Origin of the sequence: Aquirufa antheringensis, assembly GCF_023921165.1 — a bacterium.
Taxonomy (GTDB): Bacteria; Bacteroidota; Bacteroidia; order Cytophagales; family Spirosomataceae; genus Aquirufa; species Aquirufa antheringensis.
In genome coordinates this window covers 2058796-2116466 of the sequence record NZ_CP049835.1, presented here as the reverse complement: position 1 = coordinate 2116466, position 57671 = coordinate 2058796, and the positions used below count along the sequence as shown (strand labels likewise).

The 57671-nt window shown below is 41.2% G+C and carries 57 protein-coding genes and 1 tRNA gene (1 of these 58 running past the window's edge); 33 read left to right on the top strand and 25 right to left on the bottom strand.

Translation table 11 applies throughout. From position 1 onward, the window contains the following. The 3 genes from pnp to menD all read left to right on the top strand — a co-directional run. A protein-coding gene (pnp, locus tag G9X63_RS09535; protein ID WP_130923801.1) for a polyribonucleotide nucleotidyltransferase crosses the window boundary here: on the top strand, positions 1 to 1779 show its 3' portion. It extends 375 nt beyond the left edge of the window; only the last 1779 of its 2154 coding nucleotides appear in the window; its start codon lies beyond the left edge, outside the window; it ends in the stop codon at positions 1777 to 1779. A gap of 63 nt (positions 1780 to 1842) precedes the next feature. Further along, positions 1843 to 2706, top strand: coding sequence for a sigma-70 family RNA polymerase sigma factor (locus G9X63_RS09530; protein WP_109323139.1), 864 nt, complete (start codon positions 1843 to 1845; stop codon positions 2704 to 2706). 33 nt (positions 2707 to 2739) lie between these two features. Continuing rightward, complete coding sequence (gene menD / locus G9X63_RS09525) at positions 2740 to 4344, top strand: 2-succinyl-5-enolpyruvyl-6-hydroxy-3-cyclohexene-1-carboxylic-acid synthase (protein ID WP_252622745.1); 1605 nt, start codon at positions 2740 to 2742, stop codon at positions 4342 to 4344. Here the strand turns inward: menD and G9X63_RS09520 are convergent. Next, positions 4330 to 5073, bottom strand: a complete 744-nt coding sequence (locus G9X63_RS09520) for a tetratricopeptide repeat protein (RefSeq protein WP_252622743.1) — start codon at positions 5071 to 5073, stop codon at positions 4330 to 4332. The two genes, menD and G9X63_RS09520, sit on opposite strands and share 15 nt — an antisense overlap. Positions 5074 to 5147: 74 nt before the next feature. On the opposite strand from G9X63_RS09520, the gene G9X63_RS09515 reads away from it, so the two are divergent. Further along, positions 5148 to 5585 (top strand): peptidylprolyl isomerase, encoded by a 438-nt coding sequence (locus tag G9X63_RS09515; protein ID WP_130896456.1) that lies wholly within the window; start codon positions 5148 to 5150, stop codon positions 5583 to 5585. Beyond that, positions 5585 to 5821, top strand: coding sequence for a hypothetical protein (locus tag G9X63_RS09510; RefSeq protein ID WP_130896454.1), 237 nt, complete (start codon positions 5585 to 5587; stop codon positions 5819 to 5821). The genes G9X63_RS09515 and G9X63_RS09510 overlap by 1 nt, the downstream gene beginning before the upstream one ends. Here G9X63_RS09510 and G9X63_RS09505 read toward each other — a convergent pair. Continuing rightward, entirely contained in the window at positions 5818 to 7581 is a 1764-nt protein-coding gene (locus G9X63_RS09505; RefSeq protein WP_252622741.1) for a M61 family metallopeptidase, read from the bottom strand. The genes G9X63_RS09510 and G9X63_RS09505 overlap by 4 nt on opposite strands. Positions 7582 to 7738: 157 nt before the next feature. On the opposite strand from G9X63_RS09505, the gene G9X63_RS09500 reads away from it, so the two are divergent. From G9X63_RS09500 to trmB, 6 genes are read left to right on the top strand one after another with little or no spacing between them, the layout of a single operon-like run. Further along, positions 7739 to 10603 (top strand): tetratricopeptide repeat protein, encoded by a 2865-nt coding sequence (locus G9X63_RS09500; RefSeq protein WP_252622739.1) that lies wholly within the window; start codon positions 7739 to 7741, stop codon positions 10601 to 10603. A gap of 5 nt (positions 10604 to 10608) precedes the next feature. Beyond that, positions 10609 to 12273 carry a hypothetical protein gene (locus G9X63_RS09495; RefSeq protein WP_252622737.1) on the top strand — a complete coding sequence of 555 codons (1665 nt, stop codon included), beginning with the start codon at positions 10609 to 10611 and terminating at the stop codon, positions 12271 to 12273. Positions 12274 to 12275: 2 nt separating this feature from the next. After that, on the top strand, positions 12276 to 13256 hold the full coding sequence (locus G9X63_RS09490) for an HU domain-containing protein (protein WP_252622734.1): 981 nt from the start codon (positions 12276 to 12278) through the stop codon (positions 13254 to 13256). A gap of 3 nt (positions 13257 to 13259) precedes the next feature. After that, a complete protein-coding gene (locus G9X63_RS09485) occupies positions 13260 to 14132 on the top strand; it encodes a hypothetical protein (protein WP_130896445.1) in 873 nt (290 codons plus the stop codon). Between the two features lie 7 nt (positions 14133 to 14139). Beyond that, positions 14140 to 15396: a bifunctional folylpolyglutamate synthase/dihydrofolate synthase gene (locus G9X63_RS09480; RefSeq protein WP_252622733.1), complete on the top strand. Its 1257-nt coding sequence runs from the start codon at positions 14140 to 14142 to the stop codon at positions 15394 to 15396. A gap of 11 nt (positions 15397 to 15407) precedes the next feature. Beyond that, a complete protein-coding gene (gene trmB / locus G9X63_RS09475) occupies positions 15408 to 16067 on the top strand; it encodes a tRNA (guanosine(46)-N7)-methyltransferase TrmB (RefSeq protein ID WP_252622731.1) in 660 nt (219 codons plus the stop codon). A 50-nt stretch (positions 16068 to 16117) separates the two neighbouring features. Here the strand turns inward: trmB and gap are convergent, their stop codons facing one another. Beyond that, positions 16118 to 17110, bottom strand: a complete 993-nt coding sequence (gene gap / locus G9X63_RS09470) for a type I glyceraldehyde-3-phosphate dehydrogenase (RefSeq protein WP_130923809.1) — start codon at positions 17108 to 17110, stop codon at positions 16118 to 16120. A 505-nt stretch (positions 17111 to 17615) separates the two neighbouring features. Between gap and G9X63_RS09465 the strand changes: the two genes are divergently transcribed. The 6 genes from G9X63_RS09465 to G9X63_RS09440 all read left to right on the top strand — a co-directional run bounded on the left by G9X63_RS09465 (position 17616) and on the right by G9X63_RS09440 (position 22580). Further along, a complete protein-coding gene (locus G9X63_RS09465) occupies positions 17616 to 18434 on the top strand; it encodes a 2,3,4,5-tetrahydropyridine-2,6-dicarboxylate N-succinyltransferase (protein ID WP_130896437.1) in 819 nt (272 codons plus the stop codon). A gap of 44 nt (positions 18435 to 18478) precedes the next feature. Continuing rightward, entirely contained in the window at positions 18479 to 19327 is an 849-nt protein-coding gene (locus G9X63_RS09460; protein ID WP_252622729.1) for a CvfB family protein, read from the top strand. Positions 19328 to 19409: 82 nt separating this feature from the next. Then, entirely contained in the window at positions 19410 to 19895 is a 486-nt protein-coding gene (locus G9X63_RS09455) for a helix-turn-helix domain-containing protein (protein ID WP_130923811.1), read from the top strand. A 164-nt stretch (positions 19896 to 20059) separates the two neighbouring features. Then, a complete protein-coding gene (locus tag G9X63_RS09450; protein ID WP_130923812.1) occupies positions 20060 to 20527 on the top strand; it encodes a pyrophosphohydrolase domain-containing protein in 468 nt (155 codons plus the stop codon). After that, a complete protein-coding gene (locus tag G9X63_RS09445; protein ID WP_130896525.1) occupies positions 20527 to 21204 on the top strand; it encodes a response regulator transcription factor in 678 nt (225 codons plus the stop codon). The genes G9X63_RS09450 and G9X63_RS09445 overlap by 1 nt, the downstream gene beginning before the upstream one ends. A gap of 2 nt (positions 21205 to 21206) precedes the next feature. Beyond that, on the top strand, positions 21207 to 22580 hold the full coding sequence (locus G9X63_RS09440; protein WP_252622727.1) for a sensor histidine kinase: 1374 nt from the start codon (positions 21207 to 21209) through the stop codon (positions 22578 to 22580). 176 nt (positions 22581 to 22756) lie between these two features. Here the strand turns inward: G9X63_RS09440 and G9X63_RS09435 are convergent, their stop codons facing one another. The 6 genes from G9X63_RS09435 to G9X63_RS09410 all read right to left on the bottom strand — a co-directional run bounded on the left by G9X63_RS09435 (position 22757) and on the right by G9X63_RS09410 (position 30214). Then, the gene (locus G9X63_RS09435; RefSeq protein WP_252622725.1) at positions 22757 to 24202 is read right to left on the bottom strand and encodes a tetratricopeptide repeat protein; all 1446 of its coding nucleotides are present in this window, start codon (positions 24200 to 24202) and stop codon (positions 22757 to 22759) included. A gap of 49 nt (positions 24203 to 24251) precedes the next feature. After that, entirely contained in the window at positions 24252 to 26846 is a 2595-nt protein-coding gene (gene gyrA, locus G9X63_RS09430) for a DNA gyrase subunit A (RefSeq protein ID WP_252622723.1), read from the bottom strand. Between the two features lie 114 nt (positions 26847 to 26960). Beyond that, on the bottom strand, positions 26961 to 27983 hold the full coding sequence (locus G9X63_RS09425) for a LacI family DNA-binding transcriptional regulator (protein ID WP_130896423.1): 1023 nt from the start codon (positions 27981 to 27983) through the stop codon (positions 26961 to 26963). Positions 27984 to 28031: 48 nt separating this feature from the next. Next, entirely contained in the window at positions 28032 to 28388 is a 357-nt protein-coding gene (folB, locus tag G9X63_RS09420; protein WP_130923815.1) for a dihydroneopterin aldolase, read from the bottom strand. A 1-nt stretch (position 28389) separates the two neighbouring features. Beyond that, positions 28390 to 29289 carry a DivIVA domain-containing protein gene (locus G9X63_RS09415; protein WP_252622721.1) on the bottom strand — a complete coding sequence of 300 codons (900 nt, stop codon included), beginning with the start codon at positions 29287 to 29289 and terminating at the stop codon, positions 28390 to 28392. Between the two features lie 40 nt (positions 29290 to 29329). After that, complete coding sequence (locus G9X63_RS09410; protein WP_252622719.1) at positions 29330 to 30214, bottom strand: WD40 repeat domain-containing protein; 885 nt, start codon at positions 30212 to 30214, stop codon at positions 29330 to 29332. Between the two features lie 58 nt (positions 30215 to 30272). On the opposite strand from G9X63_RS09410, the gene G9X63_RS09405 reads away from it, so the two are divergent. Beyond that, positions 30273 to 30872: a 4'-phosphopantetheinyl transferase family protein gene (locus tag G9X63_RS09405; protein WP_252622717.1), complete on the top strand. Its 600-nt coding sequence runs from the start codon at positions 30273 to 30275 to the stop codon at positions 30870 to 30872. On the opposite strand, the gene G9X63_RS09400 is transcribed toward G9X63_RS09405, so the two are convergent. Next, entirely contained in the window at positions 30864 to 31697 is an 834-nt protein-coding gene (locus G9X63_RS09400) for a transglutaminase-like domain-containing protein (RefSeq protein WP_130896415.1), read from the bottom strand. The two genes, G9X63_RS09405 and G9X63_RS09400, sit on opposite strands and share 9 nt — an antisense overlap. A gap of 81 nt (positions 31698 to 31778) precedes the next feature. Here G9X63_RS09400 and galE point away from each other — a divergent pair, with 81 nt between their 5' ends. Genes galE through rfbA form a run of 3 tightly spaced genes read left to right on the top strand, consistent with a single transcriptional unit; the run spans position 31779 to position 34711 of the window. Continuing rightward, positions 31779 to 32792 (top strand): UDP-glucose 4-epimerase GalE, encoded by a 1014-nt coding sequence (galE, locus tag G9X63_RS09395; RefSeq protein ID WP_252622715.1) that lies wholly within the window; start codon positions 31779 to 31781, stop codon positions 32790 to 32792. Between the two features lies 1 nt (position 32793). After that, on the top strand, positions 32794 to 33849 hold the full coding sequence (gene rfbB, locus G9X63_RS09390) for a dTDP-glucose 4,6-dehydratase (protein WP_130923821.1): 1056 nt from the start codon (positions 32794 to 32796) through the stop codon (positions 33847 to 33849). Between the two features lies 1 nt (position 33850). Next, on the top strand, positions 33851 to 34711 hold the full coding sequence (gene rfbA, locus G9X63_RS09385; protein WP_130896523.1) for a glucose-1-phosphate thymidylyltransferase RfbA: 861 nt from the start codon (positions 33851 to 33853) through the stop codon (positions 34709 to 34711). A 5-nt stretch (positions 34712 to 34716) separates the two neighbouring features. Here rfbA and G9X63_RS09380 read toward each other — a convergent pair whose 3' ends face one another. The 5 genes from G9X63_RS09380 to G9X63_RS09360 are packed head-to-tail and all read right to left on the bottom strand — an operon-like array spanning position 34717 to position 38485. Then, positions 34717 to 35886 carry a chromate transporter gene (locus tag G9X63_RS09380; protein WP_252622713.1) on the bottom strand — a complete coding sequence of 390 codons (1170 nt, stop codon included), beginning with the start codon at positions 35884 to 35886 and terminating at the stop codon, positions 34717 to 34719. Then, positions 35887 to 36855: an isopenicillin N synthase family dioxygenase gene (locus G9X63_RS09375; RefSeq protein ID WP_130923823.1), complete on the bottom strand. Its 969-nt coding sequence runs from the start codon at positions 36853 to 36855 to the stop codon at positions 35887 to 35889. 1 nt (position 36856) lies between these two features. Further along, positions 36857 to 37531 (bottom strand): superoxide dismutase, encoded by a 675-nt coding sequence (locus G9X63_RS09370; RefSeq protein ID WP_252622711.1) that lies wholly within the window; start codon positions 37529 to 37531, stop codon positions 36857 to 36859. 16 nt (positions 37532 to 37547) lie between these two features. Further along, a complete protein-coding gene (recR, locus tag G9X63_RS09365) occupies positions 37548 to 38153 on the bottom strand; it encodes a recombination mediator RecR (RefSeq protein WP_130923825.1) in 606 nt (201 codons plus the stop codon). Further along, a complete protein-coding gene (locus tag G9X63_RS09360) occupies positions 38153 to 38485 on the bottom strand; it encodes an ATP-dependent Clp protease adaptor ClpS (protein WP_130896409.1) in 333 nt (110 codons plus the stop codon). The genes recR and G9X63_RS09360 overlap by 1 nt, the downstream gene beginning before the upstream one ends. Before the next feature lie 51 nt (positions 38486 to 38536). On the opposite strand from G9X63_RS09360, the gene G9X63_RS09355 reads away from it, so the two are divergent. After that, positions 38537 to 39994 (top strand): sodium:solute symporter, encoded by a 1458-nt coding sequence (locus tag G9X63_RS09355; RefSeq protein WP_252622709.1) that lies wholly within the window; start codon positions 38537 to 38539, stop codon positions 39992 to 39994. Here the strand turns inward: G9X63_RS09355 and G9X63_RS09350 are convergent. Further along, positions 39971 to 41233, bottom strand: a complete 1263-nt coding sequence (locus tag G9X63_RS09350) for an alginate export family protein (RefSeq protein ID WP_252622707.1) — start codon at positions 41231 to 41233, stop codon at positions 39971 to 39973. The genes G9X63_RS09355 and G9X63_RS09350 overlap by 24 nt on opposite strands. Positions 41234 to 41405: 172 nt before the next feature. Then, positions 41406 to 41477: transfer RNA gene (locus G9X63_RS09345), tRNA-Glu, on the bottom strand. 128 nt (positions 41478 to 41605) lie between these two features. Between G9X63_RS09345 and glgB the strand changes: the two genes are divergently transcribed. After that, positions 41606 to 43504 carry a 1,4-alpha-glucan branching protein GlgB gene (gene glgB / locus G9X63_RS09340; protein ID WP_252622705.1) on the top strand — a complete coding sequence of 633 codons (1899 nt, stop codon included), beginning with the start codon at positions 41606 to 41608 and terminating at the stop codon, positions 43502 to 43504. A gap of 202 nt (positions 43505 to 43706) precedes the next feature. Here glgB and G9X63_RS09335 read toward each other — a convergent pair whose 3' ends face one another. Both G9X63_RS09335 and pyrF read right to left on the bottom strand, forming a co-directional pair. Further along, positions 43707 to 44114 (bottom strand): DUF2721 domain-containing protein, encoded by a 408-nt coding sequence (locus G9X63_RS09335; protein WP_130896405.1) that lies wholly within the window; start codon positions 44112 to 44114, stop codon positions 43707 to 43709. A gap of 1 nt (position 44115) precedes the next feature. After that, complete coding sequence (gene pyrF, locus G9X63_RS09330; protein WP_252624875.1) at positions 44116 to 44940, bottom strand: orotidine-5'-phosphate decarboxylase; 825 nt, start codon at positions 44938 to 44940, stop codon at positions 44116 to 44118. 66 nt (positions 44941 to 45006) lie between these two features. Between pyrF and rfbC the strand changes: the two genes are divergently transcribed. Genes rfbC through G9X63_RS09315 form a run of 3 tightly spaced genes read left to right on the top strand, consistent with a single transcriptional unit; the run spans position 45007 to position 47037 of the window. Then, on the top strand, positions 45007 to 45546 hold the full coding sequence (rfbC, locus tag G9X63_RS09325; RefSeq protein ID WP_252622703.1) for a dTDP-4-dehydrorhamnose 3,5-epimerase: 540 nt from the start codon (positions 45007 to 45009) through the stop codon (positions 45544 to 45546). Positions 45547 to 45571: 25 nt separating this feature from the next. Continuing rightward, positions 45572 to 46114: a bifunctional pyr operon transcriptional regulator/uracil phosphoribosyltransferase PyrR gene (gene pyrR, locus G9X63_RS09320; RefSeq protein WP_130896402.1), complete on the top strand. Its 543-nt coding sequence runs from the start codon at positions 45572 to 45574 to the stop codon at positions 46112 to 46114. 2 nt (positions 46115 to 46116) lie between these two features. After that, entirely contained in the window at positions 46117 to 47037 is a 921-nt protein-coding gene (locus tag G9X63_RS09315; protein ID WP_130896400.1) for an aspartate carbamoyltransferase catalytic subunit, read from the top strand. Here G9X63_RS09315 and G9X63_RS09310 read toward each other — a convergent pair. Further along, positions 47010 to 48008, bottom strand: a complete 999-nt coding sequence (locus G9X63_RS09310) for a glycosyltransferase family 9 protein (RefSeq protein ID WP_252622701.1) — start codon at positions 48006 to 48008, stop codon at positions 47010 to 47012. The two genes, G9X63_RS09315 and G9X63_RS09310, sit on opposite strands and share 28 nt — an antisense overlap. A gap of 68 nt (positions 48009 to 48076) precedes the next feature. Between G9X63_RS09310 and G9X63_RS09305 the strand changes: the two genes are divergently transcribed. Genes G9X63_RS09305 through mtgA form a run of 3 tightly spaced genes read left to right on the top strand, consistent with a single transcriptional unit; the run spans position 48077 to position 51231 of the window. Then, on the top strand, positions 48077 to 49306 hold the full coding sequence (locus tag G9X63_RS09305; protein ID WP_252622699.1) for a M16 family metallopeptidase: 1230 nt from the start codon (positions 48077 to 48079) through the stop codon (positions 49304 to 49306). Positions 49307 to 49310: 4 nt separating this feature from the next. Next, positions 49311 to 50426 (top strand): radical SAM family heme chaperone HemW, encoded by a 1116-nt coding sequence (gene hemW / locus G9X63_RS09300; RefSeq protein WP_252622696.1) that lies wholly within the window; start codon positions 49311 to 49313, stop codon positions 50424 to 50426. Between the two features lie 25 nt (positions 50427 to 50451). Further along, a complete protein-coding gene (gene mtgA, locus G9X63_RS09295; protein WP_252622694.1) occupies positions 50452 to 51231 on the top strand; it encodes a monofunctional biosynthetic peptidoglycan transglycosylase in 780 nt (259 codons plus the stop codon). Here mtgA and G9X63_RS09290 read toward each other — a convergent pair. Both G9X63_RS09290 and G9X63_RS09285 read right to left on the bottom strand, forming a co-directional pair. Continuing rightward, positions 51226 to 51543 (bottom strand): MGMT family protein, encoded by a 318-nt coding sequence (locus tag G9X63_RS09290; RefSeq protein WP_252622692.1) that lies wholly within the window; start codon positions 51541 to 51543, stop codon positions 51226 to 51228. The two genes, mtgA and G9X63_RS09290, sit on opposite strands and share 6 nt — an antisense overlap. Next, positions 51543 to 52115 (bottom strand): DUF3109 family protein, encoded by a 573-nt coding sequence (locus G9X63_RS09285; protein WP_130896389.1) that lies wholly within the window; start codon positions 52113 to 52115, stop codon positions 51543 to 51545. Before G9X63_RS09285 ends, G9X63_RS09290 begins: the two co-directional genes overlap by 1 nt. A 58-nt stretch (positions 52116 to 52173) precedes the next feature. Between G9X63_RS09285 and G9X63_RS09280 the strand changes: the two genes are divergently transcribed. Next, positions 52174 to 53094 carry a lytic transglycosylase domain-containing protein gene (locus tag G9X63_RS09280; RefSeq protein WP_252622690.1) on the top strand — a complete coding sequence of 307 codons (921 nt, stop codon included), beginning with the start codon at positions 52174 to 52176 and terminating at the stop codon, positions 53092 to 53094. Here G9X63_RS09280 and G9X63_RS09275 read toward each other — a convergent pair. Continuing rightward, a complete protein-coding gene (locus G9X63_RS09275; RefSeq protein WP_130896386.1) occupies positions 53071 to 53709 on the bottom strand; it encodes an O-methyltransferase in 639 nt (212 codons plus the stop codon). The two genes, G9X63_RS09280 and G9X63_RS09275, sit on opposite strands and share 24 nt — an antisense overlap. Further along, a complete protein-coding gene (locus G9X63_RS09270) occupies positions 53709 to 54479 on the bottom strand; it encodes a class I SAM-dependent methyltransferase (RefSeq protein WP_130896384.1) in 771 nt (256 codons plus the stop codon). The genes G9X63_RS09275 and G9X63_RS09270 overlap by 1 nt, the downstream gene beginning before the upstream one ends. 90 nt (positions 54480 to 54569) lie before the next feature. On the opposite strand from G9X63_RS09270, the gene rlmB reads away from it, so the two are divergent. Next, positions 54570 to 55364: a 23S rRNA (guanosine(2251)-2'-O)-methyltransferase RlmB gene (rlmB, locus tag G9X63_RS09265; RefSeq protein WP_130923837.1), complete on the top strand. Its 795-nt coding sequence runs from the start codon at positions 54570 to 54572 to the stop codon at positions 55362 to 55364. On the opposite strand, the gene G9X63_RS09260 is transcribed toward rlmB, so the two are convergent. Next, complete coding sequence (locus G9X63_RS09260; protein WP_252622688.1) at positions 55361 to 56110, bottom strand: SDR family NAD(P)-dependent oxidoreductase; 750 nt, start codon at positions 56108 to 56110, stop codon at positions 55361 to 55363. The genes rlmB and G9X63_RS09260 overlap by 4 nt on opposite strands. A gap of 82 nt (positions 56111 to 56192) precedes the next feature. Between G9X63_RS09260 and pth the strand changes: the two genes are divergently transcribed. Together pth and G9X63_RS09250 are read left to right on the top strand one after the other, a co-directional pair. After that, a complete protein-coding gene (pth, locus tag G9X63_RS09255; RefSeq protein WP_130896379.1) occupies positions 56193 to 56753 on the top strand; it encodes an aminoacyl-tRNA hydrolase in 561 nt (186 codons plus the stop codon). 248 nt (positions 56754 to 57001) lie between these two features. Further along, the gene (locus G9X63_RS09250) at positions 57002 to 57460 is read left to right on the top strand and encodes a hypothetical protein (protein ID WP_130896377.1); all 459 of its coding nucleotides are present in this window, start codon (positions 57002 to 57004) and stop codon (positions 57458 to 57460) included. Positions 57461 to 57671 lie beyond the last annotated feature (211 nt).

Below are 57671 nucleotides of genomic sequence, written 5' to 3'. Positions count from 1 at the left end.
GTATTACCAGATGCATTTGTCGGTTTAGCGGCAGCTGCAGCTTTGGCCGTATCCGATATTCCATTCAATGGTCCTATCTCAGAAGTTCGCGTAGCGAAAATCAACGGTGAATATAAAGTAAACCCAAGCGTTAGCGAATTAGCAGGTGCTTCCTTAGAATTATTAGTAGCGGCAAACGCAAACGATATTTTGATGGTAGAAGGAGAAGGAGACGAAGTTTCTGAAACCGAAATGCTAGAGGCTTTACGTATTGCACACGACGCGATCAAAATCCAATGCGCTGCATTGAATGAATTGACCGTAGCTTGTGGCAAAACAGAAAAACGTAGCTACTCACACGAATCACACAACGAAGAGTTGCGTGCTGAATTGTGGAAAAACTACTACGATAAATACTTAGCGGTTGCAAAATTAGCGAATCCGAAGAAAGACGAGCGTAAAGCTGGTTTCAAGGCGATAGTTGATGAGTACATTGCTACGTTGCCTGAAGATCACTTAGTGAACCTTTCAATGGCAAAAACGTATTTACACGATATCGAAAAAGAAGCTGCTCGTCAATTAGTATTGCAAGAGCGCTACCGTTTAGATGGTCGTAAATTGAATGAAATCCGTCAAATCACCTGTGAAGTAGATTATTTACCTACTCCTCACGGTTCGTCTGTTTTCACTCGTGGTGAAACTCAATCCTTGACTACCGTTACATTAGGTACGAAAATGGATGAGCAAATCATCGACCAACCAATGACTCAAGGGTACAACAAATTTATGTTGCACTACAACTTCCCAGGCTTCTCAACAGGTGAGGTTAAACCAAACCGTGGAGTAGGTCGTCGTGAAGTAGGTCACGGAAACTTAGCGATGCGTGCGATTAAGAAGGTTTTACCTAAAATGGAAGACTTCCCTTATACCTTACGTATCGTTTCTGATATCCTAGAATCAAACGGTTCGTCTTCTATGGCGACAGTTTGCGCAGGTACTTTGGCCTTAATGGATGCAGGTGTAAAAATCAAAGCTCCAGTGTCAGGTATCGCGATGGGATTAATTTCTGATTCAAAAACAGGTAAATACGCTGTATTATCTGATATCTTAGGTGATGAGGATCACTTAGGCGATATGGACTTTAAGGTAACGGGTACGGAGAACGGTATCACCGCTTGCCAAATGGACATCAAAGTTCAAGGTTTATCTTACGAAGTATTAGCAGAAGCGTTAACTCAAGCGAAAGAAGGTCGTTTACACATCTTAAACGAGATGAAGAAGGCGATGCCAGCCGTGAGAGAAGATTTCAAACCTCAAACTCCTCGTGCTACGGTTATCAAGATTATGAAAGACCAAATCGGATCCGTAATCGGACCAGGTGGTAAAGTCGTTCAAGATATCCAAAAACAATCAGGTGCAACCGTTACCATCGAAGAAAAAGAAGACGGTGGATACGTAAGTATCTTCTCTTCTAACGGAGATGCCATGGCGAAAGCGGTAAGTATGGTTCGTGGAATCGTTACTTTACCGGAAGTAGGAGAGGTTTATGAAGGAAAAGTGAAGAATATTCAAGCATTCGGAGCTTTTGTGGAATTTTTACCGGGTAAAGATGGTTTATTACATATCTCTGAGATTTCATGGGATCGCATCGACACGATGGACGGTGTTTTCAAAGAAGGAGATAAAATCAAGGTTAAATTAGTCGAGGTAGATAAGAAAACGGGCAAATTCCGTTTATCTGCTAAGGTTCTTTTACCTAAGCCAGAAAAACCAGAGGCTCCAGCTGCTTCAGCTGAATAATAAAAATGTTTATTCAAGCGTCGCGCATTCGTGCGCGACGCTTTCATTCTGTTGTAAGATCTTATGAGACAGCTAAAAATTAGCAAACAAATTACCAACAGGGAAAGTCAATCTCTAGATAAATACCTTCAAGAGATCGGTAAAGTCGATTTATTGACTCCGGATGAAGAGGTAATTCTCGCGCAGAAAATCCGTGATGGAGATCAATTGTCTTTAGAGCGTTTAACAAAAGCGAACCTTCGTTTCGTGGTATCCGTTGCAAAACAATACCAAAACCAAGGTCTTAGCTTAGGTGACTTAATTAATGAAGGAAACTTAGGTTTGATCAAAGCAGCACAGCGTTTTGATGAAACTCGTGGATTTAAATTTATCTCCTACGCCGTTTGGTGGATTCGTCAATCGATCCTTCAAGCCTTAGCGGAGCAATCGCGAATCGTACGTTTGCCTTTAAATAGAGTAGGTTCTTTGAACAAGATTTCAAAAACATTCTCTGAATTAGAGCAAAAATTCGAGCGTGAGCCTTCACCAGAAGAATTAGCAGAGGTTTTAGAGATCTCAACCGGCGAAGTAGTGGATACCTTGAAAATTTCAGGTCGTCACGTTTCTATGGATGCACCTTTCGTTCAAGGAGAAGAAAACTCGCTTTTAGACGTATTAGAGAATGATTCTGAAGACAAGCCAGATTCTGGTTTGATCAACGATTCCCTTCGTCGTGAGGTACAACGCGCTTTATCTACCTTAACTCAACGCGAGGCGGATGTGGTTACTTTGTATTTCGGCTTAAATGGCGAACACGCAATGACTTTAGAAGAGATCGGCGAGAAATTTAATTTAACGCGTGAGCGTGTAAGACAAATTAAAGAGAAAGCGATTCGTCGTTTACGACACACTTCTCGAAGCAAAGCACTAAAAACATATCTTGGATAATTTTTAAAGCCTCTTATGAGGCTTTTTTTTGCTATGGCATTTCCAAAAGGCATCATCGAACTAGTGGACTCTTTATACCAACAAGGTGTAAATGAGGCGGTTATATGCCCAGGATCCAGAAATGCCCCTTTAATGATTGCCTTAACCCGCCACGGCGGTTTCAAATGCTATTCCATTGCAGATGAACGTTCGGCGGGATTTTTTGGCTTAGGAATCGCCCTGAAAACAGGACGTCCTGTCGTTATTTGCTGCACATCAGGCTCAGCCGGATTAAATTTTGCCCCAGCCGTTGTCGAAGCCTTCTTCCAAGAAGTTCCGCTGATTGTTTTAACAGCAGATCGTCCCAAGGAATGGATCGGACAATGGGATGGACAGACGATCTACCAAGAAAACCTATTTGGGAAACACGCAAAAGCCTTTTTTGACTTTGAAACGGATGATTGCACTTCTGCACCATTGACGGCTATGGCGGAACCAAAAGGCCCCGTGCAGATTAATGTGCCGATTAGTGAGCCGTTTTATCCATCTGTAGGTGAAGTTATCCCTAAAGTTGAAGTGGGGAGAGTAGAGAGTATAGAGTATAGAGTAGAGAGTAGAGAGTATAAAGTAGATTTTAGTTATTTTAATCAAGCTATCGCCTCAGCTGAAAAAATCCTAGTGACCGTAGGTCAAATGGAAGATAATTCGATCTTCGAAACACTTTCGGCTTATGGGATTCCGGTGATAGGAGATGCGACGTCTAATTGTGGCAGTACGATTGGACACGATTTACTCTTAGCTGACGAATCCGTATGGCCAGCTTTGCAACCTGATTTGCACATTCACTTCGGTAAATCCTTTGTTTCCAAGCGAATTAAGCAGTTTTTACGCACTCACAAGCCGAAGCAATCGTGGCTCATTCATCCGAATCCGATCGGAAGACCGGATCCCTTCTTGTGTTTGACTGACGTGGTAAATACGGATTCAAATAGCTTTATGGAAGGTGCCGAGTGGAGTTCGAAAACTTGGAATAGCTGGAATTCAGCCAAAATTGACTCTAAGCAAACCGAGTTTTTTGCTAATCCCAGTTGGACGGAATTACATCTGTATAACCAAGTAACCGAAGCGATTGAACAAAAGGAGGCTGAAGTTCATATTGCTAACTCATTAGCTGTCAGATACATTAACTGGACTTTGGCAAAATTCATAAAAACCGAAGTATACTCTAATCGAGGCACTTCTGGAATCGATGGTTGCTTAAGTACAGCCGTAGGTGCCGCTCAAAAAACGGACAAATTATGCATCTCCATTATTGGGGATGTGGCCTTTCAATACGATCGCAATGCCCTTTGGAATCACTACATTCCAGCAAATTTGCGCATCATCGTCTTTAATAATGGGGGTGGGGGCATTTTCCGCAATCTAGATGGAGCGAAAGACCTGCCAGAACTGGATGAGTTTATGGAAACGCGTCAAGGGTTTACCGCTGAAAATACAGCTAAAGATGCCGGAATCAACTATTTTTCTGCTTCGAACCCAAGTGAATTAGACCTTAACGCATTTCTTCACAACCAAGGCCCTGCGCTGTTAGAAATTCACACGAATTCGATCGAAAACGCGGCAGAATTGAAAAAGTATATGGCCTTATTTAAGGCTTGATTTAGCCTGAATTTTGGCCCAATTCTTTAGATACAACTCATTTTTAGGATCTTTTTCTAACGCCTTCTTGACATAAGAAGCGGCTAAATCCCATTGCATTCGCTGAATAGCGAGGTAACCCAGGTTATTATTGAGCAAATCAGTGTATTTACCTGATTTTAATGCTTTCTTGAAAACCGCTTCCGCTAAATCTATTTCATTCATCTCCTGCAATACGACGCCCTTATTGATCAAGGTTTCAATCGAAGTTGAATCAAGTGCCAATGAACGTTCGTATGAAGATAAAGAACCTGATAAATCAGCTTTTTGAAGCAAAATATCCCCTTTTAATGTCCAATTAGCGGCAGAATCAGGAAAAATTTTAACTAATAATTCTACAGCGGTTGCGGCTTGCTCTGATTGTTGCAAGGTTTGTAGCATTTCGGCCTTCTTAAAGAGGGCTGGAGCGAATTTTACATCTAATTCCGTCGCCTTCGTAAAGTCTGCTAAAGCCTCGTCATTCTTCTCTAAGATTTGGTACACTAAACCCCGATTGTAATAGGCATCTGAGAAATCTGGACGTATTTCGATCGCTTCTGAATACCATTTAATCGCTTCGTGGTATTCTTTTTCTTTCCATTTCGCATTTCCACGCAAAAAGAAGGCGCTTGATTCACGTTTCTCTTCTTCAGAAGAAGTGGAACAACTCAAAAGGAACAAAGAGGCAAAAAAGAATAGTAGGTATTTCATCGATCTAAAAGAAAGTTCAATTTAAATAATTCAAATTTCATTCGCATCTTTGTAGCTTAATTAAATGTAAAATTATGGCATACGCAGAAATGTTAACCGATAAAGGGTTAATGAAAATCGAATTCTACACAGAGGATGCACCTATCCACGTTAAAAACTTCATCGACTTAGCTGAAAAAGGCTTTTATGATGGAATTACTTTTCACCGCGTCATCAATGATTTCGTGATCCAAGGAGGTTGTCCAGACGGAACTGGAGCAGGTGGCCCAGGCTACACGATTCCTTGCGAATTAACCGGAAACAACCAGTTCCACGATCGTGGCGTTTTATCGATGGCTCACCGTGGACCTAACACAGGTGGTTCTCAATTCTTTATCTGCCACTCTCGTAACAATACGGCACACTTAGATCGTAAACACACGTGTTTTGGTAAAGTAGTAGAAGGATTAGACGTAATCGATTTAGTACGTGAAGGAGATAAAATCCAAAGCGTTAAAATCATTCAAGACTAATGCATTTTATCAAGGAAATAAGCCATCCACAGATGCGAATCTCCCTTTTTGAGTGGAATTCAAAATACATCGTGAAATTTGAGACTCCGCATCTAGAGCAGAGCTATAAGTATTCAGTGATGGACTTTTCTTCCCAAAATGAAATAGAGGAGCTGGTATCCAGCTCCTCCTTTCAAGATTTCGTCTTACAGACCTTTAAAAACATGTATGCCGAAATGGCTAAACAGGCTGATTAATTCCCGCCTAACCATTTATGGCGTAATTTCAATTGCGCTTCTGTCGGTGTAGCCTCTGATTCAATTACAAAAGACTTTAATGGTGTTTGTTGTACGGCCACTAAGAACGTACGCTCCATTCCATCTCTTTTAACAGAGAACACTAACGAGTCCCCCGGTTTCTTATCCGCTAACAATTTATCGATTCCTGGGAAGTCAGCCCCATTCACTTTCAATACTTCATCACCTACGTTCAAGCCAGCCACATAAGCTGCCCCACCTTTGTATACCGAAGTAACACGTCCAGCAACAATACCAACTCCTATGTAAGGAACCGTTTTAGTTACATTTGCATCCGAAAATTGATAGCCAAAAGCCTTGAACATTGAAGCATAAGCTGGGGTCTTCACACCATAAATATGCGTTTTAAAGAACTCCGCTGCTGATGTACCTGCCACTTTAGAGAAAGCATCCTCTAATTCTTGATCCGTAAATCCGCGACCTGCTTTTAGGTAATAGGTTTGGTATAAGAACTTAAATACATCATCCAAGCATTTCGTGCCCTTCGTTTGCTGAATGATCCACATATTCAAAACACCGCCTAATAAAGAGCCTTTGTCATAATAAGAGACAGACGCATTGCGTGAGTTTTCATTGGGGCGGTAATACTTAATCCAAGCATCCCAGCTCGATTCAGCCGCAGATTCCACTTGATTACCCGGTGTATTCTCTACACCCGCAATTTCATCGCCTAACGCCTTTATGTACTCGCCAGTCGAAACCATACCAGTACGTTGATTAATCACATCTGCATAATAGCTAGTAATGCCCTCTGAGAACCATAAATTATGGGTATAGTTCTCATTTTCATAGTCAAATGGCCCTAGTGCTTTGGGACGAATACGTTTTACATTCCAAAGATGGAAATACTCATGCGCTAACAAATTCATAATTCCTTGGTAGCCCTTTGTCGTTTCATAATTTGAACGAGTTACCTGACAAGTCGTTGAATACAAGTGCTCTAGACCGCCACCACCGCGATTTAAGTTGTGAATGATGAACAAATAATGATCGCAAGGATGTTCGCCCACTACTTTCTGCGCTTCTTCCGCCATCTTCTGCACATCTGCTAAAAATTTAACTGAATCCACTTTAGCAGGGCCGTAAAAGGCAATTTGATGCGGAATATTGTTCACTTTGAAGTCCCAAACCTTGTGATTTCCAATCTCGATAGGGGAGTCAATCAATTCATCTAGGTTCTTCGCCACGAAATTGAATCCACCCACATTTTTCATGGCAGTAGAAACTTTTTTGAAGTCTTTGTGCGGTACAATCGTCAATTCCTGAGGCTGAGCTGCAAATTTAGGGGCATACATCAATACACTCGCCGGGTTAATGTAGCCGTGCGCATCATCTAAGAAAGAAGTACGAACTGACATTTCATAGGCATAGACGCGATAATGCACAGAAACTTGCTTTAAACCTGGACTTAATGCGATGCGCCAGGTATTTTTGCTAATCTTTGAAATAGCGACTTTAGTACCATTCGATTCAGCGCTAACCGATTCTACGTTTTTTGCAAATTCCCGAATTAAATAGGAGCCAGGCGTCCAGGCTGCCATTTTAAGATCGAAAAAATTGGTTTCTTTACTGACGTCCACTGTTGTTTTCACCTCAAAATAATGAGAGAAAGGTTCGGACATACTGATTTCGTGTTTAATCGGACCGGCAAAACAGCCAAAAGACAAGAAAACACTAAGGAATAGTAGTTTTAAATTCATTTTATTTTTTGTTGAGAAATAGATTTCAGTAAAATTATAAAAATCAGCCGTATAGTCTAGCAAATGCTATTTTTTTCCAAATAATTCTAAATGACGGGACAATTAATTCACATAAAAATCGTATTATTGTTTAGTCGTGACTATTGACAATAAACCTATGGTATTTAAATCTTCCTTTTACTGCCTCGTCCTATTTTTATCCCTTCATTTCTCCTCTTTTGCGCAGCAATCTCTGGCTTTTGAGAGCAATCAGATACATTATAGTTTAGGCAAAGAGTATTTTGAGGCACAAAACTATGTCGCAGCCCGCGAAGAATTCGCGAACTTTTTAGGCAGACAAACGGATGTACATAAGAGTGAAGTGATTTTGGCAGAATACTACCAAGTATTGTGTGCGCTTTATTTAAATCAACCCGAAATCGATGTCTTAGGCTATCATTTCAGCTTAAATCACCCGAATTCACCACAGAGTAATTTATTATTTAGAAAAATAGGTTTGTATTTCTATGATGTAGCTAACTATGCAAAAGCGATACGCTACCTCGAAAATTCGTCTTTAGGAAACGTAGAAGCCCGTTATAAACTAGGCGTTGCCTATTTTGAGACTAAAGATTTCGATAATGCCCTTGCCTTATTCAATGAAGTAAAAACGGACCCAGACGAAGAATATGCCTTCTCTGCGGCCTATTACGCAGGTGTCATTCATTACCAACAAAAGAATTACCTAGAAGCGATTGCAGACTTCAAAAAATCCAATGGCCATTCGAAATACCGCAAAGATTTACCTTATTGGTTGATTTCATCGTATCAACAAACGGCACAATGGGATGAACTATTGAAATATGCGGAGCCAATCATTTCAACTCACCCCGATTTAGCCCTGTTAGTAGCAGAAGTTCAATTTAAGAAAGGCCTATTTGCAAAGGCAGCGAAGAGTTTCAGCGATTACTTAAAGGAGCATAAAAACGAAACGGCTACATACAAGAAAGGCTTCGCACTCTATTCCATCGATAAATACGAAGACGCGATTCAAACCATCAGCGGATTATTAAAATCAGATTCACTAGGTCAGAAAGCCTACTATTTACAAGGTTTAGCGCAGTTAAAGTTGGGTAAAAAAACGGAGGCGGCAGAATCCTTTAATCAATCAGGCGCTCTTGCTTTTGATCCTAATCAACAAGAAGAAGCCCAATTCAAGTCCATCAGCATTGCTATTGACCTAGGAAATTGGCTGAAAGGATTGAAGTCGATTGCGCAATTTGGCAAAACCTATCCATCCAGTTCCTTTACAGCTGCTTACCAAAGTTTCGCTGCAGATGCTATCCTTAAATTGCCTGAATTAGCTCCAGCCACCGATTTTATGAAATCTGGAGTACCTGTTTCAGAAGAATTGAAAGTGGCTTACCAGACGTTAACGTATAATCTGGGCATCAAGGCCTACAATAAAGAACAATACAAAGAGGCCATTTCCTACTTTGACAAAGCAATTTCACAAGGCGCTAATCAAAATGTAACGGATGAGGCAGCGTTTGGAAAGGCGGAATGTCTATCTCAATTGAAAGACTTTGAGGCTGCCATTTTAGTCTATAAACCCTTGCTTTCAGGCAAGCATTCGGCTGATTTTTTACAAAGAAACCGCATTGGGATTGCCTATGCCTATTTCTCCGTGAAGGATTTCACGAATGCGAATACCTATTTCAAGACCTATGTAGATCAATTAAAAGCGAATCCATCTAGTAAAGCAAATGCGAATGCCGTATTACGATTAGCGGATACCTATTTAGTGGCTAAAAATTACACAGAGGCCTTGAGCTATTACAACCAGGCCATTGAAAATGCGAAGACGGAGAAGGATTATGCGATGTACCAAAAAGGAATCACGCTAGTCTACCTTGAACGCGATGCAGAAGCGAAGGCGACGTTCCAGGCTTTGAAAAAGTCATTCCCTAATACGAAGTTTGGTGATGATGCGAGCTTCCAAGAGAACTTGATCTCTTTCCGCACAGGTAAATATGCTGAAGCGATTGCGGGCTTCACTGATTTAATTAACAATCAACCGAACAGTCCCTATTACGCGGAATCCATCTTAAAAAGAGCGCAATCGTATTCTAACTCGAAGCAACCAGAGAAGGCCATTACAGATTACAAGGTAGTGATCGAGAAATACTCGAAAGAGGCTTTCGCGAAAGATGCGGTAGCCGGTTTACAAGAGGAATTGAATGAAGTAGGTCGTCCAGAAGAGATGAGCGCTTATTTGAGCATCTATCAAAGCGGTAGCCTAAACGAAGAGGAGAAGACTGATTTAGAGTACCAAGCGGCGAAAGGAATCTATTTAGGGGAGAAATACGATAAGGCAATCGAGCCTTTGAAGAAATTCGTGGAGCATTTCCCAGCGGATGAACGCGTTTCAGAAGTGACCTATTTAATCGCAGATGCGGCTAACCGCTCGAATAACAAAGCTTTGGCTTTCCAATTCTACAAAAAGGTCATCGAACAAAATGTACACCCTTCATTGAATTCGGTCATTACGAAGGTGGCTGATATTGAATTTGATTCTGCAGCCTATAGAGAAGCTATCGGCCATTACCGATTATTGAAGGAGAAAGGAGTCGATTCGACTGTTATTCAACGTTCAAACAAGCGGATTTTAGAGTCCTTCATTCAATTAAAAGAGCTTGATTCAGCCCTGATTGCTTATGCAGATTACCACACGCTTGCCGTAAAAGAAGCTGAAGGCCTAGAAGAGGCTGCGCTTAAATACTTAGATATCATTCAATTGAATAATGCGAAAGGCAATTATGCCACTTCTAATGAGATGATTCTAGACAAATTCAGAAATGAATTTGCAGAGGTTTCTGATGCGACGCTAGGGAAGGCCTATTTGATTTTGGCCAAAAACCTATACGAATTAAAAAACCTCGCTCAGGCGAAAGCTACCTTAAAATCCATTATTGATAATTCAGAGGACAAAGAAAGCGTAGAAGCGGCTAAAGCTCTTTTGAAAACCTATTTCCCTAAATAATGCATATGAGATTCCCATCCAAAATCGTTTTAGCGTCCTCTTTCAGCCTGATTTCCATCCTAAGTTTTGGTCAACAGAAAAAGGAAGGTACTATCCAAAATGAAGAATTTGTCACGGAAAAGGTGCGTAAAATTGAGGTACAGCCCATAATGAGTCGTTCATTTGAGGCCTTGAATGAAATTCCGGACTACAGCAAAGACCATAAAGTTGATTTTAATTTTGACCTTTCCAAGCCGCAATCCCTCGTTTTACCCGGCATTCAAACGAATGTCTTAGGACCTAGAACAGGAGAGGAGCTAAAGTCCCCTTATGCCTCGAAGGCAAAAAACTCCATTAAAATCGGAGCTGGTAATTATGGCCATACCTTATTGAATGGACATTTTGGCTATAATCCTACGGCTAAAGAATTGCGTGGGTTGTACATCAATCACGACGCAAACTCGATTGGACCCACAGATAATGCCTTTTCCAGTCGCTCAGAAAATGAAGTGAAAATTTACAGCCAATCCCTTTGGTCTAAAGCCTTATTGAAAGGTTCAGTGGATTACCGCCGTATCGCGACGAATTTTTACGGCAAAGAAAGCATACCTGCGAACACGCCAGAAGATGCGTTTGGGGTACGTTACGATCAGATTAAGTTCAATGGCGATGTCTACAGCCAAACAGAAGGCAAGAAATACTCCTACCAGGCTGGCACCGAATTCTCCTCTTTAGCCGGAAATTTAGCCCCTAAAGAGTGGATGTCAACTTCTTACTTAAAGGCAAATTATGCGATTTCGGAAGGATTATCGCTTCGCATCAATGGAGATGCCATCTTATCCAATTTTACGAGCAATACGTCAACAAATCGCAATTTCTTCCGTTTGAAACCAAGTTTATCTTATGATGTTTTACCTCGTTTAAACCTGCAAGCAGGCATTAATGCGGTACAAGAGGAGGAATTGAGCATTTACCCAAGCGTTCAAGTTCGCTTTCGTGCAAATGACTTCATTCGTTTATTTGCTGGATTTGAGGGAGATACCCAGTTTAACTCTTATCACAGTAGCTTGTTAACCAACCCTTGGCTTTCTCAATCCATCATCTTACAAAATACCCAACAAAAATGGGCGGTATCGGGAGGTTTAACGGGAACAAACGAGCGCAATGTATCTTATGAATTGAAAGCTACGTATGGAGAATATGCTAAAATGGCCTTCTTCACAGCTTCAGCAGCGGACCTATCACAATTTGATATCCAATATTCTACTGCAGATGCAGCTGTTTCAGTACTTTCCTTACAGGCAAACATGAAGATGACAGTCACGGATAAAATCCAATCAGACTTACAAGTGGATTATACGAATTACGGAAACCTAGGTAATTTCTTGTACGCTTACCACCGTCCTAATATCCAGATCGCTTGGAGAAATAGCATTGCAGTGCTTCCTAAATTCAAAGTTTCTCCAGAAATCTATTATCTAGGAGGTCTTTACGGCTTCAATCCGAGAACTCAAAAGGCGACTACATTGGATAACATCGTGGATATCAATGTAAAAGGGGAGTATGCGATTACAGAGAAATTGACGGCTACTTTATCTGCAAATAATATAGTAGGAAAAAATTACCAGCGATATTTATTTTATCCAACACAAGGTTTTAACTTTACAGTAACTCTCGCATATTCATTTTAAGAATGACTGAATTTTATACCTTTCTCGAGCACTTACTCTACGATCACGAATGTGTGATTATTCCACAATTTGGTGGATTCGTAGTGAATGCACAAGATTTTCAGTTCAATGCTCAAGAAGGTAAGATTTATCCGAAGAGAAAGTGCGTTGCTTTCAACGAGAAGCTAAAAACAGATGATCGTTTCTTAACGACAGAATGGGCTAAAAAGATGTCCATCTCACAAAAAGAGGCTTCCATTGAAATAACAGCCATTTCTAAGGAATTAAAATCCCAAATATCCACTCAAGGCTATTTGACTATAGGAGAATTAGGAGCGTTTACCTTGAATTCAGAAAACCGCTTATCATTCTCCCCAAATCCTGATTTTAATGCGGATTTATCCGTTTTCGGACTATTTCCAGTGGGCTTAGGACACGCATTACCTAAAGAGAAGAAAACGGTATTGGAAGAAGCGCCGGTGGCAGAAGATCTTCCAAGCTATACTCCGGAACCTTCACCCATCAAGGTCAGCAGATCCGCTTATGTTTATGCGCTAATGGCCTTTATCATAGGGGGAATAGGAGCATTTTTCCTGACAGAACCCGCTGGAAATCAATCGCAGAGTTCGTTAAATCCGATCAAAATCGAGAAAAAAGTGGCCACTCCTGTAGCCGTTGCGGCACCTACGGTTCCAACGCCAGTGCAAGTAGATACTGTTCAGAAAGAAGTGATTGCTACACCCGCTTCAGTAGAGGCACCTGCAGATCAAGAGGTGATTTATTTAGTCGCGGCGAGTTTTCAATCCTTAACACAAGCCGAAAAAGGACTTAAGGAGTTCAAATCACGCGGTTTCGATCAAGCAGAGATTATACTTAAGAACGAGCAGACGAAATTTTACCGCATTAGTTTAGGCACAGAGCATTCGATGGATGCAGGATATGCTAAAGCCATTGAATTGAAAGCGTCCAAGAAAGTAGACATTTGGGTGTATAAGGCGCTATAAGATATGAACCAACGCATCGAACAACAAGCAATAGAACGCAAAAACCAACGGAAAGCTTTGGCTATCACGATCGTGATTCAAGGTTTGCTGTTCTTGTTGTTTTGGTATGCAAAGATTTGGTCCGCAGAAGAAATGAAGCTGGAATTGCCAGAACCTGGATTCGAAGTAAATTATGGAACTGATGACGAAGGTGGAGGAAATGTCCAATCTTACAATCAAGCGAGTGATTTACCTAATAACGACGAATCACAACCAGCGGAAAAAGAAACCGAAGTAGCCTCTGTTACGAAAGCGAAACCGACACCTAGCTCGAAAGAAACGGTGATTTCATCCGTGGTTAAAAGCCCAGTTAGTATTTCAGAGAATACAAAAAAGACTACTACCGTTTCAACGAAGCCGACACCAGAACCAGTCGAAAAAATCGATGAGGGTGCATTATTCAAAAAGAAAACAACCAGTAACGGTACTCGAGGCACCAATCCGAATCCAGGAGGAAATTCCAATGGACCAGATGCTGGAAAAATAGGGGATAAAGGTAGCCCGAACGGAAAAATCAACAATTCGACGAATTACTCCGGTAATGGCGGAAGCGGAGAGGGTTCTGGATCCTCTTCTGTGAATATTGCTGGCTGGAGAATCGCTAATCGTCCGAATGTCAAAGATGATACAGGTGAAACGGGTATGATTCGATTCACAATCAAAATCGATGAAGACGGAAATATCATCAAATTAGTGATTGCGGAGAATTCATTCTCTAACTCTTTGGCACAGAAATATAAAAGAGCCATCGAAAAATCTAAATTTATCAAAACGTCTTCAGGCCCAAGCCCGAAAGAGGCGACCGGGTCTATCACCTTCCGCGTAGGAGAAAGATAGGCATCTGATGAATTATTCCGAGTCCATTTCCTTTTTATATGCACAATTGCCGGTATTTCACCGGGAAGGGGCCAAAGCCTACAAACCTGGTTTAGGCAATATTGAAGCACTTTGTAATCTCATGGGGCAACCGCAGGATTCATTTAAGTCCTTGCATATTGCAGGTACGAATGGAAAGGGGAGTTCCTCCCATTTTATGGCCTCTATTCTTCAGGAACATGGTTACAAGGTGGGATTATATACTTCACCACACCTGCATTCCTTTACAGAGCGGATTAAAATAAATGGTATTCAGGTCGCAGAAGAATGGGTGGCTGATTTTGTCACGAACCATCAAAATCTGATTGAAACTGTGCGCCCGTCTTTTTTTGAATGGACCGTCATTATGGCCTTCACCTATTTCAAGGAACAGCAGGTCGATTATGCAATCATTGAAACGGGCTTAGGCGGTCGATTGGATTCAACGAATATCATTTCACCTTTGGCTTGCCTGATCACGAACATCAGTTTTGACCACCAAGATTTATTGGGGGATACGTTGGAAAAAATTGCATCAGAAAAGGCTGGAATCATTAAATCTCTGATTCCGGTTACGATCAGTGAAAAACAGCCAGAAACGTCTGAGGTTTTTCTAGCCAAAGCTACCTCCGTAAATGCCCCTTTACAATTTGCTTCAGATATTATTAGCGCTGTAGATTTCACTTTCACAAGCCCCACTTGGGGTGAAATGAAAGTAAATAGCCCTTATAAAGGTTATTACCAGCAAAAAAACATAAGTGGTGTTTTGGCTTGGTGCGAGCAGATTCAATCCATCATTCCCCTAGAAGCTGTAAAAATCAAATCCGGAATCGAGCGAACCCGATTAAATACGGGTTTACAAGGCAGATGGGAAATTTTAGGCGAAAGCCCTAAAATCATTGCGGACACCGGGCATAACAAAAGTGGCATAACAGAGATTATGCAGCAAATAAAACAGGAAGGTTTCGATCATTTGACCATTATTCTAGGGATGGTGGCAGATAAGGACATCAATTCGGTCTTAACCTTGTTTCCGACAGAGGCCAGCTACTATTTTTGCCAAGCAAATAACCCGAGAGCGATCTCCGCTTTAGAACTTCAAAAATTAGCAGCAACTAAAGGACTGAATGGCAAAGTCGTTCCTTCCGTGAACGAGGCCATTGCCCTGGCAAAATTAAATTCAAAACCTTCAGATGGGATTCTCATCTGTGGATCTACCTATCTCGTAGGAGAAATTACCTTTTAATTCGCGTACCCTTGAGCAGAAGAAAAACAGCCAAATACAATCTCGCCATCGCCTTGGACAATGTCATCCAAAGCCCGAAACCTATTTTCGGAACATTGGCGAATAAATGGAAATCGGATTACTTTAAAAATGACAGTAAACTTGTACTTGAACTCGGCTGTGGCCGAGGAGAATACACCAATGGCTTAGGTAAACTATTTCCTGATATGAATTTCATTGGGGTGGATGTCAAAGGAGATCGTTTAGCGCAAGGAGGGAGAGCTGCGAGAGAACTTGAATTAACAAACACTGCATTTTTGCGTATCCATATGCAAGAGATAGACGAACAGTTTGGAGAAAATGAGGTCGATGAAATTTGGATTACTTTTCCGGACCCACGTCTTCGAGATCGCGATGAGAAACGCCGCCTCACTTTTCATACCTTTCTTAACCGCTACAAGAAAATCTTGAAGCCCGGCGGAATTCTTCACCTAAAAACAGATTCCTTGCCTTTCTTCGAATTTTCTGAGGGCTCGCTAGCAGAAAATGGATGGGACGTCATCGTCAAGACGAATGATCTATACACATCCGAATGGATGGACGATCACTTTGGAATCAAAACACGCTTCGAGGAGATGTTCTACGAAAAAGGATTTAACATCAATTACCTCAGAGCTATAAATTCGAAATAAAAAAAGCCTCTCAGATCGAGAGGCTTTTTCATTTATATCAAATTGGTTGATTAACCTACGCGAGCGATCAAATCTGCTGCACGAGATGAATAACCAAATTCGTTATCATACCAACCTACTACTTTCACTAAGTTACCCATCGCTGTTGTTAACTTAGAATCTAAGATACAAGAGTGTTGGTTTCCGATGATATCGATAGAAACGATTTCATCTGTAGTGAATTCTAAGATACCTTTCATTGGGCCATCAGCAGCAGCTTTCAAAGCAGCGTTGATTTCCGCAACAGTTGCCTCTTTCTTCAATACTACCGTGAAATCTGTAACAGATCCATCTGGAGTAGGAACACGCATCGCGTTACCATCTAATTTACCTTTCAAATGAGGTAAAACTAAACCTACCGCTTTAGCAGCCCCTGTAGATGTAGGGATGATAGAATAAGCTGCAGCACGAGAACGACGTAAATCGGAGTGAGGTGCATCTTGTAAGTTTTGATCCGCTGTATAAGCGTGAACGGTAGTCATGAATCCTTTTTCAATTCCAAAAGCATCGTCTAACACTTTAGCCATTGGAGCTAAACAGTTAGTTGTACAAGATGCGTTAGAGATAATTGTCATATCATCTGTTAATGTATCATCATTAACACCTAAAACGACTGTAGGAATATCACCTTTAGCAGGAGCGGAGATGATTACTTTACGAGCACCAGCCACTAAGTGTTGACCAGCACCTTCTTGATCGATGAAACGACCAGTAGATTCTAAAACAACATCGATTCCTAAAGCACCCCAAGGTAATTGCTTAGGATCACGTTCTGCGAAAGCCTTAATCACGTTACCATTAACAGTAATGCTGTCTGCATCAGAAGTAACAGTACCATTAAAACGACCATGAACTGAATCATACTTTAGTAAGTGTACCAAAGTAGCGTTGTCAGTTAAATCGTTAATAGCAACGATTTCCACATTTTCTTTTTCCAATAAACGACGGAAAGTAAGTCGACCGATACGACCAAAACCATTAATAGCAACTTTAATTTTTTTCATTGAATAAATTAATTTGATTTCATACAAAGACCAAATATAGCATTTAAAATGTATTATTCCAAGAGCAATAGGATAAAATAAACCCAATTAAACGTTTACAGGGCCTATTTTACAAAAGTAAATCATTGATTATAAATTTAGCATTATTGCTAATTAAATACTTTTGCAGAAAAAAATTACTCGGATACGTTTTTTATTCAAAAGTTTTTTCGCATATTTACATAAGAAACAAACGATCCAGATCGGTGGGGTAGGAGAGTGACAGAATGTCACTTGTCTTTTTAGCTAATTTTCTAGCGTAATTTACCGAAATATAATTTTGTACCGAAGTGCAACTGACTGATAATCAGCTAATTGACTTATTAAAGTTCAAGTTAAATTTATTTCTATTTTTTAGGCATTTTGCCTATTCATAGCCAATAGATACCGATTTTATTTCCACCGTTCTGGAGAAGACAAGCCTTTTTTGATTAATTTGCATCTTCATTTATTGCATATCATTTTTATGAATTCATTAGAAAAAACTATTGTAGCTGCCTGGGACAACCCGGAGCTTCGTTCGAAGGCTGAAACCATCGAGGCGATTGAAAAAGTCGTAGACTTAGTGGATAAAGGAGAATTGCGTACTGCAGAACCTAAAGCTGATGGTAGCTGGCAAGTGAACGAATGGGTAAAGAAAGCGATCGTGATGTATTTCCCTATTCGCCAAATGGCCGTTTCAGAAGTGGGTATCTTCGAATTCCACGATAAAATGAAGTTGAAATCTAATTACAAAGAACTGGGCGTTCGCGTCGTACCTCCTGCAGTAGCCCGTTATGGCGCATTCTTAGCGAAAGGGACGATCTTAATGCCTTCTTATGTAAATATTGGTGCCTATGTGGATGAAGGAACCATGGTAGACACGTGGGCTACGGTTGGATCTTGCGCTCAAATTGGTAAACATGTACACTTAAGTGGTGGAGTAGGTATCGGTGGCGTATTAGAACCACCTCAAGCTTCTCCGGTCATTATTGAAGACGGCGCCTTTATTGGTTCTCGTTGTATCGTGGTGGAAGGTGCACATATTGGTAAAAAAGCCGTTTTAGGCGCTGGAGTTACGATAACAGGCTCTTCTAAGATCATCGATGTATCAGGCCCAGAGCCCGTTGAATACATTGGTTATGTACCAGAAAACTCAGTAGTCATTCCCGGTAGCATACAAAAGAGTTTTGCAGCAGGAACGTATGGCGTACCTTGCGCCTTAATCATTGGTAAAAGAAAAGAAAGTACAGACTTAAAAACATCGCTTAATCAAGCATTAAGAGAGAACAACGTAGTCGTTTAGTTAATAACAAGAATAAATGCCCGGTTCACAGCCGGGCTTTTTTTATGGAAAATGAATTGAAAATTGGTGAATACAATCACCTTCGTATTATCAAAGAAGTACCTTTTGGCCTCTATTTAGATGGTTACGAAGATGAAATCCTTTTACCCTTGCAATACGTTCCAGAAACGTATGAAATCGATTCATCGATTGATGTATTTATCTACCGTGACTCGGAAGATCGCATCATCGCCACCACCTTAAAACCCTACGCCACTATTAAGCAATTCGCTTATTTGGAGGTTAAATCAGTTACTCCATTAGGTGTATTCCTAGAATGGGGATTAGCAAAAGACTTATTTGTTCCCTTTAGTCAACAGTATCAAAAAATGGTGGTAGGGAAATTCTACCTCGTTTATATATACCTCGATGCACAAACAGATCGCATCGTCGCATCAGCTAGAATAGAAAACTTCTTACCCGCCTTCATAGAAGATGAGGAGAATCGTTTTGCAGCTGGTACAAAAATAGAAGCAGTTCCATTTGAATACACTGACTTAGGCATTAAATGCTTAGTTGACAATTGTAAAATTGGAATGCTATTCAAAAATGAAATATTTACAAATGTAATATTAGGCCAACGTACATTTGTATACATCGAAAACTTACGCGAAGACGGACGCCTGGATTTACGTTTGGAACCAGTAGGACGTATACGTTTAGATGCGCAAGTAGAGAAAGTATTACAAGCAATTAAAGACAACAAAGGTGTTCTATATCTACACGATAAAAGCCCAGCCGAAGATATCTACGATCAGTTAGGTATGTCTAAAAAGGACTTCAAAAAAGCGATTGGAGGATTATACAAAAGTAAACTGATTGCATTGCATTCTGATTGTGTGTCACTTTTGTAAATTATCACTTGTTGCTTAAATTTCAATTTGTAAACTTGATTAGATTGTTTAAATTTGTAACATATTAATCAAGTTTACAAAAATGAATCTAAGCGCAAAAATAGAATTGTTAATTCAGGCTAAGAAGTTAAGTGCCTCTCAGTTTGCAGATACCTTAGGAATTCCTCGCAGTAGTATTTCTCATATTCTATCGGGCAGAAATAAGCCTAGCTTAGATGTTGTACAAAAGATTCTCATCGCTTTCCCTGAAATCCCCGCGGAGGAGTTATTAGATGATAAACGGGATTTATCTATTTCGGCACCCGCTCCTAAAACAGCTCCTTCTCCGATCGCTTCCACTCCATCACTTTTTGATGCTGTTACACCTAGAGCTCTAGAATCGCCTAGAAATAGTTTACCTGAACAAACGATCGTACAATCGAATCTCAGACGCCCTAGAGAAAGTAGCCCTAAAGCAAGTCAACCGGTGGTGGCAGCTCCCACGACTACTACTCATCTCGCTAAAAAGATTGAACGCGTCCTTATTTTTTATACAGATGGTACTTTCTCTGAAAGTAAACCCGTGTAAACAAAATAAGAATTGTGAACAAATAGTAGACTTATCCACATATTGCTTTTGAGTTATCCACAAGTTATCCACACTTGTGCACAATTGTATTTTCGACATTCTGGTTCTGAACCTTATTGCTTCCCCCGCATTAATTGATTAATTTTATTCTATTAATCATTTATATGGAAAAATTAGACTCATTAAACCAGGTAGCACAATTTCATCACACCTTTGGAGCCCCTGTCGTTGCTCAACCGGCTATTCCAGCTATCGAACGTTGCAATCTACGTGTAAGCCTTTTAGCAGAAGAATTAGACGAATTAAAAGAAGCGATAGCGGCGAACGATTTAGTGGAGGTTGCTGATGCACTTTGTGATCTTCAATATGTTTTATCCGGAGCTGTTTTGGAGTTTGGAATGGGTGAAAAATTCGTCGAATTATTTAATGAAGTACAGCGTTCGAATATGTCCAAAGCCTGTGCATCCTTAGAAGAAGCAGAATATACCGTGAAATTCTACCAAGATAAAGATGGTACAGAAGCGGAGATAAAGGAAGAAAACGGTGTTTGGAAAGTGTATCGTAAGGCTGATAATAAAGTATTAAAGTCCATTAATTACTCTCCAGCGGATCTGAAATCCATCTTAAAATGATCAAAATACTCCTCATAGAAGACGAACCTAAAACTGTTCAATCCTTGAAACAAGGATTAGAGGAGAACAGCTATGAGGTGGAAGTGGCCTATGACGGAACCATCGCGAAGCAATTAGCCTTGCGAAATAATTACTCCTTAATTGTATCAGACATCATTATTCCTGGCATCAATGGACTTGAATTATGTAAACAATTAAGAGCAGAGGGAATTCAGACGCCCATTTTAATGCTGACAGCTTTGAGTACAACGGACGACAAGCTGCTTGGTTTTGATGCTGGTGCAGATGATTATCTGGGCAAACCCTTTGATTTTAAGGAGTTTTTGGCACGTATCAAGGCCCTATTAAAACGTTCATCACAAACCCAATTAGATGCGCAAGTGCTGAAATTCGCTGATTTAGAGATGGATCTCATCAGTAAATTAGTCACGCGCTCTGGGCAATCCATCAATTTGACTTCCAAAGAGTTTCAATTATTGGAATACTTTCTAAGAAACCAGGAAATGGTGATTTCGAAGGCTCAAATAGCCGAGAATATTTGGGAAGTAGAGGATGAAAACAGCTCGAATTTGATCGAAGTTTATGTTAATTATTTGCGTAAAAAGGTCGATAAAGGCTTTGCAAGTAAATTGATTCACACTCAATTTGGTAGAGGATATATCCTTAAAAACGAATAATTATGCAGATTAGATCCAGGCTGACCTACCAGTTTACCTACCTCGTGTCTGCGATTTTATTCGTATCCTATTTCATCATCTACATTTTCACGCAAGAGAATTACAAAGACAAATTTTATAGCCGTTTACGCCAAAAAGCGAACACTACGGCTCAACTATTGGTCAATGTAAACCAAGTAGACTCCAAATTAATGGGGATCATCGGGCAAACGAACCGCGATTTACTATTCCGGGAGAGTATTTTGGTCTACGATTTATGCAACGAGCGTATCTACGCATCGAATGACAGCATCAATCTTCATATCGATGTTGATCTCATTAAACAAGTCCGCCAAAAGCAAGAAATCACCTTCCAACGGGAAGATATCGAGGTTTTAGGGACCGTTTTCGCCACTCCACAGGGTCGTTTAGTCGTCTTTGCGGGGGCAGTGGATCAATATTCGGCAGAGAATGCCAAAGATTTAAAGAACATCCTCATCGCCTTATTTCTCTTATTTATCCTCATTGTTGTACTATCAGGCTGGTTTTTTGCCGGTCAAGCAGTCAATCCGATCTCTGAAGTTATCCAACAAGTTGATAAATTATCACCCAAACGCCTGGAAGAACGCCTCAAATCGCCTGATTTTGAGGACGAAATAGGGAAGATGGTGTCTACGGTCAACCGCCTATTAGAACGCATTGAGAACGCCTTTAAATTACAAAAGACCTTTATTGCGAACGTTTCGCACGAATTGAAAAATCCTTTGACAAAAATATCCTCTCAATTAGAAGTGAGTTTATTAAAGGAAAGAGAATCAGGTGACTACAAAAAAACGATTAGCTCAGTCTTAGAAGACACCCAAGAATTAGCCGCTATCACGGAATCCTTGTTAGAGTTAAACAAATTAAGCTTATCTGATAGCCAGGCAGGCTTTCATGAATGGAGAATCGATGAAATTCTTTGGGAAGCAAGAAGTCTAACCCAAAAACTAAACTCCGCCTATAAAGTCAGCATCGACACTTCACATATGCCGGAAGATGAGGAAATGCTATTAATCAAGGCAGATGACAAACTAATCTTAACGGCCCTTAAGAATTTGATGGAGAATGCTTGCAAATTCAGCCCGTCAAAATCGGCACAAGTTAGCTTCAAGAACTCTGGAAATTCCATCCAAATTTTCGTGAGAAACGAAGGAAAAGGCATCCCAGCGAATGATTTGCCGTATATCTTCCAACCGTTCTTTAGAGGCGAAAATACGGCGTCCTCCAAGGGATACGGTATCGGATTATCCCTCGTTGAACGCATCGTTCAATTACACAATGGCCAAATATCGGTGGTTTCGGTACCGGATTCCTATACGGAGTTTACAGTGACATTTCAGGTCAGTAACCAGTAGTCAGTGGACAGTAGCCAGGAAATAGATTAGAAGAGTATAGAGTATAGATGAATTAACATACAGTTTACTGGATACTGATTACTGGATACTGATTTGTTATATAATTTATATTATGTTAAATAGATTATAAACCATAAGAAAAGGGCCACCTATTTCTAAGTAGCCCTTTTTGATTTTTATTTATCTAACTCAGCTAATTTAGCCTCATCTTTCAATTCACGATATACTTGCTTTAAGATCTCTTTCAAGTCTTCGTCTTTCTTTACTTTATAACCACGCTCGAAATACGGTAAAGCTTCGTTGTATTTAACCGCTAATTTAGCTTCTAAATCCTTACCAGTCTTCTTGTATTCGTTCATATCCATACTGTTTATTTGACGCTTAATTTCCACGGCATCATTGTAGTAGTATGCACCCATTTGGTATAATGCGTCATAATTCGTTGGATCAACTTCTAACGCTTTTGTGTAGTAATTAGGCAAATTCGTACGAATTTCTTTCACTTTAGCCGTTAATTCATCGATTTTAGCTTTGTTTGCTGCGGCATCCCCTGCTGCAGCTTCTGCGGCTGCTTTCTCTGTTTGGATCCCTTTTTGAACCTCAACTAAATCCTTTACTTTAGTTTCTAGGCTCGCTACTTGGCTGTTTACAGATGCTTTCGCCTTAGGTGTTGTGGCTGTTTTTAACTTCGCTTTCGTACGCTTCACTTCGTCTTGGAAAGCAGAAATTTGATCATTTTGAGCTACTAAACGGCGATCTGCCTCCTGTACTTTGAATGATTTGTCTTGAATCTTTCTAATCTCCTCATTCAAACCAGAAACCTTATTTTCGTATAATAAACCTAAGTTTAACCAAGAAATGCCGTCTTTAGGATCGTTAGCCGTCGTTTGAGTCAATTGAACAATCGCTTGATCGATGCGGTTGAATGCAATTAACATATTGAACCTCTCCCCTTTCAAATCTTTGTTTGAAGGATAAATAGCGATGGCTTTTTCGATCAAACCGATCGCCTTGTCCTCTTCTTTGTTGTTTTTGTAGATTTGAGACAAACCGTACAAGATAGCTAAGTCTTTTCCTCCAATAGTCAAATACTTCTCATAAGCTGCCTGTGCAATTTTATCTTCTTGGCAAAGTTGAGCCGTCACACCTGTGTACATCGCTGTAATCGTGTCATTAGGCGCTACTTCAGAAGCTTTAGCCATATAACGTAGAGAAGCTTTGTAATCTTTCCCTTGGTATTTCACCACACCCATATTTAAAAAGGCATTAGAGAATTTCTTGTCAACCATCATTTGGTCAGCTTCTTTTGCTACAGAACCTTTTTTACCTTCTTTCGTATCTAATTTGATCGCCTCATTAGCATATTCCAACGCTTGGAAAGCTGCTTCTGGGTTAGTTAACGCGAAAGTAGAATCTGGGAAAGAAGCTAAATCCAAATAAGCTTGAGAGCGAGATAACCATAAGCGAGCCTTTGTAGGGGCTTTTTTAACGTCTTCATCAGACTTTTTGATCGCTTCGCTGATGTTTTTCTTTTGTGCATCAACTAGTGCTTTTTCTGCTTGGCCAAATGAAGCATTCATCGCCAAAGCCACCGTAAACAGGGATAAAAGTAGTTTTTTCATTGTTTTATTTAATTAAAAAATAGCCCAGACTTTCGTCTGGGCTCAGGTATTATTCTTCAGTTAATTCTTCTGAGGCTGCTTCAGATGCGGTCTCCTCCCCTCCTTCTGGAGCTTCAGTAACGGCATTTGTTGTATCCACTACTCCTTCTGTTAACTCAGCACCCTCTAAAACCTCAACCTCTTCCGGCTCCGGCTCTTTTTCGATCTTCGTTACAGATGAAATCTCATCAGATTCATTTTTCAAGCGAATTAATTTAACCCCTTGCGTATTACGTCCCATCACGCGAAGTTCTGCGACGCTTGTACGGATTAAGATACCCGCTTTAGTAATAATCATCAAGTCATTGTTATCGTTCACCTCTTTGATAGCGACTAGATTACCCGTTTTCTCCGTGATATTCAAGGCTTTAACCCCTTTACCACCGCGGTTTGTTAAACGGTAATCCTCTACTTCAGAACGCTTACCAAATCCTTTCTCCGATACCACTAACAATTGTTGTACCTCTGGATCAGATACACAAACCATTCCGATTACTTTCTCGGTTGGAATATCCTCATCGATCCAAATACCTTTCACACCAGCTGCAGAACGTCCCATTGGGCGAACGCGTGTCTCTTCGAAACGAACAGAACGGCCTGTATTAGTAGCAATAACAATTTGGTTATTACCATTTGTTAAGGCAACGTCTAATAGACGGTCTCCTTCGCGGATGGTGATGGCGATGATACCATTTTGACGTGGACGAGAATACGCCTCTAACGACGTTTTCTTGATCGTACCGTCTTCTGTACACATCACAATAAAGTTATTATCAATATAATCTGGATCAGAAATCGACTTCACATTGATCACGGCTCTAATCGTGTCTCCATTCTCGATGTTCATCAAGTTTTGGATAGGACGACCTTTAGAAACCTTAGACCCTTCAGGAACCGCATAAACACGTAACCAGAAGCATTTACCGCGCTCTGTGAAGAACAATAACCAGTTGTGCATCGTTGCAGAGAACAAATGCTCCGTGTAATCGTCATCTTTCGTTGCAACAGCACGAGAACCTACGCCACCACGTGATTGTGAACGGTATTCTGTGATCGGTGTACGTTTGATATAACCTTGTGCAGAAACGGTGATTAACATTTCGTCATCCGCGATCATATCCTCTACCGAGAATTCTTCATCCGTCATGTTGATTTGCGTTCTACGCTCATCACCATAACGTTGCTTAATATCTGTTAATTCGTCTTTGATGATCTGTAATTGACGCTCTGGTTTGGCCAAAATATCTTCCAAATCTTCGATCAACTTCATAATCTCCGCAAACTCATTCATAATCTTCTCACGCTCCATACCGGTTAAGCGTTGTAAACGCATCTCCAGGATAGCCTTCGATTGAAGTTCAGACAAGTTGAATTTAGACATTAAGCCCTCTTGAGCCGAATTCGGATCTTTCGACTCACGGATTAACTTAATTACCGCATCTAGATTATCTAGGGCAATAATGAAGCCTTCCAAAATATGTGCACGCTTACGCGCCTCACGCAAATCGTATTGTGTACGACGTACGATAATCTCATTTCTATGCTCTACGAAGTGGTGAATCAAGTCTTTTAGATTCAACATCATCGGGCGACCTTTTACTAAGGCTACGTTATTCACCGAGAACGATGATTGTAAAGCCGTATGCTTGTACAGGTTGTTCAATACGACATTCGCTACCGCATCACGTTTTAAATCGAATACGATACGCATCCCTTGACGGTCAGACTCATCGCGAATCTCAGAAATACCTTCGATCTTTTTATCGTTCACTAAATCAGCACATTGCTTGATTAAGGAAGCCTTATTGACCATATATGGAATCTCCGAAACGACGATCTGCTCTTTACCCGTTTTAGACGTATCAAAAGTAGCGTTTCCACGCACCACAATACGACCTCTACCTGTCTCGAATGCATTGCGAATACCCTGAACACCATAAATCGTACCTCCCGTAGGGAAATCTGGCGCCTTGATGTATTGCATTAACTCCAGAATCGTGATATCGCGGTTATCGATATAAGCAGAAATACCATCTACCACCTCATTCAGGTTGTGTGGCGCCATATTAGTCGCCATACCTACTGCGATACCCGAAGTACCGTTCAGTAATAGATTAGGAATCTTAGCAGGTAAAACCGTAGGCTCTTCTAAGGAATCATCGAAGTTAGGCTGAAAATCAACCGTTTCTTTGTTCAAATCAGAAAGCAACTCATCCGCAATTCGCTTCAAACGTGCCTCCGTATAACGCATCGCTGCCGGAGAATCACCATCCACGGATCCAAAGTTACCCTGACCATCCACTAACGGATAACGCAAAGACCAATCTTGGGCCATACGCACCATCGTGTCATAAACAGATGAATCACCGTGTGGGTGATACTTACCCAGCACCTCACCCACAATACGAGCAGACTTTTTATAGGATTTGTTGTAACTAACCCCCAGTTCCTCCATTCCGAATAAAACCCTTCTGTGAACTGGCTTCAACCCATCACGTACGTCTGGAAGCGCACGAGACACAATTACTGACATCGAATAATCGATGTACGCCCCTCTCATTTCATCTTCGATGTTGATAGGGATAACATTGCTTTGTAATGACATAAAAACTGTTTTGATTCAAGAGAAAAACACAGCGATAAGCGGTATTTTTCAATAGAACAAATATCTTAAATTTTGCCTATTTTTCCAAGAAAAAAAGAGGGTAAAATGAGGGGATTATTTTTTGCGAACGGAAGACTCCCGTACAATCAATTTTGTCTTCAAAACTTCCACTCTAGGAACCGGATTATCCGTTTTATGTTCGATCTGCTCTATTAATAATTCAACGGATAAGCGGCCTATTTCTTCTAAAGGCTGGGCAATAGAGGAAATCGTAGGGGAAACTAAAGAACAAATGGGTTCATTATTAAAACTCACTATTTTAACCTCTTCTGGAATCGAGATATTTAATTCCCGAAGCGCAATTAACACACCAATCGCTAAACGATCAGATACAACCAATATACCATCTGGACGATTCGGCTCTTTCATCAACTGATGAGTCTTCGCAATCGCTGAGTCCTGGAAGTAATCACTATGTATGATAAGGGAAGGGTCAGCTTCAATTCCAGCCTCCTGAAGCGCTCTTGAATAACCTAAACGCCGTTGGTTACTGACAGAAACGTTCTTGGGACCCGCTAAAAAAGCAATGCGCTTGCACCCATTTTCAATCAGGTGCTTAACAGCCTCATAAGCAGACTGCTCATTATCGACCATTACTTTAGATGCATCTATTTCTTCACTATCTCGGTCAAAAAAGACCAGTGGAATTCCCCTTCGTTGCAAACGAGTCAAATGTTCAAAATTGACCGTTTCACGCGATAAGGAGATAATAATGCCTTCCACTTGGGAACGAGAAAGGTTTTGAATGTTCGTTAATTCACGCTCGAAAGACTCTTGAGTTTGAGCGATAAGTAAGGAATATCCGGCAGCAATGGCGGCATCCTCCACCGCTTTCACTACCGTAGAAAAAAAATAGTAACCTAGATCAGGAACGATGAGACCAAGTGTTTTAGTCTTGGATTTAACTAAACTGGTAGCGAGTACATTAGGCTGATAATCAAGCTCTTTAGCAAGATCCAAGACTAATTTCTTCGTATCTGGATGAATATCCGGCAAATCACGTAAAGCCCTGGATACGGTCGCAACTGAAACTCCCAGCTGTTTGGCAATATCTTTAATGGTAACTTGGTGACGCATTTTCTAAGTTTAGCTTATCCAAAATTACACAATAAATCTTTACAAAATTCAATCGAGGCGATAAACGACTGTACTTCTACCAGCCGAGACTCCCATAGGGGGATTTTCCTTTGAAATTTGGACTAAAACAGCTACTTCCTCCGTTAACTCAGACTTTATTTTTTGAGCAATGGCTTCTGCAACGGTTTCTAATAAATCCACCGGTTCTGCCATTAGCTGCTTGCAAATGGCATAAATCTGAGAATAGTCGATCGTGTTAGCGATATCATCTGAAAAAGCAGGCTGCGTCTCAGACTCCACTACTACATCCAGCGTATACCAATTCCCTAAAATGCGCTCCTCGGGATATAATCCGTGAAACGCAAAAATACGTATGTCATCAATAGAAACTTGGTAATTTGCCATCTTAGTTGATCTCCCCTACTTTACCGCGTGGACCTGATGATTTTGCGTATGCCTCTAACACCTTGTTCAAGGTAGGTAGGCCTTCGTCAGATACAGTTTCCAAAGTGATTTTAGGCTTAGGACCGCGTTTAGCAGCTGGCTTTGCGGCTTGCACTTTCGGCTTAGGACCACGTTTTGCTGGAACAGCTTTGGGCTTAGCAGGAACTTCCGCTTTAACTGCCTTAGGTTTCGCGACTGCTTTCGGTTTAGCTACAGCTTTTGGTTTCGCTACGGCCTTAGATTTCGCGACTTTAGCTTTGGTAGCTGATTTTGCCTTAGATTTAGGCTTATTTTTCACACCTGGCTTGCGACCTCTTTTAGCCGCTGGTGCAGCAACAGTATCGATAGAAGCCACTGGCTTCACTAATTCGGTCGCGTTCCATTGGGAAATAGACCCTAATGTTTGCTCCGCTATTTGCTTTAATTGCGCCGCTATTTCCTTCTGTGCCTCTTGCAAATTGCGCAATTGGCGCTCTTGTTCCTTTAATTCCTGACCAGCTTGCGCTAAGGTTTGTTTACGCTCATTTTCGGATAATAACGCCTGCTTTTGAGCCTCTGTTTCTGCTTTCTTTTTGATGGCATCGGCCTCCTTTGACGCTTTATCAAGGATTACTTTTGCCTCTTTCTCCATCTTAGCACTGAAGTTTTGCTGACTTTCTTCGGCTAGTTTTAGCGCTCTAAATAAACTGGATTCAATTTCTCTTAAACGAGCTACTTCAGCTTCTAAATCAGCTACTTTCTGATTTGATTTAGCCAAAGAGTTTTGTGATTCGGTCTCAAAGTCTTGTACACTTTGAACATAAGCGTCTACTTCTGAGACATCATAACCACGAAAAGATTTAGAAAAGGAAGCTTCCAACATTGATTGATTTAGATATATAAACGCTAAAATAGGAAATTATTTAGTGAATTTTCCAAATAGAAAGATTTTTGTCGTCTGAAGCAGACACCAGCAAATCGTCGAATGAAGACCAGATTAGTTTATTAACCGAATTCTTATGCCCTCCGTGCCTGGAAGCATCTAGTACTTTTCGTAAGGTTAAAGTCTCACTTTCCCAAACTTTCACCGTCTTATCCATACTCGCCGTCGCAAACCATTTACCATCCGGAGAAAACTGTAAATCATGAATGGCATATATATGCCCAATCACTTCGTTTAGAAGCTGAAAATCAGCACTCCAACGCTTAATTCGCGCATCTTTGCCTACGCTGAAGAGTTCCCCTCCCCTGCTTTGGAGCGAAAAAACAGACGATTCATGCGCCTTGAATGAGTGCACTAATTGAAAAGTAGTGTCAAAAACACGAATAAAACCATCAGAATAGCCTACAGCCACGAAATCATCCGCTAAAGTACAGAAACAACGCACGCTTTTTGAACTCGCTTTGATGTGCTTTATGACCGATTTTGTAGCCATATCCACTACCGTAATCAAACCCTCATTATGTCCAATCCAGGCATTAGAACCCACAAAAGCAATAGAAAATAGGGATAAACCCTTCGTTGGAATCGAGAATACCTGCGCCTGATCGGCTACTTGGATTCCCTGAATACCTTCGTAGTTATGGCCTACCCATAAGATACCGGCAGCATCCAGCTTCATCGCATAGACAGAACCTTCAACTTGGGCAATGACTTTCCCCAAATCCGGTTTAGCGAGATTCCATTGTACTACCCAGCCATCAGAACCCGCCGAATAAAACAAGGAATCAACACCCTTTTCCAGCGAATAAACTGGTCCACGGTGCCCTGAAAAGGTATCAATACGTTCAATTTTTAGCGTACTCAAATTATTTCCATCGATTTAGCTACAAAAATGATAATTTTACGTTCAATTATTCCCTTTTATGCCCCAAATATTTTCAAAAATTAGCGCTGACAATTTTCAAATTTTGGTTTGGAAAATCGAAGAGCCCTTCGCTTTTTTTGAAACATTCCCAGCATCCTGGTCCACTCCTACTATTGAAAATCCGATCAAAAAACTGGAATCCATTGCGGCAAGGTATTGTTTGCATCAGCTTTCACCTGAATTTGAAAGCCTAGTTCTCGTCCAAAACGACCGTAATAGACCTTATTTCCAAAATTCTGAATGGCACATCAGCCTTACCCATTCCTATCCTTATGTGGCAGCGGCCTGTTCACCCGAGAAACGCATCGGAATTGATCTGGAGAAACCGGGTAGAAATATCGAGAAAATTGCCCCACGTTTCCTATGCCCCGCGGAATTAGCCAAATGGAAAGATACCTCAAATCTGTTAACTTTGGCTTGGTCTGCGAAGGAATCCATCTATAAAGCGGTGGGTAAACCTGGACTTTCGTTTCAAAAGGAAATGGAGATATTCGATTTTAATCAAAATCCGTGCAAAGCGCAGATTTCTACCAAGGAAGAGATCGCTATCTATTGGGAAGAATTCCCGGAATTTAGCCTGACTGTTGCCTTAATCTAATAGATCAATCAGATCCGTTAGTTCATCCTTGTATTCCTGCTCTCCTGCTTTTTCATAAGCCATCAGTAAGTTGCGAATGACACGGCGGATGATTTCTAAATTAGTGCAAGGATTATAATAGATCTCGTTAGGAGTCAAGTTCAATTGAGCAATATAGTTATCAATATCTATCTTATTGAAAATCAATCCTTTATTGAACACATTGATATAAAACTGCAAACCCTTCTGCTTGTAAGTTAAGACGAAAAGATTAGGAAGGTTGACTCCGTAGATAGGAAGACCAAGTTTCTGTGCGACCCACATATAAATAACACACAGGCTTATGGGATTCCCTTTTTTAGAGGATAACACATTGTTAATGAACGAGTTATTGGCTGCATGGAAATTCTTCGAATTCGGACCGAACTTCAATTGATCAAACAACACCGTATTCAAGACCTTCACTTGGTCCATTGGGTGTAATTCCTCCCGCATTTGTGGCCAAACCTCATAATATAACTGATCCATTTCCACTTTTAACTGCTCAAAAGTATAGTCAGGATAGCGGTAAGTCGCTAAAATCCACATTCCCTCTAATAAATCCATTCCTCCTGATTCCTTCCAAAGCTGTAAACGAGTCTTCACCGATTGCCATTGGAAATCGTGAATCAAGTTTTCAATCTTGGTTTGGAGAATTGGATTTAAGCTCTCAGTCTCCCATTCCGATTCTAAAACCGGAATAATCGAGGGTCCTAAGGTCCGAATTTGCTGCTCTACCATAGTCACGACTTCCTGATCAGAATCGTCTAATAAATGAATCATGGCTTTAATGGCAGCTTCCGTCATAGAGAACGTATATTTTTGACAAAATTAAAGACATTTGGCCTATTTTCCCCTAAATTTGTCTTTAATTCTTATCATTTACGTATGCAAATTTTAATTACGGGAGGAGCTGGATTCATTGGATCACATACCTATGTGGTTTTGAAAGAACACGGTTACACCCCTGTTATCGTAGATAACTTCTCCAATTCTTCGAAAAAGGTCATTAAAAACCTAGAAATCATCACAAAAGAACCGGTGATTTTCGAAGAAGGCGATGTCAACCATCCGGAGACCTACGATCAACTATTCAAGAAATACGATATTAGAGGAATTATCCACTTTGCCGCTTCTAAAGCAGTAGGTGAATCAGTGGAGAACCCCTTAAAATACTACCGAAATAATGTAGCATCGACGGTTCTCCTTTTAGAAAAAATGGCCGAATACGGTCTTTCAAACTTAGTATTCTCGTCATCTTGTACGGTATACGGTCAACCAGAAACACTCCCAGCCACGGAAGAATCGCCAGTTCAACCGGCTACCTCCCCTTATGGCAACTCGAAGCAAATTTGTGAGGAGATTATTCGCGATACGGTAGCAGCGTCTTCAGCGTTAAAAGCCATTGCTTTACGTTACTTTAACCCCATTGGGGCACACGAATCGGCCTTAATTGGTGAATTACCGATCGGACCTCCGGCAAATTTGATTCCGTTTTTAACACAATCGGTAGCAGGTTTACGTGGGCCATTACAGGTATGGGGAACGGATTATCCTACTCCGGATGGAACAGCGATTCGCGATTATATTCACGTAGTGGATTTAGCGGGGGCGCATGTGAAAGCTTTGGCCCACTTAATCGACGGAAAATCAACCAAAAACTACGATTTCTTTAACATCGGAACAGGTCAAGGAAGCTCTGTCATGGAGGTAATTACCGCTTTCGAAAAGGCGACTGGCAAGAAAGTTCCGTATGAAATCAGAGACCGAAGAGCGGGCGATATTACGGCGGTTTATGCCTCAACCGATAAATCGAACCAGGTATTAGGATGGAAAACACAATTTAGTTTAGAAAAAGCCTTGCAAGACGCCTGGAAATGGCAAGAGGCAATCAATCAATAAGATGAAAAAATTAGTTATCACCGGCGGTGCCGGATTTATTGGATCGCACGTGGTTCGTTTGTTTGTGAACAAATACCCGGATTACCAGATCTACAATTTGGATGCCTTGACGTATGCAGGTAACCTAGCAAATAATGAAGATGTGGCGTCTGCCCCCAATTACCACTTTATTAAGGCAGATATTACGGATGCGGAACATATTGACGCCCTTTTTGCAGAGCATCAATTTGATGGCGTATTACACTTAGCGGCTGAATCCCATGTGGATCGCTCCATTACGGATCCTTTGGCGTTCGTCAGAACGAATGTCATCGGAACGGTGAATTTATTACAAGCCGCGAAGAAACATTGGGCAGGAAAAATGGAGGGTAAGCGCTTTTACCACATCTCTACGGATGAGGTATATGGTGAGTTGCACGATCCGAAAGAATTCTTCTTAGAAACGACGTCTTATGACCCTCGTTCGCCTTATTCTGCCTCTAAAGCCAGCTCAGATCACTTCGTTCGGGCTTACCACGAGACTTACGGTTTACCTACGGTGATCACGAATTGTTCAAATAATTATGGGCCGAATCACTTCCCAGAGAAGTTAATTCCCTTGATGATTCACAACATTATTCACCACAAACCGCTACCGGTTTATGGAAAAGGTGAAAATGTACGTGATTGGCTATTTGTAATTGACCACGCGCGTGCTATTGATACCGTATTCCACGATGGAAAAATAGGCGAAACCTATAACATAGGTGGCTTTAATGAGTGGAAGAACATTGATTTAGTCCATTTATTATGCAAAATTATGGACGAGAAACTAGGTCGTCCAGCCGGAACGTCGGTTCAATTAATTACCTATGTGACGGATCGTGCGGGTCACGATTTGCGCTACGCGATCGATGCGAACAAGATTATGAAAGAATTAGGCTGGGAGCCTAGTTTGCAATTTGCGGAGGGTTTAGAGAAAACCGTGAATTGGTATTTAGAGAATGAAAAATGGTTAAACGATGTCACTTCAGGTGATTATCAGAAATATTACGAAAAAAACTACGCAGGCAGATAAGATGAAAGGAATTATTTTAGCGGGTGGATCCGGAACGAGATTACACCCATTAACTTTAGCGGTTAGTAAGCAATTAATGCCGGTTTATGACAAGCCGATGATCTATTACCCCTTGTCTATCTTGATGTTATCGGGTATAAAAGAGATTTTGATCATCTCTACACCGCACGATTTACCTCATTTCGAGAAGTTATTAGGCGATGGATCCCAAATTGGCTGTCGTTTCGAATATGCCGTGCAACCGGAGCCGAACGGTTTAGCGCAAGCGTTTGTCATCGGAGAAAAATTCATTGGAAAAGATAAGGTAGCCTTGGTTTTAGGCGATAACATCTTCTATGGATCCGGCTTAAGTAAGTTATTACAAGCGAACAATGATCCTTCAGGGGGTGTGGTTTATGCTTACTCAGTGAATGATCCAGAGCGTTATGGTGTGGTGGAATTCGATGCAGACAATAAAGTGATCTCGATCGAAGAGAAACCAGCAAAACCGAAGTCGAATTATGCCGTGCCAGGCTTGTATTTCTACGATAATGATGTGGTGGAGATTGCCAAAAACATCGCCCCATCCCCGCGTGGAGAATACGAAATCACGGACGTGAACAAAGAATATTTGAAGCAAGGCCGTCTTTCGGTGGGTATTTTGAACCGCGGAACGGCTTGGTTAGATACAGGTACTTTTGCTTCCTTAATGCAAGCAGGTCAATTCGTTCAAGTGATCGAAGAACGCCAAGGAATGAAAGTAGGTTGTATCGAAGAGGTGGCTTATCGAATGGGTTACATTGACAAAGCACAATTAAAGAAAATCGCTGAGCCACTGGTGAAAAGTGGTTATGGACAATACCTCTTGAATTTAATCGCCTAATCGGCTTAAATACCTAGAATTCCCGCTATCAATGCTAATCCAAACAGCAAGATGGCGGGAATTTTTGTTTTCTCGGCCAATACAAAAGCTGCCGCTACGATTCCAAGAGAGACAAATTGCGCATCTACCACCATAGGCTTTGTGAAGGTAAAAACGGCCACTAAAGTCAATCCCACAGAGGCGGCCTGAATACCTGCTAGAGAAGCGCGAATGAAGCGATATTGCTTCAATTGCCCCCAAATTCGAAACACAAAGAAGATCAAAAAAGTACCTGGCAAAAAGATTCCCAGGGCGCCGATTAACGAACCCGCCAATTCGCCCCACAAACCATAGTCCTTCATCAACAAGACCCCCAAATAAGACGTAAAGGCAAATACAGGACCCGGAAGCGTCTGCGAAAGAGCCATTCCTGTTAAAAAGGCCTCCGAACTGATTAACTGTTTAAACTCGACAAATTCCGTATAAAGAACAGGTGCTAAAATATGCCCTCCCCCAAAAACAAGGGATCCATTCCGGTAAAAATTCTCAAAAAGTCGAATAGGAAAATAATCGGTAAAATGGCCTAAAAGGGCTAAAGCAACTAAAAATCCCCAATACAAATGAAAATTAGCCCAAGGAATAACGAATTTATGCTTAGTCTGGCGAGGAAAATCTTTGTAGTTTAAAGAGGACACTACACCTCCTAGAACTAAAACCAAGGGGAAAATATAGGGACTATGAAATGCGATCCCTAAAAACAAGGTGACGAGTAAGATGATGACGTACATAGGACCGGTGATGACCTTTTTAGCCATAAACCAGCCTGCCTGTAAAATCAAACCTATACCCACAGGAAGAACGTAATGAAGAATGGAATTATTCCGCAAAAAGGTCATTCCGTAGGCTGCCAGGGTCATGATGAGTACCGCCGGAGTGATCCAAATAAACAAAGTAAGGTAAGCCAAAGAAGCCCCACCTAGCTTCAAACCAATCGCTGTGATCATTTGAGTCGAGGTAGGCCCTGGTAATACGGAACAAAGCGCTTGAATTTCAAACAACTCTTCCTCCGTTAAATAGGCTCTTTTCTTAACTAAGCGATCTAAAAAGAGCGCAAAATGCACTTGAGGGCCACCAAAAGAGGTGCAGGCTAAAAGCAAGACATCCCACAGGAAATCCAGGTGTTTTAGCCGCCTCATTTATGCCTTTTTAAGTCCTAATTCAATCAATCGCTCATTCAAAAACGCCCCAGCCGTCATATCCGTATAGATCTTAGGATATTCCGTCGAAACGCAAGATGGTAAACAAGTCAAATCCATTTCAGAACGCGGATGCATAAAGAAAGGGATCGAATAACGAGATGTCCCCATTTTTTCACGCGGCGGATTCACAACGCGGTGAATTGTCGATTTCAATTTATGATTCGTCAAACGATCTAACATATCTCCTACATTCACCACTACCTGATCCGGTAAAGCTGTAATGGGAATCCATTTTCCATCCATTCGCAATACTTCTAAGCCTTCCGCAGAAGCGCCCATCAATAAGGTAATCAAGTTAATATCGCCATGTGCAGCCGCTCTCACCGCTCCTTCTGGCAAGGAATCAGGATCCAAAATAGGGAAATAGTGAATCGCACGTAAAATGGAATTACCATTTTTAACCCGGGATTCAAAATAGTCTTCAGGAAGCTCTAAATAGAGCGCAATTGCTTGTAACAAAGCTTTACCAGCCTTCTCTAAAGTTTGGTAAGCTTCGACTGTGTTCTTTTCGAAATCAGGGTATTCCGCTGGAAAAACGTTCGCAGGGTATTCTGACCAAACCGAATCCCCATCTTCCTTGTGTGGTTGACCCACGTGGTAAAATTCCTTTAAATCAGGCACCTTAAAGCCTTTAGCCGTTTCTTTTCGTTTCCCGATATAGCCACGCTGACCCGCAATTCCTTCTATTTCATAGGTTTGCTTAAGCGAATCAGGCGATTGAAAAAACTGCTCTACATCCGAATACAGCTTTTTCGTAAAGTCATTCGACAATCCGTGACCCTTAATCGCCACAAAACCAATCGTGTTGAAGGCAGCCCCTAAATCTTGTACAAATTTCGCCTTGCGATTCGCGTCCCCAGAAAGGAAATCTGCTAAATCCAACGAAGGAATTTCATCTAATAACATCTTATATACTAAAGTTTGTTGATACAAAGTCCCAGTTAACTAGGTTCCAAAACGCCGCGATATAATCCGCGCGTTTGTTCATGTATTTTAAATAATACGCGTGTTCCCACACGTCTAAAGCTAAAATGGGTTGACCTTTTACTTCCGCCACATCCATCAATGGATTATCTTGATTAGGCGTCGAAGAAATCACTAGTTTTCCGTCTTTCTTGATTAACCAAGCCCAGCCTGATCCAAAACGAGACGTTGCAGATTTCGTGAATTCAGCCTTGAATGCATCAAAGGAGCCAAAATCAGCCTCTATTTGCTTCGCTAAAGCTGCAGAAGGTTTAGAACCTTTGGCAGGTCCTAACACATTCCAGAAAAAACTGTGATTCCAGTGTCCTCCCCCATTGTTGCGTACGGCAACAGGCTGAGTAGAAACGGTGGCTAAAATCTCTTCAAGCGATTTAGTCGCAGCTGGTAAAGCCTTGTTTAAATTATCTACATAGGCCTTGTGGTGACGGTCGTGGTGGATTTCCATCGTTAAACGATCGATATGAGGCTCTAACGCATCAAAAGCATAAGGCAAGGCTGGTAAACTAAATGAATCGGCTACAGGAGCTGAAAAAGAGGGCAACACCACGCTAGCACCTGCAAGGACTAGGGATTGTTTCAGAAATTCGGAACGTTTCATCGTTTTTCGGTTTATACTATTCGTAAACAACTCGTCCTACTATACTTCGGCCAAGTGTAATCTCGTCGGTATACTCTAAATCGCCGCCAATGGGAATACCACGTGCAATCGTGGATAATTTGATGGGAAACTCTTTCAGCTTTTTGGTCAAATAAAAAGCCGTCGTATCTCCTTCCATCGTAGGACTCAAGCCTAAAATCACTTCACTCACTTTCCCAGATGCGACGCGCGCCACTAAGGATTCAATCGTCAAATCTCCTGGTGAAATACCGGACAAAGGCGAAATAATCCCGCCCAAAACGTGATATAGCCCCATAAACTGGCCCGTATTTTCAATCGCTAACACATCGCGTAGATCTTCCACCACACAAATGATGCTTTCATCGCGTTTATGACTCGCACAAATGCCGCATAAATCACCATCTGAAATCATGTGGCATTGTGGGCAGTATTTCGTCTCCGTTCTCAGTTGAACTACCGCGTGGGCTAGTTGCAAAGATTGGGCTTCTGGGCGCTTTAATAAGTGCAAAGCGAGGCGCAGTGCTGATTTTTTACCGATGCCGGGCAGTTTGGAAATCTCTTCCACGGCTTGCTCAATCATCTTAGAGGGGTAATTATTCATTAGGCGCTGGCTTCTATTTCTGCGGAAATTCCTCTACGGCAAATCTCATTGCGCATAGCTACTAATTCGTCAAATCCACCGGTTTTCACGCCGCATTTCCCTCTGAAATGAATCTGTAAGGTACATTGCTCCGCTTGTTGTGGCGTGTGTTCACACACCTCAATTAGCGTTAAAATGACATATTCAAAGGAATTGACTTCATCATTGTAAACAATCAGCTGATGGGCCTCGATCACCTCTTCCTCTACGAGGGTCGACGTGTCTTCTTGCCATTTTTCCTGATTTTGAAAAGAAAAAGGTAGACGATAAATACTATCTACACAGAATTCCATATTTTTGATGAATTTGAAATCAAATTTAAAAAAAAATCCGTTCCAAACCTTATGTCTGTACAATTAGCTGGAGGAATTCTTGCCCTCTATTTTGGACTGCTGTTAGCGATCTCTTATTTTACCTCGAGAGGCGCTGATACCCACGCATTTTTTACAGCTAATCGCGAGTCGCCTTGGTGGCTAGTGGCCTTTGGTATGATAGGAACGTCGATTTCTGGCTTAACCTTTATTTCGGTGCCAGGTGCTGTGGGAAAAACCTATTTCACCTACTATCAAGTCATTTTAGGCCATTCGCTTGGTTATCTGACCATTGCACTCGTATTAATGCCCTTGTATTACCGATTAAATTTGATTTCTATTTACGGATATTTAGAAAAACGCTTTGGTTTTTGGGCCTATAAGACCGGTTCTGCCTTCTTTTTATTGTCCAGAACGATCGGTTCTGCCGCTCGTTTGTACCTAGCCGTTAACGTGTTACAAATTGCGATCTTCGCCCCTATCGGCGTACCCTTTATCGTGACCGTATTCGTTTCGATCTTCTTAATTTGGCTGTATACGCACCGCGGAGGCGTTAAAACGATTATTTGGACGGATACTTTACAGACTTTGTTTTTACTCGTAGCGCTGTTCATTACGATTGTTTTAGTGGGCCAAAAAATGGATATGAGCATCCCTGACATGATCCAACAAGTTAGCGCGAGCAAGTATTCACATCTGTTTGAATGGGATTGGAAGAATCCCCATTTCTTTGGGAAAGATTTCTTGGCGGGCGTGTTCATTGCGATCGTTATGACGGGATTAGATCAGGATTTGATGCAAAAGAACCTGACTTGCAAATCGATCGGTGAAGCGCAGAAAAATATGTTCTGGTTCTATTGGGTGCTTCTTTTCATTAATATCTTATTCCTTTCTTTAGGTGCTTTATTGTACATTTATTCCGCTTCTAAAGGGATAACTGTTCCTACAAAAACGGATGAATTATATCCGATGTTAGCCTTAGGTGGTGAATTTGGGACCTTAGCTGCTGTCACCTTCTTATTAGGGATTATCGCGGCCTCTTATGCCAGTTCTGATTCAGCCTTGACGGCATTAACAACCTCTTTCTGCATCGATTTCTTGAGTATCGAGAAGTTCAAGGAGGAAAAACAAAAGAAGATGAAGCATTTCGTGCACATCGGGTTTTCTGCTTTGTTTTTTGTTGTAATCGGCTTATTCCACATCTTCAACACCTCTGAATTGATTGCCGCGGTATTCAATTTAGCGGGTTATACTTATGGGCCCTTGTTAGGCTTATTCTCGTTCGGTTTGTTTACGAAATATGCCATCCGGGATAAATGGGTGCCTATTATCTGTGTGCTTTCGCCTATCATTACATTCGTGTTAGAAACACAGGCGCAGAGTTTATTTGGGGGATTTGGATTCGCTAAATTGATCTTGAACGGAGCGATTTGCTTTGTGATGTTGTGGATGATTCGGGACAAAAACCTAGAATCGGTACACGTTGCGTAAGGCGTAATAGTGGACGTTTTGGCCTGATCCACTTTCTTTTAGGTAGTCACCCGCATCACAATAACCTAGTTCTACTTGAAAGCTAAAGTGTTTCGTGGGGAAAAACTGGGCATCTAAGGCATAAATGTTGCAGATATCTGTAGCAACACTTCCTACGTTTTTGCCTAGAATAGGCCTCGCTGGCGTCATATTAGGTGTAAAAATACCATCAGCCGTGCTCTCTCTTGATACGAAAGAGGCTCTACCCGTCACTAACCACTTCTTGAAGTCTTGATACCGAATGTAGGGGCTAAAATTCCATGTATTCGTGATATTTAAGGCGACGGTTTGGCCAAAAGGCGGTCTCGCAAATAAGGTATTAAACGTATTCAATTTAGTATCGGATCCAGAACGATCTCCGGGCACATAATTTCCCGAAAATCCGACATAAAACGCCTTTTTAAGGGCCACATTAAAGTCCCAAACACCCATAAAGGCAGCGATGGACAGGTCATTAAACTGACCCGTTTGGCCCGCTAATTCAATATCGTAATTCCAATTTCCTGGACTAGAAAATGATCGTAAACCAAACGTATGACGCTTTTCCAAACCGCGTTTGAATTGATATTCCCGCAAATCACTCTCGAAATAAAAATAATAGGGTTCAAACTGCCTTCTTTTTTGAGCCCGGTAATTCGCATAGAATCCACCCAAAACCTCCTCCGTAGGCTCATCGTCAAACACACCCGGTTTAATGCGAATCGGATGAGAAACGAAAGCATCCCACTGTAGATTCTTTAGCTGGTATTTAAGATTAATACCATAAAAAGGCGTTCTCGTATTAGGCCCTTCCCTAGTAGCCACAAATCGCTCCATACCCAATGAATATTCCTGCTTTCCTACCCTTAGTTTCCATTGCCTAGAAAAAGGAATATCGACAAATAATTGATGCAGCGATAACACATTCTGATCCAATTGTCCGGTGATCGGATTCGGATTTAAGAAACGTGCCGTACTGTTTAGTTGTGTAAATACGCGAAAACCTCGAGGAAATTCGATATTCGCGTGCAACATCGTGCGGTGCATGAGTTGATACGGACTCTGGGTCACAAAATCCGCAGGAACCTCCCCAAAATTAAAATGGGTATACGACTGGTATTGTTCTCGCCATTCCCCTCCGAAGCTCAATCTCGTTTCTTTTCCTAGGCGAATCTCTTTCAAATAATCCACCGCTTCCTTCTTCAAACTATCATTTTTCAAGGCCGAAAAATTATCATCAAATCGCAATCGAGCAATTTGCTGAGCAGAAAGAGAGAAGGAAAGAAAAAGGAAAAAGAAAAGTCTCAAAGGTAAATAACAGATTCAAAAAACAAATGAAGGCATTATAAAACAAAAAAACCACACGTGTTGTGTGGTTTTTTGCCTACCGAAGTAGTCCGTACGGGAATCGAACCCGTGTTTCATCCGTGAAAGGGACGTGTCCTAACCCCTAGACGAACGGACCATTATTTATTTTGGTGGCACAAAGGTAGGCTTTTCCATTTTATATTCAAAACTACCAGCCAAAAAAAGACTAATTATTTTCTAATTTATTTTCGCTATTTTAGCCTAATCATTGAAGCAGAACCCCTTATGGCGAACGTACAACCCTATTCTCGACTAACAGATTTCGACATTGCCCTATTCTTAAATGGCAAACATACAAGACTTTATGAGAAATTAGGGGCTTTTGAGATAGAGCACGAAGGGACTGTAGGAACCTTTTTTGCGGTTTGGGCTCCCAATGCGAAAAATGTCTTTGTAACAGGTAATTTTAATTTTTGGGACCGCTATTCGCACCCCTTATTTCCTCGTTGGGACTCATCTGGTATCTGGGAAGGCTTCATTCCAGGTGTAAAAACAGGAGAAACCTATAAATATGGTATTGAAACGGCAGGTGGTGAATATGTAGAGAAATTAGATCCCATGGGCTTGTATTGCGAGGCTCCACCTAAGACGGCGAGTATCGTTTGGAATACCTATAAAGAGTGGAAAGATACCAAATGGCAAGAAGTTCGGGCTTCTAAAAATGCCCTGAATGCTCCAATGTCTATCTATGAGGTGCACTTAGCCTCTTGGATGAAAACGCTAGAAAATGATTACCTGACTTATGACGATTTAGCCATAAAACTGGTGAATTACGTCAAAGAAATGGGCTTTACACACGTGGAATTTATGCCAGTGATGGAATATCCCTATGATCCATCGTGGGGCTATCAAATCACGGGTTATTTTGCTCCTACGGCACGTTTTGGCGATCCTCAAGGGTTTATGCGATTAGTGGAAGCCTTTCATCAGGCGGAAATTGGGGTGATTCTAGACTGGGTTCCCTCTCATTTCCCGGGCGATGCGCATGGGTTATTTAACTTTGATGGCAGTAGCGCTTACGAGCATCCAGATCCGAAACGCGGTTATCACCCAGATTGGAAGTCCTATATCTTCGATTATGGAAAGAACGAGGTTCGCTCGTTTTTGATGTCAAATGCCTTTTTCTGGTGCGATCGTTACCACGTGGATGGATTGCGCGTGGATGCGGTGGCTTCTATGTTGTATTTAGATTATTCGAGAAATGACGGAGAATGGGAACCTAACCAGTTTGGTGGCAACCATAACCTAGAGGTTATTTCTTTCTTACAAGACTTAAACAGTCATATATACGGCGAATTCCCTCATATCCAAATGATTGCAGAGGAGTCCACGAGCTTCCCAGGTGTGACGAAGCCGGTACATATGGGTGGCTTAGGTTTTGGCCAAAAATGGATGATGGGTTGGATGAATGACACCCTGCGTTTCTTCCAAAAAGATCCGATTTACCGTCAGCATCACCTCAATGAGCTGACATTCTCCCTCATTTATGCGTTTACAGAGAATTTCTGTCTACCACTTTCGCACGACGAAGTAGTCTATGGTAAAGGCTCCCTTTTGACTAAAATGCCCGGCGATGATTGGCAGAAATTTGCGAATCTACGTCTGCTTTTAGCAGAACAATTCACGCATCCAGGCTCTCATTTATTATTTATGGGAGGCGAATTTGGCCAAAGAGAAGAATGGAATCACACCCAAAGCCTTGACTGGCATTTGACAGAACAACATTCCCACAGAGGAATTCAAGAGACCGTAAAAGCTTTAAATCAACTTTACCGATCAGAACCAGCTTTCTACAGCAAGCAATTTGATTACGAGGGCTTTGAGTGGATTGAATCAAATGATCAAGGTAATTCCGTCATTTCCTATATCCGAAAAGGAGAAACAGCGAAGCAACAAGTGATTGTCATCTTGAACTTAACGCCGGCACCTCGAGACGGATATCGGATAGGTGTGCCGCTTCCTGGGGTTTGGAAGACGGTATTCAACTCTGATAAGGAGGAATTCGGGGGAAGCAATTATCCTGTTTCTGGGGCAACGATGACGGAAGAAATCAACTGGCAAGGGAAAGCATTTTCGATCGCGATCAACCTCCCTCCTCTTTCAGCGCTTATTTTAAAGGCCTAAGATCCGAAATGGGTAGAAACAATAAAGACTCAGAAAAATTCCGAGCCTTTATTCAATCCGCCTAAGTAGTATTTTTTATGACCTAAGTCATTCAAAATCTTCGTTTGTATGAAATGTAATTATTGTATACAAAAGTAGTAAATATTTTATAGGCGGAAAATATTTCGATAGATATTTTTTACTATTCAGATAAAAAATAGCATTATTTCCTCTTATTTATAATTTCTTCCATATCGGAAAGTTCTACTTCTAACGCTTTCGTAGAAATCGTTATTTCCCATGCACTTAACGCTAAGGAAATACTCATTCCTAGCAATCCAATCCCAAAAAACCAACGGGCAATGAGTTGTTGGTTCATAAACAACAGAAACATACACACGACGCTCAAAATCAAACTCACAATGGCGATAATCTGCATACGCTGAATCAATTTCATTCGTAGACGCAGGTTATCGATTTGCATGCGAATCGCATCATCCGGGTTTTGCTGAAATTTTTCATGCAAACCACGAATTAACGAAGCCATTGACATAAAGCGATTCGTAAAGGCAATCATCAACAAGGAAACGGTTGAGAATAATAAGGCGGGGGTACCGATGCTTAATTCCATATTACTTATAATATTGATCTAGTAATTGATTCATTTCTTCTTGTACTTTTTTTGCCTCTCTAGCGGCAGAAAGGGAGGTATCATCCCCTGCATAAATGATGCCACGAGAGGAATTAACTAACAGACCCACACGGCTATTCATACCAAATTTGGCAACATCGGACAAGCTTCCCCCCTGTGCTCCTACTCCAGGAACTAGGAAGAAATTATCTGGAGCGATTTCCCGGACTTTGGCAATATAATCCGTCCTCGTAGCTCCTATCACAAACATTAATTGATCTGTATTCCCCCATTCCATTGATTTACGCATGACATTCTCGTAAAATGGAATCCCATTCTCGTCTTTCATTTGTTGAAAATCATTACTTCCTGGATTAGAGGTTAAGGCTAACAGAATCACCCACTTATTTTCAAACTGTAAGAAGGGAGTCACCGAATCTTCCCCCATATAAGGAGCCACCGTTACCGAATCGAAATCGAATCCAGCGCGAGCAGGCTCAAAAAAAGTTTGAGCATATTTCGTGGCCGTATTTCCAATATCACCACGCTTCGCATCTGCGATAGAAAATACGTCCTTAGGCATATATTCCATCGTTTTCTGTAAACTTTCCCAACCAGCAGGCCCTAAAGCCTCGTAAAAGGCGATATTCGGTTTATAGGCCACCGTATAAGGTAAAGTGGCATCAATAACAGCTTTATTAAAGGCAAAAATGGGATCTTTTTCGGCCTTGAAGCGACTTGGAATCAACGTAATATCGGTGTCCAAACCCACGCACAAAAAGGATCGCTTTTGTTCAATCTGCTTAATTAATTCCGCTGAATTCATGTGAAAGAAGGAAAATAGGATTAATTTTGCCACAAATCTATCCCTTTCCCTGCCAAAAAACAATTTATGGAATTCATTAAGCATCGTTTATCAGGAGTCATTGAGTGCATACCAACAAAATATCATGACGAACGAGGATTTTTCTACGAATCCTATAACCAAAAGCGTTTTGCTTCGAATGGAATCCCGGAAGATTTTGTACAAGACAATTATTCCTTCTCAACTAAAGGTGTATTGCGAGGCTTGCACTTCCAACATAATCCCAATGGCCAGGGAAAATTAGTCCGGGTAATGACCGGGAAAGCATTAGATGTGGTGGTGGATTTACGCAAGGACTCCCCTACTTTTGGACAACACGAAAAATTCATTTTAGACGCAGATAAAGGCAATATGCTGTATGTGCCCATCGGTTTCGCGCACGGATTTATTGCCCTAGAAGAGACGATTTTTGTGTATAAATGCACGAATTTTTGGAACAAAGAAGCGGAATCAGGTATTCGCTGGAATGATCCACAATTAGGAATCGAATGGGGCGTAGAAAATCCAATTGTATCGGATAAAGACCAAATTCTACCCGATTTTGACCCCAATCATCCGATTTTTTAATTAAAATTTTGATATCTTTGCATCAATGACTCGCAAGCTGATTTTATCAAGCCCATTACTCGAAATAACCATCTCTCGGTTGTGTCAAGAGCTCATTGAAAATCAAATCAACGGTATTGAAACAGTAATTCTAGGCTTACAGCCGCGCGGAATCTTCTTTGCAGAACGTATCGCGAAAGAATTAAGCAAACACCTTGAAAAAGCTCCTAGCGTAGGAAAAATAGACGCTACCTTCTTCCGCGACGATTACCGCCGCAGAGAAACGGTATCGCCTAATTCAACCGATGTCCCCTTTTTGATCGAAAACAAGCGTGTTATCTTAGTAGATGACGTATTAGCCACGGGCAGAATGGTGCGGGCGGCGCTGGATGCGATGAATAGTTTTGGGAGACCGGCTAAAGTGGAATTATGTGTCTTAATCGACCGTATCTATAACCGTGATTTGCCCATTAACGCAGATTACGTGGGCAAAAGTGTCAACACCTTGCCCACCGAAAAAGTACTCGTAGAGTGGACAGAACAAGGCCACGAAGCGGACAGAATTTGGTTAATTCCTCAACCTGAATAATTATGTTAAAGTCGCCACATTTATTAGGAATCAAAGATCTGGATGAAGAATCCATTCAATTGATTGTTAAAACGGCCAGAGAATTTAAAGAGGTCCTGAACAGACCCATTAAAAAAGTTCCTTCTCTACGCGATGTGACGATTGCTAATATCTTCTTTGAAAATTCCACCCGTACCCGATTATCCTTCGAATTAGCCGAAAAAAGACTTTCTGCAGATACCATTAACTTCTCGGCCTCAGGCAGTTCCGTAAAAAAAGGGGAAACATTGCTTGATACAGTCAATAATATCTTGGCGATGAAAGTGGATATGATTGTGATGCGCCACGCGAGTCCAGGAGCGCCTCATTATCTAGCGAAGCATATCAAAGCCAATATCGTCAATGCAGGCGACGGAACGCACGAGCATCCGACGCAAGCCTTATTAGATACGTTCTCCTTACAAGAAAAACTAGGCGATTTAGCCGGCAAAAAGATTGCCATCATTGGAGACATTTTGCACTCACGCGTAGCCCTTTCTAATATTTACGCCTTGAAAAAGCAAGGAGCAGAAGTTCGCCTTTGTGGACCTAGCACCCTGATTCCGAAGCACATACAAAGCTTAGGCGTCGAAGTTTCTCACGACGTAAAGAGTACCTTAGCTTGGTGTGATGCCGCTAACGTGTTGCGTATCCAATTAGAGAGACAACAAATCAAATACTTCCCAAGTCTTCGGGAGTACTCACAGTTCTTTGGGATCAATCGCGCGATGCTGGAGGAATTACCGAAAGAGATCGTTTTAATGCACCCAGGCCCAATAAACCGCGGGGTGGAATTAAGCTCTGATGCAGCAGATTCGCCGCATTCAATCATCTTAGATCAGGTAGAAAATGGCGTGGCCGTAAGAATGGCTGTCCTTTATTTACTTGCTTCAAGAGCTTCGTAAGCTAATAACATTTTTTGGGAGGAGATGTGATTTCCGCAAGCATAATGGCCTAACGGGCAATTTTTCTTGCCGTGATCTCCACAAGGACGACAATCTAATTTTTCTGACACTTCGATGATTTGGCTATGATCAGCTAGTGGTCCAAAACCGAAATCTGGTATCGTTGAGCAAAATAGAGCAACCGTAGGCACATTCACCGCAGAGGAAAGGTGCATCGGACCGGAATCATTGACGAAATTACCTTTGCTTTGGGCGAAAATGGAGGTAGACGCCAAGAGCGCGTGTTTCCCTGTTTCATTGTAGATAGGCCAACCCTGACAAGCTTGTTCAATCTCATCAGACAAATGCTTCTCATTAGGCGAACCCATTAATACAATCGCTTGATCTCGAGGCAATAAATGAATAAAATCGATCCACTTCTGAATAGGCAAACGCTTCGTCTCCCACACACTTCCGGGGGAAATACAGATGTAATTTGTAGCGGGAGCTGGTGCCTTCGAAGGATTCAAGAAAGGTTTGTGTACCTTCTCCCCTAACCAATCACTCAATAAAGCCGTATTTCGTTCCACTTCATGGATCCCATTCCCAAAAGGGTGTGGATAAGACTTCGTAAAAAACCAAGAAAGTGGATTTTTTGCAAATCCCATCACCTGCTTCGCTCCTATCATCAGACTTAACAAACCCATTCCGAAGAATCGCTGCACCACGAAGACTTTATCAAAGGATTCTTTCTTCAAATTAGTGTGCAAATCAAGCCAAGAAGCCCGTTTATTGGACTTATCATAGCTCCAAACGCGCTCCAAAGAAGGATGTGTATAAGCTTGAAAAATAGACTCATTCCCTTTCCTTACTAACAAATGAATGGCCGTTTCAGGGGATTCTATCCGGATTTTCTCCAATAATGACGTTATTAAAACCGCATCCCCGAGGAAAGCGGTCTGAATAATTAACACCTTGGATACTGGATTCATAGAAGAAAAGGAAGCGATTAGCCATAAAATTACTTATTTTTGAGACATTTTTCACCAAAACCCCATTTATGAATTCCATTCACCTGCATACCCTCTCTAACGGAATCACGGTGGTGCACAGGCAAGTGCTTCACACAGAGATCTCGCATTTAGGGATTATGTTAGATATAGGAAGTCGGGATGAATTAGCGGGAGAAGAGGGTTTAGCGCACTTTTGGGAGCATATGGCCTTCAAAGGAACGAAGAAAAAGAACAATCTGCAGATCATTAACCGCCTTGAAATTTATGGTGGGGAATTGAATGCTTATACCACTAAAGAAAAAATCTGTTTCCACGCCTCCATTTTAAGCCCCTATTTCGAACGGGCCTTAGAACTATTAACTGACATTACGTTTGAATCCGTGTTTCCTGAAAAGGAATTAGAGAAAGAGCGTTCGGTCATTTTAGAGGAGATGTCGATGTATTATGACGCTCCGGAGGAAGCGATACAGGATGATTTTGATGAATTATTATTTCCCAATCACCCCTTAGGCGTCAATATTTTAGGAACGACAGAGACGGTTCAAGCCTTCCAAAAAAAGGACCTCGAATCCTTCATTGAACGCAATTTAGATACTTCCCGGATTGTCTTTTCTTCGATTGGAAAATTAGATCCAGCGAAGGTTTTTGCCTGGGCAGAAAAGCATTTAGGATCCATTAAAGCGAAGAAGCAAATCGTGAAACGTCTTGCTCCTTCACCTATGATCCCACAGACCAAAGTCATCAAAAGAGGCATTACGCAATCCCACGTGGCTTTAGGCCGTCAATCTTTTGCCATTGAAAACCCAAATCGACTAGCCTTTTTCCTATTAGTCAATCTATTGGGAGGGCCTGGAATGAATTCTTTGTTAAATGTTTCAGTTAGGGAAAGACATGGCTTAGTTTATTCTATTGAAGCTAGTTTGACTTCGTTTTTAGACTCGGGTTATTGGGCCATTTATTTTGGGACTGAACCTAATCAGGTGAATAAATCCTTAAAATTGATTCATAAAGAGTTTGCCAAACTGCAAGAAAAAGAGTTAACGGCACCTCAATTGACTAAGATAAAAAGTCAATTAAAAGGGCAATTAGCGATGGCGGAAGAGGGAAACCTCAATTTCATGTTAATGATGGCTAAGAATCTCTTGGATCGAGAGAAAATCGAGAGTTTAGACGAAATTTTCGAACAAATTGACCTCATCGACAGCGCGCATATTCAATCGCTGGCGAAAGAAATGCTCGATCCAGCTACCTTGAGTTGTTTGATTTTCGAACCATAATTCGGTGCATCTTTACCTCCATATCCCCTTTTGTAGACAAGCCTGTCATTATTGCGACTTCCATTTTTCGACCAATACGAGCCGAAAAGAGGAAATGGTCAACGCCTTATGTCGAGAAATAGCTGCGCAGAAAGACTATTTAAAAGGTGCCGAATTACAGACGATCTATTTTGGCGGAGGTACTCCATCTCTTTTAAATGCGGGTAATTTAGATTTGATTTTCAATACCATTTGCGGTAACCACACCATAGCTAAAGACGCGGAGATTACCTTAGAGGCGAATCCAGAAGATTTAACATCTGACTATTGCGAAATGATAGCTTCTAAAGGAATCAATCGCCTGAGTATCGGCATTCAATCCTTTCAGGAGAAAAACCTAGTCTTGATGAATCGAAACCATCAGGCATCTGATTCCATCCAGGCGATTCAGAATGCACAAATAGCTGGAATAACGAACATCAGCATCGATTTGATTTACGGAATTCCCTCTAATACCCAGGAAGATTTAGTTGAAGATTTAGAAAAAGCTACTTCGCTGGGAGTACAACACATTTCAGCCTATAGCTTAACGGTGGAGCCTAAAACGGTTTTTGGCGTTCAAAAAAAGAAAGGGGCTTTTCTGGAAATACCGGATTCCGCGATGGCAAACGCCTTCAACCAGGTCCGCGAATATTTAGAATCCAAAGGTTATGAGGGCTATGAAACCTCTAATTTTGCCAAAGAAGGCCATTATTCTGTCCATAACACCAGTTATTGGCAGCAAGAACCCTACGTAGGCATAGGACCTTCTGCCCATAGTTTCAACGGCCATTCTAGGCAATGGAACGTGGCAAATAATGCCAAATATATGGCAGAGGGTCATTTATTAGCAGAGAAAGAAGAACTCAGCCCAGCCGATCAACTCAATGAATACCTGATGGTCCGCTTGCGAACAAAATGGGGTATCGACCTGAACTATGTGCGGGAGAGCTTCGAAAAAATGGGACAAATTTATCCTGAAAAGGAATTTCAGACCTGGATTGCGAAAGGTTTCGCTCGAATTGAAAATGACAGTTTACTGCTAGAAGGCGAAGGAAAATTAATTGCCGATCGATTAAGCAGTGATATTTTTGTGGTCTAAGGCCTTTTTGTAATTTTACAACCCTATGGCAAAGCGAATCGAATACGATAAGAAATCACCTATCCCCTCCAACGGAAGTAAAAAGTTTGAACGCTTAGCGAAGAAAAGCCCCAAGAAACGCACGTGGCTCAAGAAAATCGGCTTTTTCTTCCTTTACCTATGGATTTTCAGCCTGTTTTCTGTCGTATTTCTCAAATTCTTTCCCGTCTATTTTACGCCAACCATGGCTTCAAGGAAGATTGATGCCCTTTTAGAAGGAAAACCATCCAAGATTCACAGCCAATGGAGCTCGTACAAAAAACTAGACAAAAATGTAGCCATCGCCGTGATAGCCTCAGAAGACCAGGCTTTCCCAGATCACCACGGATTTGATTTTGACGCGATGTGGGGCGCAGTGAAATACAATATGAAGGGCAAAAAAATCCGTGGAGCGAGCACCATTTCGCAACAAGTGGCTAAAAACGTCTTTTTATGGCAAGGCAGAAGCTATATCCGAAAAGGACTGGAAGTATACTTTACGTTCTTGATTGAATTGATCTGGGGAAAAGAACGCATTTTAGAAGTCTATCTGAATGTGGCTGAGACGGGACCTATGACTTTTGGCGTGGAAGCGGCCTGTCGCCAATACTATGGTCACAGTGGAACCGAGATCTCAGCTTCAGAAGCGGCAAGAATTGCGGCCGTATTACCGAGTCCCAATCGCTTTTCCATCGAACATCCATCGGCTTATGTGCGCAAACGTACCTCAGCCATTCAACGCCAAATGAAAGCTTTAGGAGGTAAAAACTACCTGAAGAATCTATAATAACTCGACCGAAGGATCCCAGAAATGGTTGGAGAATTGTTGAATTTGATCGTTTTTGATCGTGAGGCCTTCTGCTTCTAATAATTCCTGCATTCGATTAGCTCCAAAAAAGTTCTTACCAGTCAAAACTCCATTTCGATTTACAACCCGATGAGCAGGAATATTTGCCTGACCGTGCGACGCATTCATCGCCCAGCCCACTAATCTAGCACCTCCTTTGGAGCCTAAATAACCAGCAATAGCACCATAAGTCGACACTTTGCCGGGAGGGATCAACGCTACCACCTGGTAAATTGCTTCAAAATCAGCCATTATTCTTCTTTACGCTCTTCGATCTCTTGGCATAACTCGGCATACCATTTCTCCCCAAATTTGCGAATCAAAGGCTCTTTCAAAAACACATAGATGGGAACACCTAAGGACGCACCATTCGAACACGCATCTGAACAGATAGACCAACGATCATAATTTAAGGCCGTGTAATCGGCTAATTTAGCTAAGCGAATTGGATACAGATGACATGAAATAGGCTTTCTAAAATCCGTCTTTCCTGCAAAATAAGCTTGCTCGATGCCGCATTTCAAATGGCCTTTGTCGTCATATAAAGCATAGGCGCATTCTCTTCCTTTGATTACTGGTGTAGAAAAATCACCGTCGTCATCTTTTACCCAGGCACCCGATTTTTCAATTTCTTTTAACCCTATTTCGGATAAAAAAGGCTTAATATCGTCCTGAATTCGCTCTAAAATCTCTAATTCATCTTCCTCTAACGGAGCACCTAAATCGCCCTCTACGCAGCAAGCGCCTTTGCATTTGGCTAAATCACACACGAAAAATTCGTCTGCTACATCGGAAGAGATTACCGTATCGTCAATTAAAATCATCTGCTTATTTTTGAACCACAAAGGTACATATTATAGTTTATATAGGTAATTTTACACTATGAAATCCCTTTGGATACTTTTATTAATACTTTTAATCTGTTTACCGGTTTTTGCCAAAACTGAGTTTCCCGACTCCCTTTTGATCGGAAACGTAAAGGTATTCATCCATCCTTCTGCTAAATCCATATTAGAAACAGAGCAAAAGCGCTTAGGCAGCAGCAAGAAATTTGTGGAGAGTATGAAGGAAAAAATGCGCTTCTATTTTCCTGTCATGGAGCCTTTATTACAATCAGCAGGCATTCCCAATGAGTTCAAATACCTTTCGGTTCAGGAAAGTGGATTAAATCCGATCGCTGTTTCGAGCTCGCAAGCTGTGGGATATTGGCAATTCAAATCAGGTACTGCGACAGATGTGGGAATGAAAGTGAACGCGAATGTGGATGAACGCAAGCACATTATTGAGGCCACGAAAGGCGCTGCGAACTATTTCACCCGCAATAATCGAGTATTGAATAACTGGGTAGGAACACTTCTCTCCTACCGAGTAGGTTTAGGAACGGCGAAGAAAACGTCCTATGTGATGGATTGGGTGGGAAAATCGGACATTCAGGTGGATTCAAGTACGGATTGGTATGTGCTGCGTTTTTTAGCTTACCAAAAATTCTGGGCAGATGAATTCAAAAAAGATGATTCTCTTGGTATTCAACCAATTAACCAGTCTAAACTGATTTGTTACGATAATTCCTGCGGCAAAAACCTGTATGAAATTGCGGATGAGCTAAATGTCAGCTACGATGATTTGAAGAAATACAATCCATGGATATTGAACGATTACGTGCCTAGCGATAAGAATTACATTATTTATCACCCATCCACAGTTACCTTCTTTGATAACTCTATCCAGATCCCTGAGATTTTACAGCCAGACGATTTTCTGTTACCGCCTAAAAAGAAGTTAGATAACCCGCAGAAGGAATAATCCATCCCGGATAGGAAGTAGTAAAGGCTCTACACGTGGATCATTCGCCACTTTGGTATTGAAATCACGCAAAGCTTGTGTCGATTTGTCTTTAGCCGCTTCCTCAATAATTTTACCGCTCCACAGCACATTATCCACTAAAATAAGTCCTCCTGGACGCATTTTGTCGATAACAAGATCAAAATACAGCGCATAATTACGCTTATCCGCATCGATAAATACCATATCGATAGGGCCTTCAATAGCAGGAATTTCGTGAGCGGCATCCGCGATACGGTAATCAATTTGCTCCTTATAAGGAGAACGATCAAAGAATGAACGCGTAAACGTCTCTAACTCTTCATTCACATCAATCGTAATCAAACGACCACCTGCTTTTAAACCTTCCGCCATACAAAGGGCAGAATAACCGGTATATGTCCCTATTTCGAGGATGAGAGAAGGTTGATAAACTTTGGCAATGAAAGACAAAAAACGCCCCTGCAAATGACCAGAAAGCATCCGAGGTTGCAACACCATCGCGTGCGTCTCCCGAACTAACTCCTTTAACAAGTCATTTTCTGGCTCCGTGTGCAGGCGTGCATATTCCTCTATTCCTTCGTCAATGAATTCCATTATTTAATCCCTGTGTAGAAGAAGTCCAATGAATGATCAGGATCCTGGCTAAGGAAATAATCATCCACCTGAATCGATGAAACAAGTGAATTATTCGACTTAGACATCGATAAGCGACTCATGCGATTCGCGATATCATAAGGTACCTGCAACCAAGTTCTTGGTAATTTATATTGTAAGTTGAAAATATCGAAACGCGTGATTTTCTTGACTGCTACCTTATTTTCCTCATAGTAATCCATCACTTTTTGATTTCCGTGCACCCCTTCCGTAATAACCTCAGAGAAGTGTTTCTTCATCAAGTCGCGTAATTCTGGCGCCAAATATTCACGTACGTGCCATGGATTGCGGGTTAAGGAGAATTTCCTATTCACGGTCGTTAAATACAATTTACCGCCCGGCTTTAACACGCGAGCCGCTTCCGCTAAGAAGAAATCATCGTTCTCGATGTGCTCAATCACTTGAAAAGTCACCACATAATCGAAATGATTCGATGGCAAATCCTTTAATGGAGGTAAGAACATATCGATGAACTTGAACTTAGGATAAGTCTTCGATAAACTCTCCATCAATTCTGTATTCTTATCTACTCCTGTATAGTCACTTACCGCGTCAGCTAATACACCCACACCACGTCCTGTGCCGCATCCAATCTCTAATACATTGCCAGAAAGTAATTGGCTGACGTGGATATAAGGATACAATAAACGTTGGTGAACGGGGTTATCTGAAGGAATATCAGAGGAAGCGATTTCGGTAGTTTTATACATTCTAATAAAGTTAAGAGACAAAGGTAAGGAATTATCTAGCTGAAATGTTAAAAAAAATTCCGACCTTCGTGCAAAATTTCAAGCAACATCGTGTCAGAAGAAAACGCATCAAGACCCCCATTTAAGAGACCATTTAGACATTTTACAGCTCCGGTAACAGACAATAAAGAGTTTGTGTTTGGGGTACAATCTGTTCTAGAAACCCTTCGTTCTGGGAAGGAAATTGATCGTTTATTAGTCCAAAGAGAACTAGGAAACACTGAAATCCTTGATTTAGCCAAAGAAAAAGGCATTCAAGTACAAAAGGTACCTTTGGAGAAATTAAACCGCATTACACGGAAAAATCACCAAGGAGCCATCGCTTTCGTTTCTGCCATTCACTATGCAAAATTAGAGAATGTCATTGCAGACACCTTTGAGAAAGGCGAAATACCCTTTATTTTGATTTTGGACCGCGTTACAGATGTAAGAAACTTCGGTGCTATCGCACGTACAGCAGAATGCGCGGGTGTTCACGCCATTGTTTTACCCTCTCGTGGAGCCGCTCAAATCAACGCAGATGCGATGAAAACATCCTCTGGAGCGTTGAACTTTATTCCCGTATGTAAGGAAGACAGCTTAATCCAAACGATTGACTTTTTGCAAAATTCGGGCTTGCGCGTGGTAGCTTGTACAGAGAAAGCCAAAAGCACGATCTACGAAATAGACTACAAGGACCCGATCGCCATCATTATGGGATCAGAAGAAGATGGAATCACAGACGAAATCATCCGCAAGTCAGATGAGATCGCTAAAATCCCTCAAGCAGGTCAAGTAGGATCACTAAACGTGTCGGTTGCGGCAGGTGTCATTATTTTTGAGACCGTTCGCCAACGTTCTATTTAATTTTTTCGAAGAATCTGGAAAGCCGACGCTTGCGCTGTCGGCAAAATAGTCACGTCTGCAATATTCACGTGTGCTGGAGCTGCGACGATATAACGAATTAATTCTGCCACATCTTCCGCGACTAAAGGTTCGTATCCGGCATATACCGCCTCTGCTTTTGCTTGATCTCCTTTAAAGCGAACCTCGGAAAATTCGGTAGCAACTGCCCCTGGAGCCACATTCGAAACTTTAATCCCAAACGGGTTTAAATCCTGGCGCATCCCCGCTGATAAGGCCTCTACTGCCGCTTTGGAGGCACAATACACATTCCCATTCGGATAAGTTTGCTTTCCTGCAATAGAAGACAAATTAATGATATGACCCGATTTTCTTTCGACCATTCCTTTGATCACTTCCTTAGACACATATAATAAACCGGTCAAATTAGAGGCCATCATCGCATCCCAATCAGCTACATCTCCATCTTGAATAGCAGACATACCATGTGCATTACCCGCATTATTCACCAAGACATCGATATTTTTCCATTCAGCTGGAAGAGATTCAAACGCTTGAATAACCGCAGATTGATCGCTCACATCGAACGTTAATAACGTCGAATAAACCGATAAACTTGCCTGCAGCTCCTCTAAACGTTCCTTTCTTCTACCACAAAGGATTAATTGAAAACCTTCTTTAGCTAAGGATTGAGCAGTGGCGCGACCGATTCCGGAACTCGCACCCGTGATGCAGGCGATTTTTTTCATAGGAATTAATTTTATGCGAAGGTAAGCGCAAAGAGGTGTTCTAAAAAATTTGAGCGTAATTTGTATCCAAATTCAATACCCTATGAACTTTTTAATCGTTGGATTGGGCAACATAGGCCCGCAATATTTATTTACACGCCATAATATTGGATTTATGGCGGTGGATTTTTTGGCCAAACAAAAGGACCTCAACTTCAAAACCGATCGATTAGCCTCCGTTGCTTCTTATAAATTAAAAGGGCACACGATCTACCTGATCAAACCCACCACGTTCATGAACCTGAGCGGTAAGGCGGTGAATTACTGGCTCTCCTATTATAAGATTGAAAAGGAGAACATGCTCGTATTAGTAGATGACTTGGCTATCCCATTCGATACCTTGCGCCTAAAGCCCAAAGGATCATCCGGTGGGCACAATGGCCTTAAAAGTATCGAAGGAGTTCTAGGAGGCACAGAATACCCTCGTTTGCGTATGGGAATTGGTAGCGATTTTGCCAAAGGAAGGCAGGCTGATTATGTCTTAAGTAACTTTTCAGAAGCCGAATTAGAGACAATCCCCTTCATTTTGGACAAAACCGCGGAGATAATAGAAACATTCTGCGTTGAAGGACTCACTAAAACAATGAACAAATACAACCAATGATTGTACTTTTTAAAGAATCTTTGAATTTTTCCGTAATTTTTAAATAAGAATTAATCAAACGATTTAAAATAATAAGCCAAATATTATTCTGCAATACTTCATAAATTATACTAAATATTCTGATTTTGAATTCAAATTCGGAATATACTGAAAAATAACACACAAAATAGACTAAAATAAAGTTTTGACATATTAAAAAAATGCAATAATTTTGCATCGTTGATTTAGATAATAAATATAACAAAAATATGAAGAAGACATTATTATTAGCTAGCTGTTTAATTGGATTAAACCTAGTTGCGGTTGCAGGAGAAGAAGCACGTTCATTTAATCGTTCAAACGATTTATCAGTAAAAACAGAAACATTATCAGAAGTGATCACCTCGTTGATTCGCAAAGACGCTCAACTGAAGAGTGCAAGCGCTGCGAGTTTGACTATATCGATTTTAGAAGATTTCCAAAATAACAAAACAGAGTTCTTAAAAGCTTCTGAGTCAGAAAAAGTGGTTTTCAATCAAACCATCAAAACTATTTCTGAGCAAGGTCAAAATTTTTCAGACACCAAGACGTTAAACTGGATCAAAGAAATTAATCAAACAGCTAAAAAGATCAACCTAGTGTGGTCAATTGTAGGCACTGAACCCGTTATCGATACTAATTTTGATAACAGCTCAGAACAGCAAGAGCACTTGATTGTTATGTTATAAGTAGATTGTTAGTAGTTTTCATAGTTAAATAGGTTTAGAGGTAATCAAAAAAGGTGAAGTTTTTAACTTCACCTTTTTTTTATTTTTTTTGCACTAAACTTATAAAATATCCACTAAAGCATTATATTTGTATAAATTTTCATAGTTAAATAGGTTTAGAGGTTAAACAAATAAGGCCAGAAGTTTCTTCTGACCTTATTTTTATTTTATA

Coding starts and splice junctions, on each gene's coding strand:
- G9X63_RS09530 (WP_109323139.1), top strand. CDS start 1,843: ATGAGACAGCTAAAAATTAGCAAACAAATTACCAACAGGGAAAGTCAA.
- menD (WP_252622745.1), top strand. CDS start 2,740: ATGGCATTTCCAAAAGGCATCATCGAACTAGTGGACTCTTTATACCAA.
- G9X63_RS09520 (WP_252622743.1), bottom strand. CDS start 5,073: ATGAAATACCTACTATTCTTTTTTGCCTCTTTGTTCCTTTTGAGTTGT.
- G9X63_RS09515 (WP_130896456.1), top strand. CDS start 5,148: ATGGCATACGCAGAAATGTTAACCGATAAAGGGTTAATGAAAATCGAA.
- G9X63_RS09510 (WP_130896454.1), top strand. CDS start 5,585: ATGCATTTTATCAAGGAAATAAGCCATCCACAGATGCGAATCTCCCTT.
- G9X63_RS09505 (WP_252622741.1), bottom strand. CDS start 7,581: ATGAATTTAAAACTACTATTCCTTAGTGTTTTCTTGTCTTTTGGCTGT.
- G9X63_RS09500 (WP_252622739.1), top strand. CDS start 7,739: ATGGTATTTAAATCTTCCTTTTACTGCCTCGTCCTATTTTTATCCCTT.
- G9X63_RS09495 (WP_252622737.1), top strand. CDS start 10,609: ATGAGATTCCCATCCAAAATCGTTTTAGCGTCCTCTTTCAGCCTGATT.
- G9X63_RS09490 (WP_252622734.1), top strand. CDS start 12,276: ATGACTGAATTTTATACCTTTCTCGAGCACTTACTCTACGATCACGAA.
- G9X63_RS09485 (WP_130896445.1), top strand. CDS start 13,260: ATGAACCAACGCATCGAACAACAAGCAATAGAACGCAAAAACCAACGG.
- G9X63_RS09480 (WP_252622733.1), top strand. CDS start 14,140: ATGAATTATTCCGAGTCCATTTCCTTTTTATATGCACAATTGCCGGTA.
- gap (WP_130923809.1), bottom strand. CDS start 17,110: ATGAAAAAAATTAAAGTTGCTATTAATGGTTTTGGTCGTATCGGTCGA.
- G9X63_RS09465 (WP_130896437.1), top strand. CDS start 17,616: ATGAATTCATTAGAAAAAACTATTGTAGCTGCCTGGGACAACCCGGAG.
- G9X63_RS09460 (WP_252622729.1), top strand. CDS start 18,479: ATGGAAAATGAATTGAAAATTGGTGAATACAATCACCTTCGTATTATC.
- G9X63_RS09455 (WP_130923811.1), top strand. CDS start 19,410: ATGAATCTAAGCGCAAAAATAGAATTGTTAATTCAGGCTAAGAAGTTA.
- G9X63_RS09450 (WP_130923812.1), top strand. CDS start 20,060: ATGGAAAAATTAGACTCATTAAACCAGGTAGCACAATTTCATCACACC.
- G9X63_RS09440 (WP_252622727.1), top strand. CDS start 21,207: ATGCAGATTAGATCCAGGCTGACCTACCAGTTTACCTACCTCGTGTCT.
- G9X63_RS09435 (WP_252622725.1), bottom strand. CDS start 24,202: ATGAAAAAACTACTTTTATCCCTGTTTACGGTGGCTTTGGCGATGAAT.
- gyrA (WP_252622723.1), bottom strand. CDS start 26,846: ATGTCATTACAAAGCAATGTTATCCCTATCAACATCGAAGATGAAATG.
- G9X63_RS09425 (WP_130896423.1), bottom strand. CDS start 27,983: ATGCGTCACCAAGTTACCATTAAAGATATTGCCAAACAGCTGGGAGTT.
- folB (WP_130923815.1), bottom strand. CDS start 28,388: ATGGCAAATTACCAAGTTTCTATTGATGACATACGTATTTTTGCGTTT.
- G9X63_RS09415 (WP_252622721.1), bottom strand. CDS start 29,289: ATGTTGGAAGCTTCCTTTTCTAAATCTTTTCGTGGTTATGATGTCTCA.
- G9X63_RS09405 (WP_252622717.1), top strand. CDS start 30,273: ATGCCCCAAATATTTTCAAAAATTAGCGCTGACAATTTTCAAATTTTG.
- G9X63_RS09400 (WP_130896415.1), bottom strand. CDS start 31,697: ATGACGGAAGCTGCCATTAAAGCCATGATTCATTTATTAGACGATTCT.
- galE (WP_252622715.1), top strand. CDS start 31,779: ATGCAAATTTTAATTACGGGAGGAGCTGGATTCATTGGATCACATACC.
- rfbB (WP_130923821.1), top strand. CDS start 32,794: ATGAAAAAATTAGTTATCACCGGCGGTGCCGGATTTATTGGATCGCAC.
- rfbA (WP_130896523.1), top strand. CDS start 33,851: ATGAAAGGAATTATTTTAGCGGGTGGATCCGGAACGAGATTACACCCA.
- G9X63_RS09380 (WP_252622713.1), bottom strand. CDS start 35,886: ATGAGGCGGCTAAAACACCTGGATTTCCTGTGGGATGTCTTGCTTTTA.
- G9X63_RS09375 (WP_130923823.1), bottom strand. CDS start 36,855: ATGTTATTAGATGAAATTCCTTCGTTGGATTTAGCAGATTTCCTTTCT.
- G9X63_RS09370 (WP_252622711.1), bottom strand. CDS start 37,531: ATGAAACGTTCCGAATTTCTGAAACAATCCCTAGTCCTTGCAGGTGCT.
- recR (WP_130923825.1), bottom strand. CDS start 38,153: ATGAATAATTACCCCTCTAAGATGATTGAGCAAGCCGTGGAAGAGATT.
- G9X63_RS09360 (WP_130896409.1), bottom strand. CDS start 38,485: ATGGAATTCTGTGTAGATAGTATTTATCGTCTACCTTTTTCTTTTCAA.
- G9X63_RS09355 (WP_252622709.1), top strand. CDS start 38,537: ATGTCTGTACAATTAGCTGGAGGAATTCTTGCCCTCTATTTTGGACTG.
- glgB (WP_252622705.1), top strand. CDS start 41,606: ATGGCGAACGTACAACCCTATTCTCGACTAACAGATTTCGACATTGCC.
- G9X63_RS09335 (WP_130896405.1), bottom strand. CDS start 44,114: ATGGAATTAAGCATCGGTACCCCCGCCTTATTATTCTCAACCGTTTCC.
- pyrF (WP_252624875.1), bottom strand. CDS start 44,940: ATGAATTCAGCGGAATTAATTAAGCAGATTGAACAAAAGCGATCCTTT.
- rfbC (WP_252622703.1), top strand. CDS start 45,007: ATGGAATTCATTAAGCATCGTTTATCAGGAGTCATTGAGTGCATACCA.
- pyrR (WP_130896402.1), top strand. CDS start 45,572: ATGACTCGCAAGCTGATTTTATCAAGCCCATTACTCGAAATAACCATC.
- G9X63_RS09315 (WP_130896400.1), top strand. CDS start 46,117: ATGTTAAAGTCGCCACATTTATTAGGAATCAAAGATCTGGATGAAGAA.
- G9X63_RS09310 (WP_252622701.1), bottom strand. CDS start 48,008: ATGAATCCAGTATCCAAGGTGTTAATTATTCAGACCGCTTTCCTCGGG.
- G9X63_RS09305 (WP_252622699.1), top strand. CDS start 48,077: ATGAATTCCATTCACCTGCATACCCTCTCTAACGGAATCACGGTGGTG.
- mtgA (WP_252622694.1), top strand. CDS start 50,452: ATGGCAAAGCGAATCGAATACGATAAGAAATCACCTATCCCCTCCAAC.
- G9X63_RS09290 (WP_252622692.1), bottom strand. CDS start 51,543: ATGGCTGATTTTGAAGCAATTTACCAGGTGGTAGCGTTGATCCCTCCC.
- G9X63_RS09285 (WP_130896389.1), bottom strand. CDS start 52,115: ATGATTTTAATTGACGATACGGTAATCTCTTCCGATGTAGCAGACGAA.
- G9X63_RS09280 (WP_252622690.1), top strand. CDS start 52,174: ATGAAATCCCTTTGGATACTTTTATTAATACTTTTAATCTGTTTACCG.
- G9X63_RS09275 (WP_130896386.1), bottom strand. CDS start 53,709: ATGGAATTCATTGACGAAGGAATAGAGGAATATGCACGCCTGCACACG.
- G9X63_RS09270 (WP_130896384.1), bottom strand. CDS start 54,479: ATGTATAAAACTACCGAAATCGCTTCCTCTGATATTCCTTCAGATAAC.
- G9X63_RS09260 (WP_252622688.1), bottom strand. CDS start 56,110: ATGAAAAAAATCGCCTGCATCACGGGTGCGAGTTCCGGAATCGGTCGC.
- pth (WP_130896379.1), top strand. CDS start 56,193: ATGAACTTTTTAATCGTTGGATTGGGCAACATAGGCCCGCAATATTTA.
- G9X63_RS09250 (WP_130896377.1), top strand. CDS start 57,002: ATGAAGAAGACATTATTATTAGCTAGCTGTTTAATTGGATTAAACCTA.